This window comes from Sphingobium fluminis, assembly GCF_037723805.1.
Classification (GTDB): domain Bacteria; phylum Pseudomonadota; class Alphaproteobacteria; order Sphingomonadales; family Sphingomonadaceae; genus Sphingobium.
Genome location: NZ_JBBJUK010000001.1, coordinates 851,813 through 904,196, shown reverse-complemented (window position 1 = coordinate 904,196; position 52,384 = coordinate 851,813). Strand labels below are relative to the sequence as shown.

Below are 52,384 nucleotides of genomic sequence, written 5' to 3'. Positions count from 1 at the left end.
GTTTCGATTTCGTCCGCGCCTTCGGAAGACAGCGGCATGGTAGCAGAAATAAGTGCGTCGGTCAGCACCAGCTTGGCGCCCTCGATCAGGGCAAAGGGGATGACGACATCACCCACTTTGGTATCCTTGAACTGTACTTCGTCGCCCTCGACACCGCCAAGCACGCCCTTGAACGTCTTGCGCCCGCCAATGGCTTCGGTCACCGTGATCCGGGCTTCGAACCCGCCCCACTCCACAAAGTCGTGCAAGCGGGTCAACGGCCGGTCGATGCCGGGCGAACTGACTTCCAGCCGATAGGCTTCCTCGATCGGGTCGACCTCATCGAACAGGTCCGACAACCGGCGCGAGATCGTCATGCAATCTTCGATCACCAGTTGCCGCGTTTCGCGCCGCTCGGCCATGATCTGCAAGGTGCGTTCGTCACCCGATCCGAACAGCTTCACGCGCACCAGGTCAAAGCCCAGGGCCTTTACCTCGGGTTCGATCAATGCTGTCAGTTCGGCGATGTCCGCCATGCACGTCTCCGGCAAATATCATATATGCTCGTCACCGCCGCAGACCGTTTGGCCTGCGACCCTGACATGTTTGACGATGTAAGGAAGCAAGCGCGATATAGGTGGGAAGCTGGAAAGCTGCAACATTAATCGTGCAGCCATTCCTTAGCGAACTCGCGTCAAGAGAATGTCGATCGCAGGAACTTCTGCTCAAGCCGATGCAGCGATATTGAAGGCGGGCGGGCAATTCCCCCGCTCGCCCGCAGCATCACGCTACCCAGAGATCGCTGGCAAGCAACGTGGTGCCTGGCGAAAAGGTCGCGATCGACACGATGCCGGTCGCTCCAAGCCCGTCGGGATCGTAACGCAGGTCACCGGCGGTTTCGTTCCACAAAAAGGTCGGACGATAGGAAAAGACCGTGCCGTCGGTCACGAAATCGGCCTCGCTCGCCTGGACTGCACCTGGTGTCGGAATGCCGAACCAGTAGGTGGAGAAGCCCATCTTATCGACGCCCGATTCGAAATCGGTGATGGTGTCCCCGCCTTCACTTTCCCATCGCGTGTAAGCAAACAGGTCCGCATCGATTCCGCCGGTCAGTGTATCGCGCCCGTCTCCCCCGAACAGAGTATCGTCGCCAGCCCCGCCGAGTAAAATGTCGCGTCCGGCACCGCCACTCACGATGTCGTTACCTCCTCCGCCGCTCAAACTGTCATTGCCAGCGAAGCCCAACAGTTGGTTATTGTTGATGTCTCCGATAATTTCGTCGCTGAAATCGCTGCCCCAGACATTTTCGATCAAGAACAAGCGATCCCCCAAGGCCTCGCCACCGGAACCCAAGCCAAAAAAGGAAGAATTTGTGCTGTCGAAATAGTCGCCAAGGCCAAGGGCAACGCCCGAAGTCGCATCACGATAGGATACCGCGTCGACTCCGGCGTCACCGGAAATATAATCAGCGCCCGTGCCCCCTGACAGCATGTCATTACCCTCACCGCCGAACAGACTGTCATTGCCAGCCCCTCCAAGCAAGATATCATCGCCACTACCACCAGAAAGGTTATCGTTGCCGTCAAAACCGAAAAGCTGGTCGCTGCCGAGCCCGCCGAATAACCCGTCGCCAGCAAAATGATTGCCCGACAATATATCATCGAAATCGGAGCCGATCAGACCCTCGATAGAAAATAGCACGTCGCCCGCCGCATCACCGGTGCCCCCACCAAATTCGATCGACTGCTCGACACCGCTGGTCGCAGTCTCATACGACACCAAATCCAATCCGTTGCCGCCGTCGAAAAAATCCGCGCCGGCGCCCCCGTCAAGCGTATCGCTACCGTCACCGCCCAGCAAAACATCCGCACCTGTGCCGCCCGACAGTGTGTCGCTTGACCCACCCCCCGCAAGATAATCGTCGCCATCCCCGCCGAAAAATCTGCCGCTACCGTTTCCACCTATGAAGAAATCGTTGCCGCTCTCGCCAAAAAATGTGCTGAGGCCACTATTTCCGTAAAAAATGTCGTTCCCGGATCCCCCATAAAAAGTAAGGGGATTATAACCGGGGCCGCCGAATATAATGTCGTCGCCGCCGAACAGACTATTTTGAAGTAATGAAAAATCTTTGTTTTGGAACGCAGCCCGAAAATCTGAAGCATCAACGCTGAATTGGCTAAATCCCAAAAAATCATAATAACCGGAAAGATATCCGAAAGACAATGAATTTACTACTCCGGCAACAGGCAAAAATTCATAAGCAGGGCGATCATAGGGAGGCCCATCAGCATAGATAAATCCTGATCCGGATATAGTAACATTAATAATTGGATAAGATCCGGAAATACTAACGGAATCTGAATTTGGGCTATTGCCATATACACGTTCATTATCATCAAATGAGCTACCAAGGAGCTGCTCAAATGGCAGAAGGCCAGTATAGCCTACAGCAACTATCGTCATGAACATGTTCCTTTGAGCAACGCCAAATTTCTTACTAGGCGCTCGTTCAGACGCTGAACGATAGCGTAGCGAAGTATCCACCCCAACTTTGCATTAGGGCTGTCCACTAGCAAGCGATTCGGCCCAAAAAAAGCGTTTGACCAGCAGGTTAAACCAGCCGACTCTGCTTCACCGCCGCCTCGATAAAGCTCGCGAACAGGGGATGTGGGTCGAACGGCTTGCTCTTGAGTTCCGGGTGGAACTGCACGCCAACGAACCAGGGATGGTCCGGCCGCTCGACGATTTCGGGCAGCATGCCGTCCGGCGACATGCCCGAAAAGATCAGCCCGCCCTTTTCCAGCGGCTCGCGATAGCCGGCGTTGACTTCATAACGATGGCGATGCCGCTCGCTGATGTCGCCCGCACCATAGATGCCAGCGACCACGCTGTTGCCATCCAGCTTGGCCGGATAAGCGCCCAGCCGCATCGTGCCGCCAAGGTCGGTCTCGGCGGTGCGCTTCTGCAACCCCTCGGCGCTCATCCATTCGGTGATGAGGCCCACGACCGGCTCAGACGTCTCGCCAAATTCGGTGGTGGAGGCATGGGGGATGCCCGCCGTGTTCCGCGCACCCTCGATACAGGCCATCTGCATGCCCAGGCAAATGCCGAAAAAGGGCACGCCCCGTTCGCGCGCGAAGCGGACGCTGGCGATCTTGCCTTCCGAGCCGCGCACGCCGAAGCCGCCGGGTACGAGAATGCCGTGCATCGGCTCCAGCCGCGACGCGATGTCCTCGCCTTCTTCCTCGAACAATTCGGCGTCGAGCCACTTCACGTTGACCTTCACCCGATTGGCGAAGCCGCCATGGGTCAGCGCCTCGTGCAGCGACTTATACGCATCGGGCAGGCCGACATATTTGCCGACCACGCCGATGGTGACTTCGCCTTCCGGGTTCTGCTGGCGGTCCATGATGTCGGCCCAGCGGTCGAGCGTCGGGCTTGGCGCGCCCTCGATGCCAAAGGCGCGCAGCACTTCGATATCGAGCCCTTCGGCGTGATATTGCGCCGGCACGGCATAGATGCTGCTGGCGTCAAGCGCCGGGATCACCGCTTCGGGGCGGACATTGCAGAACAGCGCGATTTTGCGCCGTTCGCTTTCGGGCAGCGGCTTTTCGCAACGGCACAGCAATATGTCGGGCTGGATGCCCAGCGAGGTCAGTTCGCGCACGCTGTGCTGGGTCGGCTTGGTCTTCAGCTCGCCCGCCGCCGCGATATACGGCACCAGCGTCACATGGACGAAGATCGACTGGCCGCGATCGAGATCGTTATGGAGCTGGCGGATCGCCTCCATGAAGGGCAGCGATTCGATATCGCCGACCGTGCCGCCGATTTCGCACAGCACGAAATCGAGATCGTCCGTTTCCGCAAGCGCGAACGCCTTGATCTCGTCGGTAACGTGCGGGATGACCTGCACCGTCGCGCCCAGATAGTCGCCGCGCCGTTCCTTAGTGATGATCGTCTGATAGACGCGGCCCTGTGTCACATTGTCCGACTGGCGCGCCGAAACGCCGGTAAAGCGCTCATAATGGCCAAGGTCGAGATCGGTCTCCGCGCCATCGTCGGTCACATAGACTTCGCCATGCTGATAAGGCGACATCGTGCCCGGATCGACGTTGAGATAGGGATCGAACTTCCGGATTCGCACGCGATATCCACGCGCTTGCAGCAGCGCTGCAAGGGAAGCGGCCATTAGGCCTTTGCCAAGCGAGGAGACCACGCCGCCGGTGATGAAAATATACCGCGCCATGGGAGGGGAGGCTTAGCCTTATACAAACGAGTTGGGCAAGCGCGCGAATCCGCACGCCCGTTAAAAAATATCGCGCAATGCGATTGACGGGTTAGTTGGCGAGCGGGACCGCGCCGTTCGATGCGGCCCCGTTGCCGACAGCCTTGGCTGCGCCGGCCAGCGGGTCGGCGCTACCGGGTGCGGGCTGCGGCCCGGCCGGTGCGGTCGATGCGGGCTTCACCAGCGACGTGTCGATGGTGCCGGGCGCATGACGAGTCGAAGCGATCACCGCCAGCACGACCGAGAGGATGACGAAGATCGTCGCCAGCACCGTGGTAGAGCGCGTCAGGAAATCCGCCGCGCCGCGCGCCGACATCAGCCCCGCCGGGCTACCACCGACGCCCAGACCGCCACCTTCCGACCGCTGCATCAGAATGACGGTGACGAGGCAGGCGGCAATGATGGCCTGCACGACGAGGAGGAATGTGAACATGGGGGCGGCTGGGTCCGGGACAATGATGGGATGGCGGGCACATAGCGGGGATGGGCCGGCGGTTCAACCTGCCCTTCCCGCTTGCCAGGAATTCAGCCCGCCGCCGCTATCACCGGCTCGAACTTCGCGGCGGTCAGGCTCGCGCCGCCGACAAGGCCGCCGTCGACATCGGCGATAGCCATAAGCTCCGTGGCGTTGTCGCCGTTCATCGACCCACCATAGAGAATCCGCATCTTGTCCGCCTCCGCGCCGATCCTGCCGGCCAGCGCCGCCCGCAAAGCCGAATGCATCATGGCAACCGCTTCCATCGTCGGGATGCGGCCGGTGCCGATCGCCCAGATCGGCTCATAGGCGATCGCCAGCCAGTCCGCCGCCGCACCGTCCGGCAGTGAGGCGAGCAATTGCGCCGACACCACGGCCTCGGCATTACCGGCGTCGCGCACGTCCAGGCTTTCGCCCACGCACAGGATCACCTTAAGGCCAGCGGCCCTCGCCGCCAGCGCCTTGGCGGCAATATGGGCGTCGGTCTCGCCCTGATCCTGCCGCCGTTCGCTATGGCCGACGATGACCCAAGTCGCGCCGGCTTCGACGAGCATCTGTGCCGACAGGCAACCGGTATGCGCGCCGTTCGCGTTCATGTGGCAATCCTGGCCACCGATAAAGGCCCCGCCCTGCTTGTCCGACGCCGCCATGACCAGCGTCGCGGGCAGGCATAATCCTACCTCGACCGCCGGATGCGCGTCCGCGATCCGGTCGATTGCCTCGATTTCGGCCAGATGCGCGCGCATCCCGTTCATCTTCCAGTTGCCGACCACCAGCTTGCGCCTGCTCATCGATTGCCCATCCCTGTTGCCTGTTACGCTCGCCGATGGACGGCCCGACGGCATTTGTCCAGATCGCGCGCCATGGCGCACTTGCCGCCGCGGCGATCCCCGCCTAAAGCGTGCCGCCACATCTCCGCAGGTTCGGACGTTTCATGCTTTCAGTTTTTCGCCGCTTCATCAAATCGAAATATGGGGCGGCGTTCGCCCTGCTCTTCCTCGGCGTAATCGCGTTCGCCTTCATCGCGGGAGACATTAGTAGCGGCAAGTTCGGCGGGTCGATCGGCAGCGGCGATACGGTGGCGAAGGCTGGCAGGGCACGGCTTTCGTCGGCGGAATTTCAGGACCGCGTCCAGCGCGTGTTCGAAAATGCGCGCAAGGCCAATCCGGGCATGCAGATCGGCGATTTCCTGGCACAGGGCGGCGCGGCGCAGGTTCTCGACCAGCTGGTCGCCGCGATGACGCTGAAGGAATATGCCAAGGATCAGGGCGTGCATATCAGCAAGCGGCTGGTGGATGCGCAGATCGCGCAGATCCCCGCTTTTCAGGATGCCGCCGGCAATTTCAGCCAGGACATGTTCCGCCAACTGCTGGTGCGCGAACGCATCACCGAGCAGGCGTTGCGTGACGATATCGCGCGCGAAATTCTCGCCAAGCAGATACTCGGCCCGGTCGGTGTCGGCGTAAAGCTGACTGACAGCATGGTGCTGCCCTATGCGTCACTGTTGCTGGAGGCGCGGCAGGGAACGATCGCGGCTATTCCCGCCATCGCTTTCCTCGACAGCAAGGACCCGACCGACGCGCAACTGGCCGGTTATTATCAGCGCAATACAGCGCGGTTCACGATCCCAGAGCAGCGCAAGATCCGCTACGCAGTGATCGACGCCGAACGCTTCGCGCAAGCATCAGAGCCTACCGAAGCGGAGATCGCCGCCTATTTCAGCCAGAATAAGGCGCGCTATGCGGCGAAGGAAAGCCGCAGCATCGAGCAGCTGGTGCTGCCGACGCAGGCTGGGGCCAAGGCCATCGCCGATCAGGTGAGGGGCGGTAAGACCCTCGCGGCGGCCGCGCAGGGCGTCGGCCTTGCCGCAGCGACCCTTGCCGACCAGAGCCGCGAGGCACTGACCACGGCATCTTCGGCTGCCGTGGCGACTGCCGCCTTCGCGGCGAAACAAGGCGAGCTGGTCGGGCCGGTTCGGGGATCGCTCGGCTGGGTGCTGTTCCGTGTGACCGCCATCCAGGCGACACCTGCGCGTTCGCTGGACGCCGCGCGTAGCGAGATCGTAGAGGCGCTCCGGGCCCAGAAGCAGAAGCAGTTGCTGACCGACTTTACCGGCAAGATCGAGGATGAGATCGCCAATGGCGGTACTTTTGCCGAGGTCGTCAAGGATAATGGTCTGAAGCTGGAAACGAGCCCGTCGCTGCTCGCGAGCGGGAAGCAGGTCGACGATCCGGCCTTCGTGCCGACGCCTGACATCCGCGCGCTGCTTGGGCCCATCTTCTCGATGAGCGCGGACGATGACGCCCAACTGGTCCCGATCGTGCCGGACAAGCGCTATGCGCTCGCTGCACCGGGCGACATCGTCGCCGCCGCGCCGCCACCGCTCGCCAAGATCAAGGCGCTGGTGCTCGCCCAGTACAAACTCAATGCGGGCAATGAAAAGGCCAAGGCGCTGGCCGAACAGATCCGAACCAAGGTTGCCAAGGGCGCGAAAATGGCCGACGCGATCGCCGCCGCCGGGGTTCGCTTGCCCGCGCCACAGGTTGTGGGCGGTCGCCGCGCCGACATCATGCGGGGCGACCAGCGTCCGCCGGCCGAAGTCGCCATCCTCTTCGCGATGGCCGCAAATTCGGTTAAGACCATGCCGATCGGCCAGGATCGTGGCTATTTCGTCGTCCAGCTCAACGCCATCAAACGCGGCGATGCCGGCGGTCAGCCCGCGCTGCTCGGTCAGGTCCGCGACCAGCTGGGCGAAGTGGTAGGTCAGGAATATGGCCAGCAGTTCGAGCGCGCCGTCGAAAAGCAGCTCGGCGTCACCCGCAGGGCCAGTGCGCTGACGGACGTACAGCGCGCACTCGGCTCAAGCGGCAATGGCGCGCAATAGGAGCCGCATATGGGGGAAGATGGCGTAAAGGGCGCGCGGGCGATGCTGGCGGCGGGCCGCTCGGCGCTCATCTGGCGGCGGCAGATCGCCGACACCGACACCCCCATTTCCGCCGCGCTCAAGCTGTTCGAGCCGGATCGGGGCGACTTCCTGCTGGAGTCGGTGGAGGGCGGCGCGGTGCGCGGACGCTACAGCCTGATCGGCCTCGCCCCCGATCTCGTCTTTCGCGCGCAGGGCGGGAGCGCCGAGATCAACCGGCAATGGGCGACCGACCGCGGGGCCTTCGTCCCTGAAAGGTCCGACACACTCGAAGCCTTGCGCGCGCTCGTTGCCGAATGTCGGGCCGATCTCGACCCTGCGCTACCACCTGCGCTGGCCTGCCTGGTGGGGTATTTCGGCTATGAGACCGTGGGACTGGTCGAAAAACTGCCGCGTCCCTCGCCCAACCCGATCCAGTTGCCGGACATGCTGTTCGTACGGCCGACCGTCATCCTCGTGTTCGATCGGCTGGCCGATGCGCTCTATCTCGTCGCCCCGGTGTGGAAGGGCAGCTTTGCCGACGCCGATCGCGCGATCGAGGACGCACTCGCGCGAATCGACGCTGCCGCCGCCCGGCTCGCCGGGCCCACCCCTCAGCAGGACGTGCCGGGCGACATTGCCGATATCACGGTCACGCCGGCGCTGGAGCGGAGCCATTATGCCGCCATGGTCGATCGGGCGAAGGAATATATCGTTGCGGGCGATATCTTTCAGGTCGTGCTCGCGCAACGTTTCACCAGCCCCTTCACGCTGCCGCCGATCGCACTTTACCGCGCGTTGCGGCGGATCAATCCGTCACCCTTTCTTTATTATCTCGACCTGCCGGGCTTCGCGTTGATCGGCTCCAGCCCGGAAATTCTCGTTCGTGCGCGTGACGGTGAAGTCACGATCCGGCCGATCGCCGGCACCCGTCCCCGCGGCCGGAACGCCGTCGAGGATGTCGCCAACCGCGAAAGCCTGCTTGCCGACCCCAAGGAGCGCGCCGAACATCTGATGCTGCTCGACCTCGGCCGCAACGATGTCGGGCGAGTCGCCACCGCCGGCAGCGTGACCGTGACGGACAGCTATACCGTCGAATTCTACAGCCATGTCATGCATATCGTATCGAACGTGGTCGGTCGCTTGTCGCCGGAGAAAGACGCACTCGACGCGCTGTTCGCAGGCTTCCCGGCCGGCACGGTTTCGGGCGCGCCCAAGGTGCGGGCGTGCGAGATCATTGCCGAACTGGAACCGGAAACGCGCGGTGCCTATGCAGGCGGCGTCGGCTATTTCGGACCGGACGGCAATATGGACAGCTGCATCGTGCTGCGTACCGCCGTCCTGAAGGACGGCGTGATGCATGTGCAGGCGGGCGCGGGCATCGTCGCCGATTCCATCGCCGAATATGAACAGCGCGAATGCGAAGCGAAGAGCGGCGCGCTGCTCGCCGCCGCGCGCGAAGCGGTGGCGCTGGCGCGCGATGCGGGGTTCGGCCAGTAACGTCCCGCCGCCGCGCTTGAGCTTATTCCGCTTCCTCGACCGGCGCCCCGGGACCGTTTTTCAACACCGATTCGATAGCATTCTTCGCCCCAGCCTTGCTGGCATAGCCTTCGGTCCAGAAGATTGTTTCGCCATTATATTTGAACTTCGCGACGAAATCGCCAGCCTTGTTCTTCTCGATTACGAACTTGTGCGCCATGGTCATCCTCCCGGCCGTGTCGTTAACGAAACCGCGCTGGAGAATAGAGCGTGGCGTCGAGGCTGGCAATCGCACCAGAAGGATTGGTGCCGGTGATCAGGGTGGCCGCCAGCATCGCAGCGGCGGGCGCGGTCTGGATACCAAAGCCCCCCTGCCCGGCAAACCAGAAAAAGCCCGGAACGGCCGGATCGAAGCCATAGACCGGGGTGCGGTCGGGCGCAAAACTGCGCAAGCCCGCCCATTTTTGCTCAACCGCGGCAATCGGCCAGTTCACTACGGCCCTGAACTGATCGATTGCCTCGGCGACCGCCAGTTCTTCAGGGGCGGCATCGCAGGCTTCCGTCCGCGCCTCGTCATGCGGGGTAAGCCAGATGCGTTCCGCCCCTTTGGGCTTGAAGTAAAATCGGCCGCCAAGATCCATGATCAGCGGGAGATTTGGCCCCGGCATGGCAGGGACGCGCAACTGGACGACGGTACGGCGCAACGGCTGGATGCCGATCGGTTCTACCCCGCAGGCGCGCGCCACAGGATCGGCCCAGGCACCGGCGGCGTTGACGACCAAAGCGCATGCGATCGCGCCATGATTCGTTTCGATATGCCAGCCCCCACTGTCAGACTTCGCCCGCCGGAGCGCGGTGGCCAACCTGATTTCGCCCCCCAGCGAACGCACACGGCGCAAATAGGCCTGATGCAGCGCATTGACATCGATATCCTGACAGCTCGGCTCCATCAGGCCGATCGTCCAATCGGACCGCAAACCGGGGACGATCCCCGCTGGCGAGACCGGCAGCAGTTCGACCTTCCCCGCATAGTCGCGCAGCAGCCGATCATAGGCGGGACGGTCCTGTTCGCGTCCGACGTGCAAGGTTTGACGTGGCGAGAGAAAGCCGGTTTCCGAAAAAGCCGGGTCCGGCGACGACAGCATCGCCTCCGACGCCGTCGTCAGCGGCTGGACGACGGGTCCGCCATAGGTTTCTTCCCAGAAGGCGACAGAACGTCCCGTCGCATGATAGCCGGCGCTATCTTCCATTTCGAGGATCGTTACCTTCGCCTGTTCGGCCAGTTTTGCGCCAAGACTGGCCCCAGCAATGCCGCCGCCGACGATGACGATGTCGGACGTCATGGCGCGACCTGATCGAGAAAATGGTCGATTCGCTTCAGTGCGTCGAGCCGGACCGGATCGAGTTCACGCAGCAGTTCATGGGCTGCTTCCCGGCCATAGATATGAAGCTGCGCGTCGGGCAACCGCCCCACCATCCGCTCGATCGCGGCAGTCGAGACCAGTTGGTCGGCGCGCGTCGCCAGTACCAGCAGCGGGGTTATGATCCGCTCCAGCGTGCCTTCAGCCTCCAGCGCGCTGGTAGAGGCAAGCGCCTGGGCCACCCAGGCCCAGCTCGGCGGCCCCAAAGCGACATCCCGGCTGTGATCGCGCCACCATAGTTCATCGGCATAACGGTCGGGATCGTGGGTCAGCCGCTTCTGGCGAAGTGCCCGCTGGCGCTCGGACCCTTCATTCTGGGTCCAGGCCTGCCGATCCGCAAAGCCAAGGCGACACATGAGCGCCGCCAGCGCCACCGCGAACCCATGGGGAAGCGGCGCTGTGCGCAGCCCCAGCATCGGCGCAACGGTGACGGCGGCGTCGGGCGGGATCATCCCCTCCGCCAGCGCACGCAGCAACAGATGACCGCCCATGCTGTGCGCCACGATCGCCGCCGGGCTGCCGCCCTCACCGCGCCAGTCTGCGGCAAAGGCTTTAAGGTCGGCGATCCACTGACCGAAATCCGCGATATGGCCCGTCAGCGGATCGTCGGTCAGCCGCCCCGACCCGCCCTGTCCTCGCCAGTCAAAGCTGGTGACCGCCCAGCCGCGTTCCGCCCAATGATGCACGACCTCCAGATATTTTTCGATCATGTCGCCGCGCCCGCCCAGCACCAGCATCCGGCCACGCGTGCCCGCCCCCAATGTATAGCGGCGCAAGGGCCAGCCATCGGGTGCCGGCCAATAATCCAGCCGTCCTCCCATAGGCCAGGCCCGCCGGTCGAAGATCGGGCCGGGGGCGACTAGAGGGGAAGCGGGCGAATCCATGGGTTGCATGGTTACGGTTTGGTAAAAAATGGCAACGCTTTCCTGCGGCTTTCGGGGCGAGTTTGAAAGAGTTTGAAAGTGCCCATTATGTTCCTTCCCATTTGAGCATCGCGGCCCTGCCCAGCTTTGCCTGTGACCGGCCCTTGGCGTAATACTCGACCATCTGAAGCGACTGGCCGCTGATCGCTGCCGTTTCAGCCGAACTACATCCGGCCTCCAGCAGCGCATTCACCGCGTTCTTGCGCAGCCCATGAGGGACGACCTTAACGCCGATCGACGCGCAGACAGATTGGATGGCGAGCCTGATCCGATTGTTCTTCGCCTCGGTCGGCGCGCCAGGGATGATGGTCGACAGACTCCGGGAATGCCGCGCCAGTTCCTTCGCCAGATCCTGATGGATCGGAATGTCGAGAGGCTTGCCCGTCTTCCGCTGTGTGATGCAGATCGCATCGCCCTGAATGTCGCGCCACTTCATGCTGGCGACATCACCGATGCGCTGCGCGGTATAGTAGAGCAGATGGACCGACAGGCGCACCAGATCGTCATCGGACGCCAGCGCGAGTTGCAGCGCGGCGTCGGGCCATGGCTGATGCTCGCCTGTGTCCATTTCCTCGATCTCGAAGAACGGATCGTTCGTGACATGTCCGCGCTTGCGACCCCATGCATAGGCGGCGCTGCCCGCGCGCTTCACCATGTTTGCGGCGCCCGGACGATCGGCCATCTTGTCGAGCAGCAGAACGATGTCCTTGCGCTCAACCAATTGCGCCGGCGCGGTGCCCAGCTTGTCGACCAGATCGGCTTGATAGAGTTCGTACAGCCTGCGCGTCGACGCCGCCATTTTAGTGAACTTGTCGCTGGCCTGGTAAAGCGCGATCAACTTGGCCAGTGTCAGTTGCTGCACCACATTCTCGCGGCGCGCGCGGTGCCCAAGGTGGGCGGCATAGGTCGCTGCAAACGATCGGTCAGCCGGATCGGGCAGGCGTTTCCACACGCGCTTGCCGTCGTCACCAGTCTGGCCGGTGTCGAAATAATAATAGAAGCGACCTTTTGCCTTGGTGCGCTTAACGAATTTGACGATCCTAGCCATTGGCGTAGAGCTTCGTGCCTGCGCGCCAGTCGTCAACGGCAGACTCGCCGGTCAACCGCTCGACATGCGCGTCTATCTCGGCGCGGCTCCAATGCAGGCCATTGCCCAGCTTGACCGGATGCGGCAACCGGCCACCCGCTATCTCGCGCTCCAGCTCGGCCGCTGACAATTCCAGATAGGCGCAGACGGATGCCCGCTTGAGCATGCGCGGCCAGTGCGGGACATGAACTCCCATCACCCTTCCTCCTGAATAGCGGCGTCGATGGCAGAAATGAAAGCTGCGGCCAAACTCACGGATATGTCGGAATATGGATTGTGCCCGCCGTATAGAAACACGGCTTTCATCGCTTGGGCCATCTCAGGCGTCGGCTCGCGCATGGCGTTTAGGGCGGCGGTGGCCTGCTCTTTGGTCCTAAGAATTTCCGGGCCATGCGTTTTGTCCGCATATTCACGCGCCGTCTCTTCATTATCGCCCTGCCCGATGCAGAAATGATACATTGACTCCCAGCTTTGATACGGCAGAGGATTGATCGCCCGCGCCATCTTCTCAATCATCGTCATTGCGTCACCTCGCGAGGCTCGATCTCGGCTAAATCCGACCGGCAGATGATGCACCCGCAAGCCTCTTTCATGGCAATGTCAGCCGCCCTATGCTCCTCGCACATCAGCCCACGATCAGCAGGCTTGCCGGCGCATTCCTCGGACATGGCACAGGCGTTTCGTGGGGTCATGGCTGGAGGGCCTTCTGGAAGCATGGGCATCGGTGCTCGGCATTTGGTGGCATTAACCCGCCGTTCGCCCTGCGCGGCGCAATCCCCTGCGTGACCGATACAGGCCACTGCTCTCTCGACACCCATCCGCACCTTGCGACGCGATTAGACAGGACGGCTCCGCTAGCGCTCTTGACGCCATCCAGATTGTATAATTTGCAGTCGCGGCATCTAGCCATTGGCCCCGCCTCCCACTCTCTCAAAGCCGTTGCGGGTCTGCTCCCAATGGCCGGGTTTCTTGTCGGGCGACGGCTCGATGCGCCAATCCCTCGACTGGCGATGCTGGCGAGGCTGCTGTTGCTGAGCGGGCGCGTTCATGCTGACGCCGGTTCCGAAAAGCCCGCAGCATTCCGATGGCCCCCGCCCCCAAAAATCGCTGCTACTACCGATACATCCTGTCGATCGTCTCGGCTGCGCAAGCTCCACATGCGCTTGTTCCCCGCCTCATACCACATGGCGGAAAACGGCGCGTCAGGATGCTTGTCGAGCAAAGCGTGGCCGACCTCGCTGGCGAACATAGGCGGGCAATTGACGACGATCGGATGGTGCTCGCACAGAGCCCGGCGCTTAGCAAAGGACGAGATTTCGTCCACCTTCGCATCGAAAAACCGTTGCATGGCCCGAGCCTCGGTCATGATCTCATGCGCCTCCCGACCATCCTCCATCTGCTGAGATAGAAGTTCGAAGCGATCGAAACTGAATGGCTCTGATCGCAACCAAAGGCCGAACGGCTTGGTGTCTTCCATCGTGAAGCGCCACAGATCGCGGTCCTGAATGAGCCGCAGCAGAAGCGGCACGGGCTGCTCGTGGCAGAACTCCCACGCCAGCACTGCGCCCGATTTGTTCATGTCGAACAACGCGGCGATCGGCTGGCCAACAAAGTCATCATTAACGCCGACGAGTGCCATGGGGTTATCGCCGGCCCAGAAGTCGCCGGCTACATCGTCAATCTGCCAATCGGCAAGCTCAGTCTGAGCCGTCTTGTGGTGATCCAGCACAATAACGGACGCGGCAGATTTTCCCATCGCGCGCAGAGTGTCAGCCTTGTAACTGAAATCCACGATCAGAACATGCTTGCCAGCAATGTCGGGTGCCGACTCGCCATAGTTAGCGGGGACATAGTGCACGGTGTTGCGCCAGCGCATCCAGCACGCCCACGCGGCACCAAACCCATCTGCACAATGGTCGTGATAGATGACAATGTCAGGTTTATAGGTCATCTCAAAATCCTTTCCGCCCGGCCGTTCAAAGCCGCTGGCCGGGCGATTGGCTGCGGGGCCGTTTATGCTGCGATCAGTTGCGGGCGGTCGAAATAGGTGCGGCCATCAAGTTCGTGGCCACCCTTATCCGCTGCCTTGCCGCCGACCTGTTTGAAGTTGAAAACACGCCCAAGTTCGGCCGCTTGGCGCTTCAAAGATCGCGCCCATTCGATATTCAAGGGGCGGGCATTCTGGCCGCTTTCGCCACCGACGATGATCCAGTCTGGCGCGTTCCTGTCCAAGATGATCGGGCCAAGCATCGGCTCAAAGCTGCCGAATGTGAAAAGCGGTCGCGCCTCGCGCTTGACCTCTGCCAGCTTCATCCGGTCGCGATCATATTCGAACTGGTTCGGCATGGTCGCGCCGACCGCCGCGTTGATAGGCAGCACGCCGCCCGTCATCTTCATGACATTGCCGATACGCTTGGTGAGCAAAAGCCAGACGAGATTGGGCGTCTCTTCGATCAGCTTAAATAGGTCGAAGCGCCATTCCGGATCGACCTCATTGTCAAACACGTCAGCCAGAGAAGCGCAGAATACAAACGGGCGTTCACCAGTTTTCGCGGCATCGCGATCCCACTTGCGCGGCTTCGACCAATTGCTCGGTGTCGTACGCCGACGTGGCTGGCCAGCGCCCCAACTGACTTGGCCATAGCGCGTATCCATCAGGTTTTCGGCATAGCAGTTGTCGCATGCCGGACTGACCTTGGTGCATCCCATCCACGGGTTGAACGTATGGTCGGTCCACTCGATCTTGCTGTTCTCCGCCATCCCCGTCACTCCCCGCCAACAGGCGTCTTGCCTGCGTTTTGCTTGCGAGACCGGCGCTGCTCAGCGGCCTTGCGCCATTTGAGGGCGTCGGGTTTGATCAGCCGGTATTCCTCGTCAGGCATGATCCGGTATTCGCGGATAATTGCTCGACCATGTTTGTAGATGTCGCTCAGCCAGTTATCGCCCTCGCGGTAAGTTACGCGGCAGCCCACAAAGCTCACCGACTCCGAAACTTCCGCCACGATCCGCTCATGCTCGGCTACCGTGATCTTGGGGGTGGGTTTCCAGAATGGCATCGGGGGTCCTTTCAGGCTGCTTGAGAGCGGGAGGGCTCAATCTCATCGGAAAGCGGGATGCCGTTCTCCGCCGCCCACGAATAAATGAACTCGATCAGGTCGCTGAATTGGGCCTTCGTCAGGCGGGACGACCGGAAGCCGACCGGCACCATGCCCTTGTCGTCCAGCGCCTGTTCAAATCGCTGGCTATGGTCGAGCGCGTGCAGGAACAGGGCTTTCCAGACATCGGGGGTCAGGGTGCGACCGTTCGGTTTGGCGCGACTGATTTCGGAAAGCAGCGCCCACATGAGGCTGTTCTGGTCGGTTGTGCGCTTGGCAGGCTGGATATTCAGCACCGCGCCCTGGGGAGCCTGCTCGACCAGCCTGTGCGCCTGCATCCGGCGATAGTCGCTGTTGAGGATGACCGTCTGTCCGTTAGCCATGTTCTTGCTCCCATGCTCGACGGCCCGGCCATGCCGCGAAATAGGCGGCGGCATCGGCAAGCGCGTCGATCTTGAAATTCGCCTGAAACGTCTGCCAACCCCAACTATGCTGCGCGCCGTGGTGGTCGTCGCACATCGGGATTGCGTGGCGATCGTGAACCTTGGTGCCCATGCCCTTGTCGCCGGCGAAGTCGACATGACAGGCGCGGACCTTACCGCCGCATCCGCCGCGATCGGCCAGGCGGCAGGGACGGCCGCGCAGCCATTGCAGGAAGCCAGGAACGCGCTTCCATGCGTCGGCACGATGGCTGTTGACCTTGCGGGGCTTGAAGGCGGAGCGGGCCAGCATCAGTCGAAGCCCGGCACATAGTCGTCATCATCGAAGCCGGGGATATGACCCTCCTGCCCCTTGCCGAAACCGCCCGACCGATTGTCCCCGCGCTGGCCACCGCTTCCGCTCTGCGCGCCGTCAAGCATTGTCAGCACCGCGCCGGGGCCGTTCAAGACGACTTCCGTGCTGAAGCGATCATTGCCGCTCTGGTCCTGCCATTTGCGGGTGCGAAGTTGGCCTTCGATATAGACCTTGCTGCCCTTGCGCAGGAAGCGTTCCGCGACCCCAACAAGCCCTTCCGACATGATGGCGACCGAGTGCCACTCGGTGCGCTCCTTGCGCTCGCCAGTGGCGCGATCCTTCCAGTTTTCGGATGTGGCGATGCGCAAATTGCACAGCTTGCCACCATTCTGGAAGCTCTTCACTTCCGGGTCGGCGCCGAGATTGCCGACGATGATGACCTTGTTGACCGAGCCCGCCATTATGCCGCCACCCTATCTTCGATGATTTTGAAACCGGGGATGGAGCGGATGCCCGCCTTCACATCCTCGCTGGCGAGTTGCTCAAGGAACGCGATGACGCGTGTCGATTGCGTCTTGGCATAGTGAGACAGCGCCTTGCCGCCCTCACCTTCGATGCGTTCGGCACGCCAGACAGAGCGCAGGCTGATGGCGCGATAGTCGCCCTTAACCTGTGTCTTGCTCTTTTCGATCTGGCGCAGATCACGGTTTGCCTGCTCAGCCGCCGCCAGCAAATTCTCCGCTGCATCGATCTCGTCCAGATCGTCGGAACCCTTTGCGGCTTGGTGTGCTGCCAGCGCTTCCTCAGCCGCCTTATCGGCTGCGGCTTTGGCAAGGCGCTCTCGTTCCACGCGCTCATCATCCAGCTTTCGCAGCCACGCGGCCGACTGGTTGTTCAGGGCCAGCACAGCCTTGCTGACAAGGCCCGGAGCCTTGTTTTTGAGCGGCGCGATATAGGCGTTGTAGCGATCCTGAATTTCCTTCACCGCCTCGTCCAGCGGGGCCTTTTCGGTCGTTCGGGCGGCGTCCGCCAGATTGGCGGCGTCCTGCAAATCACGCATAATCTTGCCGACCTGAATAGCCTGCGCTTCATCCTCGATCGTGATTCCGGTCACGCCCCGCGCCAAATCCAGCAGATCGTCCATGTGCGCCTTGATGGCGGTCCATGTCGCCGGGGTGACGGCGGCAGGCATTTCCTCGGGAGGCATGTTGCCGCCGATGACAGCGCGCGGATTTTCTGCCTCGTCAGCCTCCAGTGCAGCGACATGATCGGCCAAGGCATTGATTTCATCGGTGCGTTCCGGCGCTTCGCGACGGAGCTTCTTGAGCGCATTGCTAGCGTACGGGAAAGGCATGGTCGATATTTCGACAGCGCCTTTGCTGGATTGATACATCATCGTATTTGCCCTTTCAGTAAGGAACGAAATCGTCACCGACTTCGGAAAATTCGCCGGCAGGCTGTTTCGGCTTCTGCTGCGCGGCTTTGGCGATGCGCGCGTTCAGCGCCTTCATGGCTGCGGCGAAGTGACCGGCGGGTAGATCGGCGGCCCGGCTGACATCGGACGGCGCGAGGAACTTGGCCGGATCGACGCCAGCTTCGCGCATTTTGTCATCCAGCATGATCTCTTGTGCCGGGGTGATGCGATCAACCTTGGCCGCCGCCTGCTTTCCGCCCTGCACTTCGTGGCTCGACGCATCCGCATCGTTGTCGCCCTCGGTCGGGATCATGAAGATTTGCATGGTGGCGTACTTGAGAGCGGCCGACTGCGCTTTGTTCGCGCTCTTGTCGCCGCTATCCATCGCTTCGCCGATCGTGCAGGCTAGCGCTTTTGAACCGTCCTTCGCCGACACAAGATCGAACTCGACAGTCAAGATCGTGTACATCAGCAAGCCGCCCTTGGCGGTCTGGCGCTCCTCCCGGTCCATCTTGACGACGCGCGGGATGATGACGAGCATGTTCTCAGCGATCACCTTGCCGACCGCATTGTAAACGTCATCAATGCCGCGAAAATTGTATCCCTGCTGCTGGTTGCGCCGGTCCTTGGAGATGCCCTCCTTCGCCATGTGCGCCATGACGGCAGCGATTGCCTTATAGACTTCCATGGTGAGTCCTTTCGTAAAACGGATCGGGGTCAGCCCTGCCAGCCTCGTGGGCGGCTATGAGCCATGCGGTGCGACTGGCCTCCAGATGCCCGTCCAGCCTTGCCAAACAGGCAGCGAACGCGGCATCGCGCTCCGCCTTGTCGCGGCGGAACTGGCCCATGGAGTTGTGGCGTAGGAACCGTGCCAGCTTGTCGGTTGTGGTCGGGATCATCGAACAATCCTCAAGCCAGAGCGATACGCCGCCACCGTCGCGGCAGTGGCAACACAGGCATCCACAGCCTCACAGGCGGCATCGATCCGGTGGCCGTGGGCATTGCTGCCAAACATGCCGAGCGTATTGAATGCCGACCCCGGAGCCGCCATGATGCGCTCCATTTCTGCGATGCACATGCGCTTAAATTTCAGCAGCCGGGCTTCATGATGCTCATAGGTAGCGCCAACCAGCCGGGACTTGTTCGACCGCAGGAACGCCAGTCCGGCGTCAATGCGGGCGATGTGGCCGTTGAGCAGGTCCTGCGCCCGATAGCTGTCAGACGCGGTTGTGCTTGCTTCGATGGGCTGGTGCTTGCTCATTTCGCTTCTCCGAGAGCGGAGGCGACGGCGGCGCGGATTGCGTCCAACTGCTTTTGATGCGACGCCCTGTCTGCGGGGCGCATCTCTTCAAATTCTTCCTCGCTGACATCAAGCCAGTGCTCTACACCGCGAAGCGCGTTCAGCATCGCAGGACCCGCTACAGCGATAGCGAAATCACGATCCGATATGCCGAATACCCGGCCAACAGTGCGGGCAGGACCATCGCCGTAGTCGTTTAAACCGGCAGCGATCTCAAATCCCCGCTGTCCATCTGCCAAGCGAACAGACGAAAATTTGTGCCATTCAGCTTCGCGCTTCACTTCCGCCATCTCATATCTCCGTAAATCGCTCTGACCGGGTTAGGCGGTGCCGATTGGTTTCGCTGGAGGCGCAATACAGGCCGATCCGCCACGGTTTTTGAGAGCTTGGTCTCCAGCGGAATTGACCTTGAAGACCTCGGACAACATCAGGCTGATGCGCTCGTTCAGCACACCCCGGAAATGATCCTTGAGCGCCCCGCCGACGTTGACGACGTGCTGCTTCATTTCTTTGGTGAAGTCGTCCGCGCAAATCTGCGCCATCATCCATTCGGCGCGGGATAGACTGCTGTAGCTGCTGTCAGTCGGCTTGCCGTTGCGATCGACGCGAGCGGTCCAGTATGTGGAAACGAGCGTCTCCAGTTCCTTAGAAATCGAAGTCGGTTGACCCACCGCACGACCGAAGCCGTCTGTCTTGTTGTAGGTGCGCTCAAAGCCTTCCTTGACGATCTTCTCGACCGTGTCGGTAACAAGGGCTGTTACGCGCTCATCGAACAGCTTGGCGATGCGCAGATCGATGCCGGCCTTGATGCGGCTATAGAGATCGTCGTCGCCAGTCAGCTTATGGACCGCATCTTCAACAATCGCCTTTTCGATTGCCGCCTGATCTATTTGCATCGTCATCTCCCTCTGCGGCGGTGCGCCGGCTGTGGGGGAGGTATGTGCGATTATCGGAAGTAGCGCAAGTAGGAAAATGCGATAATCGGAAGATTATTCGTCAGGCCATTCCTCATCCGGCCACCAGTCGGCATCCTGCGAACCCGGCGGCGGCCAATCAGCGGCTCGCGAATCGGCAGGATCGGGCAGCGTCGGAACGCTCCCGTCGAGGTGCGCGCGGATGGTCGCGCCCCATTTTTCTTTTCGCTGGAAGATGGCCTGCACGATGCCGTCGCGCATAGCCTTGCCGATCATCGGCGCACGCTCGGCCGTCAGATATCCGAGCTGGACACCGCGAGCGGAATAGACGGCAATTGCGTTGCGATCCGCGGGGTTCTTTGGCTCGGGGCGAAGCTCCACGGGTTCGCCAGGAGTGCACATCTCCACCACGAACCGGCGCGGCGGGCCCTTCTTGTTATCGAACTGGACGCCGACGACGGCTAGGGAGATGTGGCGCAATTAAGAATACTGTGGTTCAACATCGTCACTATCGCTCATCTCGAAAACCTCAAGCGTAACATCGAGACTTCGTGTTATATTTCTCCCGACCATGTAACAATACAAAGCCGTCGGCCGTATCGACAGCGCAACATCCGACAAAACCTCGGCTGATGTAAATGTTTTAGTCGTGAAAAAAGCCGAATCGATCTTATGCCGGCCTACCAAATGTTTCATATGGCGCGTTTCCCGGTCTAAATTGTCCTTAACTCGGTCTGACCATTTAACTTCGCCGATCCAGGCAGGCTTTTGCTTGTGATCAAGATAAACCACGTCGACTTCCCCTTCGTTTTTCCATCGTGCATAACGCAGTTGCCCAAACGAGGAACTATGTTGCCACTGAGAAAAAACAGCAGATTCCGCCAAATGACCTATAGTTACCGAATCGTCAGCAGACACGGGACCAAAAAGAGCGGCCCTTATAGAAGGATTATTCAAATAGATTTTAAAGTGTCGTTCTCTCTGCAATGAGCGGCAAGTATCATCTACAGTGGATATTTTTATGATTAGAAATGCACTCTCAAGATATTCTATATACTTTCGTATAGTGGGTTTCGCCATGCCTGAAGATTGAGATATTTTTTCAAGGCTGGCCTCCGCACCTGTATTGTAAGCAAGATACATGAACAGCTTATTTAGGCCTTGAATATCTTGAATTCCATATAAGCTAGGCAAATCCTTCAAAAGAACCTTTTCGATTATGTCGCTGCGGATAAATCGATCAGGGTCATTTCGTATTTCCAAATTGAGGGCCGCTTCTGGATATCCGCCGAAATTTAGATAATCTATAAAAGACGAATTTAGTGCTTCCATATCGTCTGTAGAGTATTTTTTATCGCCTGATTCGTGGACTAGTTCCCCTTGACCGGTGAACTCCAAAAACTCATAAAACGTTAGCGGCGGAAGCATGAAATCGGAAAAACGTCCTGCGCCCGATTCCTTGCTCTTCAGCCTTAAAGCTGCCGCAGCAGAACCACTCGCAATAAATTTGACGTTCGGATAGCTATCCACCAAATCTTTAAGATGCTGTTCCCAATCTCGTAGATATTGTATCTCGTCAAACACGATTACACCTCGCTCGCCTTGTGCAGCAGGCGGTACAAAATCCATAAATGATTGTAGACCAAGGCTGCTGTACAACGGCGTGTCTATGCTAGCGTAAAGGATGTTTCCAGGACATACCCCTTCCTTCATTGCTTCGATGATAATTTGTTTGATCATAACGGTCTTACCAACCCGCCGGGGACCGAGCAGGATGGCCGCTCTGCGCACCTTGAAATTCAATGCAAGCTGTTTGAAGGGTGCGAAGTAAACCCTTCGCGGCAGTTCATCTTCGGGGATCCCGCTAAAATGGACCACATTCCACCACGGGTTATCGCGAGTGATCCTGGCCTGTATGTCTTTCCCGGCAATATCTCGCACTCAACACCTCAATAAGCAAACGACCGTATCACTAATCGATAATTATGGTATAACCGATTGAAATCTTTCGATAATACATAGGTAAATAGTGATCACGTCTTCCGCACGATCGCCACGACCCGCCCGACGATCGACATCTCGCCATCGGACGCAGAATCGTCGGGTACGTTTGGATTGTCAGATAGGATAGTCACGCTACCGTCGGCACGCGGGCGTAACCGCTTGATATATCCGACCTCACCGATTGCTAACGCCCATATCTTGTCGCCAACGCGAACCTCGCGCTCAGATGTGTCAATGATCACCACATCCGTCTCTAATATGGTTGGCATCATGCTATCGCCCGTGCCGGAGGCCAGAAATATTTTTTCGGGAGGCGCATTTGTAAATCGCCGGAGCCATGACCGTGAGAACTTATGCGTCTCTCCGGTGACCGGGATGTCGAGGTAAGTTCCTCCACCCATCCCATAGGCAAAGTGCCATTCCTGAATTTCTACTTCGTCGGGATCGGGCTCGTAACTTGCCCGAACATCTTCGCCAGCCTCTATCGAATTGAGCCACTCGTGGGCCTTCAAGACTTCTTGCGCTTGGAACTGACGCTCGCCAATTTTGGCTTTGGAAATCTTGTTCTCATCGATGCCGAGAACAGAGGCTAATTCCCGCTGCTTGCGTCCAGAAGCGTCCAGACGGCGAAAAATGTCGGCTGGCACGGGCCGGAGATGTCCATACGGGTCCATGCGGCTATTGAGCGCAGACTTCCGACTATCGCAATCGCGAATATCGGAACTTTTAGCTTGCGATGTACTTCCGATTATCGCATACATTGCGTCATGCACACAGAAGCTGATCTCATCATCGACGGGCTAGGAGGAACCAGCGCGGTCGCCAAGCTCATCCAAGCCCCGACCTCGACGGTCCACAGCTGGAGGAAGATTGGCATTCCAGCTTCTCGAATGGCACACCTCAAACTGGCAGCCAGATCGGCAAAGATGCCTTGGCCTAGTCCCCGCGTCCGCCAGACTGGTGCAGCGGCATGAACTGGCGCACCCTCCGCTTTCCCGCCATCTGGACGGGCGCATTCGTCGGTTACTGGCTGTTCTTTTGGGCCGCTGACATTGTCGCCGTTCTTCATTGGACCACGCCCGCTGATTGGTCCGCGAGGTCGCGATTCCTGATGTTTCTTGGCAGCGCGACCTTTGCGTTCGGTGTCACGGTCGCGGCTTGGGGTGCCCGCCCCACCAGCTCGGAGAAGGCGGCTTGATCCGCGCTCTCATACTGCGCTGGCTTGGCGCTCCGACCCGCGCCGACATCCGAGCCATGATCCTGCGCGAGATCGACGCAGATCGCGCGACGGAACAGGCTGTAAGCCAAGGGCGCGCCAGCTTCATAGACATCATCGGCTTCCGTCAGGCTTTCGAGCGTGATCGTGAAAGCCGCATCGCCAACCTTGAACGGGAGGACACCCGTGATTGATTTACTCGATAATCTTCGCGGTATCGTGCGCCGGCCTGATATCGCGCTCTGCAACAGCACTGCGGAAACGCATATAAATGGCGGCAACCTCAGCTTCCATCTGTGTCGGACTAAGCCCGCCGATCCCCTGCGTCTGCGCCCTCGCCTGCATGACAGCCTGGGTAAGCTGGGCGGCAACAAGCGCTGCGGTGTCATCGCTGATGGCAGCCATGTGATTTCCTTTCGTGCTGACTTTGACAATCGCACGATGGCTGGAACCCGGCTCGCTTGCAAGGCGGGTCGGGGGAAGGCAGCCCGCCCCGACAAAGCTGGAGCGGCGGCATGAGCGAGAACCACCCCGCCTCCGATCTTGGGTGCGCCTTGCTGGCCATATTCATCCTCATCGCTGTCCCCGTGATCTTCATCGGCCTCGCGCTCGGCACGATCGGCGCAATCGTCAAATGGATGGTGGCCTAAATGACCCACAACAAAGCCATCGCCGCCGAGCTGGTGCGCATCAAGGCGCTGTTCCAGCAGCGCGCCATCCTCGCGGCCATGGGCGTCAATCCATATGCGATCGACCGCTGCAAAGCCTGCAACGGCCCGCTGACATGCGGATGCCCTGACATGCTGGCTGGCGGTGTCGCTCATCCTGATGATGCGGGAGGGCGGTAGATGGCTCGTGCCGCTCCCCTTGAGCAGATGATGCTTTTCGACGCTCCCACGCCGAACGAGCAATCCCGCGTCGTCAGTTGGTTCTCCTGCGGAGCCGCGTCTGCCGTCGCCACCAGGTTGGCCATCGAAAAGTACGGCGACAGAGTCGTGGTCGTCTATACGGACCCTAAAGGCGAGCATCCGGATAATAAACGCTTCCTCGCTGATTGTGAGCGCTGGTTTGGTCGCAACATCATCGTCATGACAAATAATCGCTATCATGATCCTTGGGATGTCATGAGAGTGGAGCGGTATATCGTCGGTCCCGATGGCGCGCATTGCACCGGCGTCATGAAGCGAGAACTGCGTTACACCTTCCAGCGACCGGATGATATCCAAGTATTTGGTTACACTTCCGAGGAAGCAAAACGGGTTGATCGGTTCCGAGCAGAAAACTTCGAAGTCTATCTCGAAACCCCACTGATCGACGCCGGCCTGAACAAGGCTGACTGCAAAGCGATGTTGCGCGATGCGGGCATTGCGATCCCTGCCATGTACTTGCTCGGCTTCCAAAATAACAACTGCATCGGCTGTCCTAAAGGCGGGATGGGCTACTGGAACATGATCCGGAAGCATTTTCCCGAAGCCTTCGACCGCATGGCGAAGCTTGAGCGCGATGTCGGTGCGAGTTGCTGCCGCAGCAAAGGTGAGCGGGTCTATCTGGATGAGCTTGACCCTGCGCGCGGCAACATCCTCTCGGAGCCAGATATTGAATGCTCGCTCATGTGCCACGGCGAGGCGGCATAGCACATGCGCAACAGCCTCCCCGATCCACACCCCATCACCAGCAGCCCTCTCTCCGCTGCTCGTGACGGCACGCGTCCTGTGATCCCCTCCGGGGCGCGTGCCGATATGTTTCACGATGTTCATGAAAGGCTAGATGCATGACGCTCGCCGGTAATTCTGTCCCATCTTCGCCGCTCATTTCGGACGAACGCGTCAGGAACATGCTCCGCAAGGAATATGACCGGGCCATCAACATCCTGCGCGAAACCACGCGCGCCCAGCTCGCGGCGGACAGCGGCGTCAACATCCACCAGATCGACGCGATCGTTTCAATGGATACGGGCAAGCAACGCCGGGTCGCGATGGCCGATGCCATGTCCATCTGCTGGGCGCTGGGCGAACATGCCGTCAATTCGATGGCCGCGCTCATGGGCTTTACCGCTCGCCCCCTGGAGGCAGAAGGCGATTTGCAGCCAACCATGATGGCGGCGAACGCGCTGGCCAAGCTCTCCGTCATCGCCACCGCTGCGGCTGACGGTCGCATTGACCATAGCGAAATGCCTGCCTGCCGGGAAGCTGCTGACGCACTGATCGCCACGATCCTGCCTATTTCCAGCCATGGGGGGCAGTGATGCCAATATCTCCAGAAAACCGCGCGCGCTATCCCAAGGATTGGAAGGCAATCAGCCAACGCATCCGCTTTGAGCGAGCTGAAGGCCGCTGCGAATGTGACGGCGAATGCGGCATTGATCATGATGGTCGGTGCGCTGCTGAACACGGCAAGCCTAACCCTATGACTGGCAGCAACGTCGTTCTCACGACTGCGCACTTGGATCACGTCCCTGAAAACTGCGGCGACGATAACCTGAAGGCAATGTGTCAGCGCTGCCATCTGCGCATGGACGCTGGCCACCATGCCATTAACGCGCGAGCGACGCGCAATCGGAAAGCTGGCCAAGATGACCTGTTCGTCGGAGCCGCAGCATGAGCCGGGTCGAAACCATCGGGAACGCGACTGATCGTTTCACGGCAATCTATGCGCTGTGTGAGTACCCTAGCTGGCGGCCACGTTACATCGGCAAGACAGTTCAATATCTGCATGAGCGTCACAAAGCGCACATTCGGGCAGCAAAGCGCGGTGCAACCCGTCCGGTCAACTATTGGATTCGGAAGAGATTGGCATCTGGCAGCCGTCTCGCCATCAGATTGATTGAGTATGTTCCGCCGGGTGGAGACTGGATCGCTCGTGAACGGCACTGGATCGCTGCTTATCGTGCTGAGCACGTCGACCTCCTCAATCTATGTGACGGGGGTGAAGGGTTCGCCGGATATCGGATGACGGAGGCGCACAAAGCGAAGATCGCGGCTGCGTTACGCACTGGCTCCCACTTCGCTTGTGAAACCTGCGGCACGGAATTTTGGCGGAAGCTGAAAGACATTAAACGCGGCCATAATCGCTTTTGCTCGCGCGGCTGCTCCAACAATCGGAGGCGCTCATGAGAAAAGAAGTGATCGGTAACGCCGAACTCTATCTGGGGGATTGCCGGGAGATTCTACCCACGCTCAGCGGCATTGATGCTGTCGTCACTGACCCCCCCTACGGCATATCGCATTCTAGCAATTATGGAGCGTCGTGGGCACGAACGCAGATCGCAAACGACGGTACTACCGCTGCCCGCGACGCTGTGGTCGACTGGGCCAATGACCTGCCCGGGGTCTACTTCGGGACTTGGAAAACGCCTCCGGTCGCTAAGACCCGAGCTTGCGTTATTTGGAGCAAGGGGCCGGCATTCGGCATGGGGGACCTGTCCCTCCCATGGAAGCCGAGCTTTGAACTAGCTTACATATGCGGAAACGGCTGGTCAGGCCGCCGCGGTGAAGGTGTTCTGACCGGGCCTGTCGTTGTGTCTTGGGAAAGCAAAGGCCGCCTGCACCCGCACCAGAAACCGGAATGGCTTATGGCTCACTTCATTGAGCGCCTGCCTGACGCATTCTGCATTTTGGACCCGTTCATGGGCTCGGGTACCACGGGCGTCGCCGCCGCCCAGATGAAGCGAAAATTCGTCGGCATCGAGTGCGACGAAAAGCATTTCGCTAACGCCTGTCGCCGCATCGAGGACGCCCAGCGCCAAGGCTCTCTGTTCGGAGCCGCAGCATGACCGCCCCAGCCCCAGCCCAAGAGGGGAAGCGCGAACTTCGGGCGCATCAGATCGCAATGCAGAACAAGCATCAGCGGTGCTTTGATATCCTGCGCGATGCGGCTGACGGAGGGCGGAAATGCCCGACCAACCGAGACCTTGCCGACATGATTGGCTACGCGACCCCGCAAAAGGCATCGGAGGTTGTCAGCCTGATCGAGGCCATGGGGCTGATCACCGTTAAGCGCGCCCGCCGCAGTCGGATCGTCACCATTTGCCAAACAGGCAAGCGCACTGCCGGCGAAATCGAAGTCGCGCCGGCTGCTGGATGGACTGACGACGAAGACGCGATCCTTATGGACGGCGTTTCGGAGGGCCAGACGCTCGCCAGCATTGGCCTCATCCTAGGCAAGACGGAGAATGCCTGCACGTTACGATTCCATCGGATCGCGGCGCAGATGGGGCCGCAGGCGCGATGACCGAGTTCATCCTCCGCCGCAGCCATGCCGAGTGCAAGCTCGCTTTCGACGCGATCCGCGAACACTGGCGCGCGAAAATGCGCCGGGCTGCTGGACAAGCCTTTCCTGCGCGGCGGGATGGGTTGGGGAGGTTTACCCATGCGCGTTGACCTCCCATGGCCTCCGTCCGCCCTGCGGCCTAACGCAGCCTCACCGGGCGCTTGGCGGCGTAAACAGGGGGCAGCGAAAGCCTACAAGGCCGATTGCATGCTCTTGTGCCGGACTGGCGGCCTACGCGCTATCACGGTCGACGCGGCACACCTCACGCTGCGCTTTTGCCCGCCGGATCGTCGGCGGCGCGATCTCGACAATATGCTCGCCAGTTTCAAGCAAGGCATTGACGCCATCAGCGAGACGATCGGCCTGGACGATTATCATTTCGGACTCACCCTGTCGCGCGGCGAACCCGTGAAAGGCGGCTCGGTCGAAGTGACCATTACCGAGATGGAGCCGTTCTGATGGCCCGTCCGATCAGCGATATCCTCCCCGGCATCCTTGAACGCTGCGCCGAGATGATGGGTATCCAATACATCCTTGGAAAACTCGATACGGATTTGGAGCGCAAAAGCTTCATCCTCGATTGCCACACCCATGAACTAATTGATGACGAGCAATGTGCCCTCCTCATCACCGCACACATGTTGGAGAACGCATGAGCCAGTGGTTCCGCATGTACGCCGAAGTGCTGGATGATCCAAAAGTCCAACGTTTGTCAGGCGACGACTTTAAAGGCTGGGTCAATATCCTGTGCCTTACGGCCAAAGACGATGGCATCCTGCCGCCGGTTGCAGATATCGGATTCGCTCTTCGCCTAGACCCAAAAAAGGCCGAAAAGCTGGTGTCGCGCCTCGTCACTGCCGGCCTCTTGGCCGAAACTGAAACGGGACTGAAACCCCATAAATGGGATAGTCGGCAGTACAAGTCCGACGTTTCAACCGACAGAGTGAAACGTTTCAGGCAACGTTCCAAGAAACAGCCTGAAACGGATGCTGAAACAGCCCCAGAGACAGATACAGAAACAGATGTTCCGTTATCTAAAGATAACGGGCCAACGGCCGATCCTGACAAGGTCTTTTGGGACAGCGCAAAGTCCTATCTCGGACCATCCAAAGCCAGCCTGATCGGCAAGTGGGTTAGCCAGCATAAGAAACCGGCAGTCATCGCCGCGATCACTACGGCTCAATCCGAGCGTGCCGTGGACCCGGTTGCCTTCATCGAAGGCGTTCTGCGCAAAGGCAGCAACCACCACCAGCCGAGGATCCCGATATGATCTGGCAGCCGAAAAAAGCCGGGAAGCAGCTTTGCCCCGAATGCTCCCACACCCGCCGCAACAAAAAAGACCCCTGCCTTTCAGTGAGTTTGACCGATGACGGATATGTCTGGAACTGCTTCAACTGCGGATACAAGGGTGGCACCGGCCCTGCACGAACGGCACAAGGAGTGGCTGGCGGCTCGCGGCATCCAATCCGATACGGCGGAAGCGGCCGGGCTGACTACCAAGCAGGACAGCCGGGGAAACTGGCTTGTCTTCCCGTATCGCCTCGACGGCCGGTTGGTGAATCGCAAGTATCGCCTGACTTCCGAAAAGCAGCACCAGATGGACACGGGCGGAACACTTTGCCTGTGGAACGCAGAATGCCTGCGCTCCCCGCACGTAGCCAAGGGCGGATCGGTTATCATCACGGAAGGTGAATTCGATGCGCTGATTGCCATGGAGTGCGGGTTTCATTCGGTGGTCTCGGTGCCCAACGGTGCGCCGTCAGAACGGATCGATGACCCGGTGAACAGCAACCGCTATCGCTTCCTGTGGGAAAGCAAATCCGATCTGGAGGGCGTGAAGGAATTCATCCTCGCGACGGACAGTGACGGCCCAGGGCAGGTTTTGGCCCATGACCTCGCCTCGATTCTTGGCCCTGAGAGGTGCCGCTTCCTCGAATATCCCGAAGGTTCGAAAGACCTCAACGAGGTTTTCCTGACGCATGGCTGGCAGGCTGTGGTCAAGATGATCGAAGCCGCGAAACCATTCCCGGTGCAGGGCCTTCACGACTTTTTTGACTTCCCCGATCAGCCGCCGGTCAAGGGGATGGAGACGGGCATAGACGCCCTAAGCGGCAAGCTGGAGATCGTGCTGGGCACACTTACGGTTTTCACTGGCTACAGCAACATGGGCAAGTCGACTGTCCTAAACACGATGATCGCTCATTGCGCGGCACATGACGTGCCAGTGTGCATAGCGAGCTTTGAGACCCAGACGCGCCCGATCCTGCTCGATGGCATCACCAAGGCGCTGATAGGCTGCCCACCCTCGGAATTCTATAATCACCCCCAGCGGCGCGATGCTTATGCCCACGTCAACAAAATGGTGAAGGTTATCTCCAATTCCCTGGATGAGGATCTGGAATTCTCGATCGACAGTTTCCTCGATACCGCTCGCATTGCTGTCATCCGCGATGGCTGTAAGGTCGTCATACTCGATCCGTGGAACGAGATCGAACACAAGCGCGGTCGCGATGAAACGGTGACCGAATATATCGGTCGCGCGCTCCGCCGCATCAAAGCCTTTATCCGGCAATATAATGTTTCATTCTGGATAGTCGCCCATCCCACGAAGCCGATCAAAGGTACGAACGCACTCCCCAGTCTCTATGACATTTCGGATAGCGCGCATTGGGCGAACAAGGCTGATTACGGTCTGGTCTATCATCGCCCCGATCGAGAGGTGAACCAGGCCGATCTTGCTGTGGTGAAGGTTCGCATGGGGCTGCCCGGCGAAGTCTCGTCAGCTCAGGTCCAGTTCGATTACCGGACCAGCCGGATCGCGGCGATATGAAATGCTCACCGAATTTATATGCTTCCTCCTCCGCTCTCCCCGCACCCGTGCAGAGGCAGCGGACGAGGCTAAGCGGCTTGGGGTGGGCGATGAATGGGCGGAATATTATTGGAGGACGATCGGGTGAGTGATGGACGCGCAGACCGCAGGACGCAGGTTATTGATGCCGCGATTTCCGCTTTTAACGCTGCCTATACCGAGGCTTGTGGGGATGAGCCAGGCACGGGAATGTCGTTGGCCGATGGTATCCCCTTCATCATGCGCGCGGCGGTTATCGCCGCATGTGAGGCGTTGCTGGCGCTGGACGACCCAGCATGACCGGTACTTCAATCATGTCGGAAGGTAGGGGGTGAGGATGGCGTTCCACCCGGAAAGGATCGCTGATGCCCCCACCCGGTGAGACAGCAGCCTATCGTCCGAAGCCCGCGGACTTCAGGGATAATTACATCGCCATGGGTTTCGGCGATGAACTGCGCGAGCATTATTGCACGAACTATCGGGTGCTGCGCCGCTGGGTCACCGAAGAGGGGCATCAGGAATTGTACGAAGCGAGGCGACTTTATCTCAAGGCCACGAAATGGCCGAATGGGGCGCCGGGCAATCGCAAACGGCGGTATGTGCTGGGGCAGACTTTGGTGAGTAAGCGGAAGGTGGATATATGACCTACATCAGCGATCACGCCGTCCTGCGCTATCTGGAGCGTGTGCGGGGCGTCGACATCGAAGCCGTCCGTGCTGAGATGATGTCGCCCGCCGTTGATGTCGCGGTCCAGTTCGGATGCGATACCGTGAAGATGGGCAATGGTGCGCGGCTGCGGCTTGTTGGCGATGTCGTGCAGACGGTTTTGTCGAAGCCTGTGCGGGGGCGGAGGGGATGACACCGAAGCAACAGCGGTTTGTCGAGGAGTATCTGATCGACCTTAATGCGACCCAAGCTGCCATACGGGCGGGCTACAGTGCGAAGACGGCCAATGAGCAGGCATCGCGCCTGTTAGCGAATGTTAGCGTCTCTCATGCCATCATGGAGGCTCAGCAGCGGAGATCCACGCGCACCGAAATCACGCAAGATCGCGTGTTAGCGGAGCTGGCCAAGATTGGCTTCGCAGACATGCGCAAACTCCTACGTTGGACGGGCAATCTCCCCAAAATGGACATGGAGGGAGCTGAGGAGTCTGGTGATGTTACCATCAGCGTTGCGAACTTCGTCCAGCTATTCGACAGCGACGATCTGGACGATGACACAGCAGCCTGCATCTCGGAAATAAGCCAGACCAAGGACGGCGCACTGAAGGTCAAGCTGCACGACAAGCGCGCGGCGCTAGAGGCGATTGGCCGACATCTTGGCATGTTCAAAGATCGCGTTGAACACACGGGCAAAGACGGCGGCCCCATCCAATACGATCAGGTAAAATCAGATGCAGATGCTTTCGAAAGCGCAATTGCTCGCCTTGCTTCCGCCGGAGGAGCGCCAAGCGTTCCTGGCGACACTCAGCACTGAGGCGAAGGCAGAGCTTAAATGGCGCTGGTCATTTCATGCGCGACCCAACCAGATGGCACCGGCGGGCGATTGGCGGACATGGCTAGCGCTTGCTGGGCGCGGCTTCGGTAAAACGGAAGCCGGGGCACAATGGATTCGTGAGCGGGTGAAGGCGGGCGCGCGACAGATCGCGTTAATCGCCGAAACGCAAAAGGATCTTGAGGAGGTGATGGTTGCTCGCCTGCTCAAGATCAGCCCGCCGGATGAATTGCCATCTGTCCGGTACAAGCCAGTCCGCATCACGTGGCCGAACGGGGCGCAGGCTCTGGGTTATAACGGCACCGAACCAGACCAGTTGCGCGGCCCTGAGTTTGATACCGCATGGGTCGATGAACTTGCGAAATATCGCTATGCTCGCGAAACTTGGGACATGCTGCAATTCACCATGCGCAGCGGCGATGATCCCCGCGTTTTTGTGACGACCACACCGCGGCCGATCCCTGTGCTGCGGGAAATCATAAACGACCCGACGACTGCGATTACGCGCGGTTCCACCATGGATAATGCGGGCAACCTTCCCGCAGCCTTCATGAAAGCGGTCGTGGAAAAATACGCCGGCACCAGGCTCGGCCGCCAAGAGCTCAATGCCGAAATGTTGGATGATGTGCCCGGCGCCCTATGGACGCGAGACATGATCGACGCCGAGCGGATTAAGCAGGCACCGCAATTGCAGCGGATCGTGATCGCGGTCGACCCCTCGGGCACCTCTGGCGCCGGCAGCGACAGTGTAGGCGATGACATCGGCATAGTGGCGGCAGGCATCGGTATAGACGGGCGAGGGTATGTGCTGGACGACCATTCGTGCAACCTGTCCCCCGATGGGTGGGGACGGCGCGTCCGCGAGGTCTTTTCGTTACATCGGGCAGACCGCATCATAGCCGAGCGCAATTTCGGCGGCGCAATGGTCGAGGCGGTCATCAAGGCACAGGATAAGACGTTGCCCGTCAAGGTCGTCACAGCGTCGCGCGGCAAGGTGGCTCGGGCTGAACCTATATCGGCGCTTTACGAGCAAGGCCGGGTTTCGCACGTCGGCGCATTTTCAGCGATGGAAGATCAGATGTGCGCTATGACTCCATCCGGCTACGTAGGCGAAGGCTCACCCGACCGCGCAGACGCGCTGGTGTGGGCCTTGACGGAGTTGATGCTCGGCAAGGGCCAGCATTCCACCGCATCCCTCCTATCCTGAGGGTTATAAACCGCCTGCCCCCTGCGCCCTACCTTCCCCATCATGGCGTGGATCACCGACAGTCTCCGAGGCGCGATCGATCTGGCGTCGCGCCTGAACCCGTTCAATCGTGGCGGCGTCGAAACTGCCCTCGCGGGCGTCTTTACCCATCAGCTTGCCATCGCTGCCTACATGTCGTCTGGCATGATGCGGAAGGTGATCGCGATCCCGGCAGAAGATCGTGTCCGTGAATGGCGGGACTGGCAGGCCGAAGCCAAGGCCATCACCGCGATCGAGGCCGAAGAGAAGAGGCTTGGCCTCATCGGTAAGGTCCAAGAGGCTGAAACCCTGCGCGGCATCGGTGGGGGCGCGCTAATCATCGTCACCGCGGGAAATCACGCCGACGAGTTGCGGCCCGAACAGGTCGCGCCCGGCGGCATCGTGGCGATCAATGTCGTCTCGCGCTGGCAGATCACCGGCAAGGACTGGATCAGGGACCTAGCATCGCCTCGATACGGCGAGCCGTCCATGTGGCAGATGAACGGCGGCGAGGCCCATGCCCAAATGATCCACCCCAGCCGGGTCATATGCTTCCGTGGCCCTCGTCTTCCCGCCGGCCATGCGGTGTCCGAGGAAGAGGCGTTCTGGGGTGATAGCCGGCTGCTGCGGGTCTATACCGAAGTCACCCGCTCCGATGAAACCCAGGCGTGGTTCGCGGCGCTGGTGCGCAAAGCCAAGCTGCTGCGCATCGGCATCCCCGACCTTACCGACCTTGACCCGGAGCAACTGAACGCGCGCGTCGCGTTGATAGCGACCGGCGAAAGCAGTTTGAACGCTACCGTTTACCGCTCGTCACCAAGCGCGGATGTAGGCGGCGAAAAGATCGATGACTATCAAGTCACGTGGGCCGGCATCCCGGCGATGATGGACGCATTTGACCAGCGCGTGTCTGCGGTTTCAGATATTCCGTTCACCCGCCTTATGGGTCGCTCGCCGGCTGGCATGAACGCTACCGGCCAGCACGACATGGATAACCACAACCGCGCGATTGTGTCTGGCCAAAAGCTGGAAGTCGGCCCGTGCCTGGAACAGTTGGACCCGTTCCTACTCCACTCTGCCGGGGTAAACCCAGATGATGTGACCTGGCGCTTTGCCCCGCTCTCCACGCCAAGCGAGAAGGAAGAGGCAGACACATTCTTCGCCACCATGCAGGCGGTCGAGAAGCTCCAAGCCACGGGCGCAATTCCAGATGAGGCATTCGCCAAGGGGCTGCAAAACCTCATGAGCGAGCGTGAATATATGCCCGGTCTCGATCAGGCATTGGCAGAAATCCCGGAGGCGGAGCGGTACGGCATCCGCCCCGAGGATGATGGAGGCGACGATGATCCATCTGCAATCCAGTCGGAGGGAGGTGATCCAGAACGTCTAGCCGGTCGTGGCGGGCAGTCTGGAAGTGGCGTGCCCGCCCGCCGTGCTGCGGATGACAAGAAGGCGGGCGAGGAATGAGAAACCTCATCAAGGTTAACGCCCTTGTCACGCTATTAGATCGCGAAGCCCAGATACTTGCAGATGAAAATTTCCACGCCTCATCGGTGACAGTGGGGCTAGCAGCACACCATATGCGGGCAATGGCTGCAACCATGCGGGCGCATGGGTTTGACCCTGACGATCTTATGAAGGCCGGCAACTGCGAGGAAGAATAATGTCCCGCTTCAACCTCGCCGCCCTCGCTCGTCGCCAGCGGAACATCCGCCGCAACGCCATAGTCCTGCGCGACATCATCCCGCCCGCGACCCTCGCGACGAACCTGTTTCGTGCCTGCTATCTGCCCGTCATCACGGCATGGTCCAATGCGCTACCCCGCATCGATGCCGCCTATGAGCGCAGCCTATCTGAATTGACGCAGGACAGCCCCGCCGATGTGCGGGGTGAGATCAGCAGCGCGGCCGAGGCGATCAACCGGCTAATCTTGTTGCTGACGCCCGATCTGCGTGATTGGGTGCTGCGAGCCGAGCAATGGTATCGCGGCAAGTGGCGGGGTGCTGTGCTGGCTGCAACCGGCGTCGATCTCTCCACGATGCTTGGCGCGGAGGACGTGCGGGCCAGCCTCGAAACAACGCTGGAGTGGAACACGGCGCTTATCCGTGACGTGTCGGATCAGGCCCGGCAGCGGATCAGCAGCGCGGTGTTCGACGGCCTGCGCAATCGCACGCCCGCGCGCGAGGTCGCCAAGACGATCCGGGAGGGTGTGGATATGGGGCGGGCACGGGCAACGCGCATTGCCAGCGACCAGCTATCGAAGCTCACTAGTTCATTGGCGGAAGAGCGCCGGCGGGAAGCGGGGATTGATACGTGGAAATGGCGGTCTAGCCATAAGCTGCACTACCGGCCCGAGCATGCCGCGCGCGACGGGAAGGAATATACCGACGAGACAGCGCCCAAGGATTTGCCGGGGCGGCTGCCGTTTTGTGGGTGCCGATCGCAGGCGGTGGTGCGGTTCGACTAATTAAGTTAAAACCGAACTCGTCTGGGTAAGGCAAATTCGTTAAAAGGAAAACGTATGGGCACCCTTTTCTTTACTGACAGTATGCACCCTTGCGATGGCCGCAATGATGCTGGGTCGCAGCGTCAGGTTGAAATTTTTCGGCCTTCTGGAGAACATCATTTATCGCTTCGGATCGGGAACGTCGGCGAAGAACATGCCGGGCTAGGGCCCACCGTTAGGTTGGACGAAGAGGGTGCGCGTGAAGTTCTGGGCGGACTCATCAGGGGCATGCACTATCTGGGATTTAAGACGGACGACATCGTTTAGCTGACGCCGACATGCCGAAAATCATCCCAAGATTGCTCTTCAGCTAATCCCTGAGGGTTATAAACCCGCCCCCTCGCCCTGCCTATCGTGCGGGGCATGTTGTTCTCCGATGCCCTCACGCTAGACGCTCCCCGCCGCACCAGCGACGGTTATATGGCTGTTCGCGCCAAAGTCGCGCGCACCGGCGTTTACGAATATAGCGGCCGTGAGGTTGACCCCGAAAATAAGCACGGCCTGCGCGATACCGCAGTCGTCCACGTTCTGCGGGATGCGGCGACAGTGTTTGATCCGAAGGCGGCGCGCAGCTTCATCGGAAAGCCAGTCACGGACGACCACCCGAAGGCCGCTGTAACCTCGCAGAACTGGCGCGATCATGCGCGAGGGACTGTCATGGGCGCGAAGTGGGAGGAAGGTGGCTATCTCGCTTTCGATCTTTTGCTGACTGACGCCGAGGCTATTCGCAAGGTGGACGCCGGCAAACGTGAACTGAGCAACGGCTACAGCGCCGAACTCGAATTTGGCGATTTTCAAGCGGCAGACGGCACCAGGTGCCAGGCCCGCCAAACTTCCATCTCCGGCAACCATGTCGCTCTGGTCGATCGTGGCCGCGCTGGTTCGGAATGCGCGATCAAAGACGGGTTCGCCCTCTGTGATTCCCTCCCCTCCAACCTCATCGACGCCTTTACTCAGGAGAAGCCCGTGAAGACCATGTTGATCGACGGGCTGACCGTCGACGTGTCCAACGCCGATACGGCAATGGCCACCATCCAGACGCTAATCGCCGCGCGCGATGGTTTCAGCGCCAAGCTGACCACCGCAGAGGCCCAGGCCGTCACTGACGCCGCCTCAATCGTCGCCAAGGACGCGGAGATTGCCAAGCTCACCGCCGATCTGGCTGCGGCCAAGCCAACCCTCCAGCAGCTTCGTGACGCCGGAAAGGCGTTTGCTGTCATCGAAGGCAAGGCCAAGGCTGTAGGCGTGGCTGTGACCGACGCGATGGACGAAGCGTCCATCATGAAGGCGGTGGTGGACAAGCAGATGCCCGGCAACACCTATACCGGCGACCACATCAAGATCGCGTTCGAGACGCTGACCAAGGATGTGAAGGTCGCGGATCAGGCGGTGCAGCCTTTGGGTGCGCCTCAGGTCATCGGTGACGCCGCTGCGGTCGAAGCGAAGGCTTTCAACGACGCGAACGATTTCAACGCCTGGCGCACCAAGAGCGCGGCATAAGGGAGGGCTAGAACATGGCTTTGCAGACCGCTTACACGCAGTTCCAGCCTGCCGGCTTCCCCGGCATGTCAGCGAATATGGAGAATTTCAATGCGCCGACCCGCACCGCGACCGCGACCATCGCGTTCGGCGCACCGGTGCAGCGCAATGGTGACGCAAGTTGCACGCCGCTTACTTCGGGCGAGTTCCTCGGCATCGCTATTGCACATCATGTCATCACGGCAACCAACGCTGACAGCTACGGCCAATATGACAATGTGCCGGTTGCCGATGAAGGCGTTTATTGGGGCCTCGCGGGTGCCGCAATCGCCGTAGGGGCTGCTCTCAATTGGGACAGCGCAAATGGCAAATGGACCACAGCTTCGGTCGCGGGGGCAATCTACGCGGTTCCCGGCGCAGAGGCGGACAGTGCCGCCAGCGGCAATAACGCGATCTTCAAAGTGCGGCTGCGCCGCGTGCCGTCTTAAGGGGGCTTGAGCAATGAACATGCACACCAGTTTCAACGACGCGCAGCAGGCTCAGTTCGGCTTCGTGGTCAGTCAGGCCTATTCGATCAACGCGCAGGTCTATGCGACCAAGTTCCCGGACCTCGATTTCGGCCGCCTCGTTTATGTCGACACGTCGGCCCCTGAATGGACGCCCGGCATCATCACGTTCCTGTCCAGTTCGGTTGGCAAGGCGGGATGGTATTCCGGCGCTGCCAAGGACGTGCCCAAGGCCGATGTCACGATGGACAAGAGCCAGGTGCAGGTTCACATGGCGGCGGTCGGCTACGGCTATGACAGCGAAGAGGTAGGCCAGGCTCAGTTGCTTGGCATCCCGCTCGGGACTGCAAAGGCGGAATCCGCGCGCCGCGCCTATACCGAGTTCATGTGGAACGTCACCCTCACCGGCGACACGACCAAGAACCTGCTCGGTCTGGGCAACCAGTCGGGCGTCACCACGGGCAACGCGCCTGCTGATGGCACCGGTTCGGTCACCACATGGTTCGACACCGGCGGTAACGCCACCAAAACGCCGACCCAGATCATCCGTGACATCAACTCGGTGCTGACCGGCATCTTCACCGGTTCGCTCACTGTCGAAATGGCCGATACGCTGTTGCTGCCTTACAGCATCATCAGCTATCTGGGTGCGACCCCCATGTCCGCCACGAACAGTGAAACGATCCTATCGTTCATCCTGCGCACCAACATCTACACGCAGATGACCGGGCAGCAGTTGACCATCCGTGGTGTTCTCGGTCTCGATACGGCTGGCGCAAGCAGTACGCGGCGCATGGTCGCATATGCCAACCGTCAGGATGTGGTGAAGCTGCACCTCCCGATGCCTCACCGCTTCCTGCCTGTCTATCAGGACGGCCCGATGAACTTCGAAGTCCCCGGTGTATTCCGCACCGGCGGAGTAGAGGTGCTGCGCACCGGCGCGTTCCGCTATCTTGATGGGATTTAAGCCATGGCCGAGCAGAAGATCGTCAAGCACGTGGTCATCAACATCACCAACGGCCCCAAGGTCCTGAACAGCATCCCTCCAGGCGTTCTGGCGGCCGGCGATTCGACAGATGACCCCGTTTCGCTGACCGAGGCCGAATACGAAGCGGCAAAGGGTACGGGCTGGTTCAAGTTCAGCGCCGCAAAGGCCGAGCCTGCCAAGGTTTGATTTAACCTCTCCGGGGAGACGGGCCGCCTGCTGATGAAGCGGCGGCCCTTTTTGTAAGGACTGAACTTGCCCTACACCCGCCTGCCCCTCGCTGACTTCAAGGCGAAATACGCAGCGTTCACGACGCTTGCTGAACCGTCTTATGCCGCATGGGCTGCGGAGGCGGAAGTGGACATCACCGACCGCTATGGCAGTTATCAGCAGCGCGCGACGGAGTTGCAGACGGCTCATTATCTCGCACTTCAGACTATCGGCATGGGGGCAGTGGCAGGCGTAATTGCTACCGGGGCGACCAGCTTCAAATCGGCGACGTTCAGCGCTACAATATCCGATAGCGTCATTGCATCGCGCGCTAAGGGTGATCTTAGATCAACGCCCTACGGTCAGCAGCTTGCGGCGATCCAGCGCCGTCTGTTTGGCGGCCCCTATCTGGTCGGATGCGCCTGATGGACATGGCTGCTGCCTTTGCCGATATCGGCCTCGCCTTCTCCGCGGCCTTTGGCGGCCCATTTTGGCCGGCGCAGATCATCACGCAGGGCGAACTGGAATATGACGACGGCGGGAGTATTATTCCGGGCACCGGCGAGCCCGTTCGCCGCGACTGCATGGCCCAGGTGGACGCCGTGTCTGAGGCCATGCGCTTACAGGAAGGCTTCGCGGAAAAGGACCGGCGCATCATCGTGCTCGCCGCGACACTGGAGGGCGGGGTCACCACGGCCGACAAGATCGAGATACTGGAGGGGCCGTTTGCCGCAATCTGGTCGATCGAGTTCGTCGGCATGGATACGGTGGCGGCCGGACGGGAACTACGCGGGAGGGCGGCGTAGTGGCCCGTTCTCGCATGATTGGCGCGAAGGCGCATGTCGGCCGACTGCGCAAGCTCGCGGGTCCTGACATGGCCCGCTATGTGGGCAAAGCGCTGTTTGCTGCGGGCGAATTGATCCAAGTCGAAGCGCAGATCAGCATCACGGCAGGCGCGGTGTCGGGCAAAAAGCATGTCGCGTCCAAGCCTGGCGATGCGCCGAACGCTGACACGCACCTGCTGGCGAATAATATCGAGACGGTCCAAAAAGAGCTACTGCTGGTCGAGGTGAGCAGTAACGCCCCATATGCTGCCCCGCTGGAGTTCGGCACGTCCAAAATGGCCGCTCGCCCGTACATGGGGCCGGCCCGCGACGCCAAGCGCAAGGAAGCTGAGCAGCTCGTAAAGCAGGCTGTGGCCACCGCGGTTCGCCACTCCAGAACGAGGGACTGAGCATGTCCGGCGACCTTTTGCGCGAGACCGAGCGCGCGACGATCATCACCCTGAAAGCCAATGCGCCCCTGTTGGCGATCGTGGCTAAGGCATCTATCGAGCCCAATGCGGAAAACCCGGAATGGCCCTTCACCCGGCTCGACGGGACGCAAGCTATTCCCCAAGGGCGCGGATGCACGACTCGATCGGATGTGACCTTCATGGTCCATTCGTTCGCCAAGCCGCGCTACGTCGATGATGATCCGAAGAAGCGAGCGATAGAAACTGCCCGCGATCATTGCGCACGCATCAACAGCGCTGTGGTCGATGCGCTTCACAATCATCGGTACACGGTTGCAGGCGTCGTTTACAAACTGTCCGTCAGGTCTTCGCGCCTCATGCAAGATGGCGCAGAGCGGGACGCCTACCATGGCGTTGCGAATATATTAGCGAGAGCACAGCGGGGCTGATATGCCCAGCGAATGGACACTCCGCTTTCCGAGCGCATGTTGCGCGCGTTCCTTGCTCAGATGATCCGAACTGAAGCCATCGATCCTGACGATATCGCGGATGCCGCGGATCGGTTGGATAAGGCGGGGGACGAGGAGGCGGCCCATGCCATGCGCTGCATCATTATCGAGGCAAATGCGCCTGAGATATCTGACTGGCAGGCTGAGCAGCGCCGCAACCGGTTCCACGTGATCGATGGGCCTGAGGGTTATAAACCAGCGGAGTGACCACCCCTAATCTCTGGCAAACGATGCTGGAGATATTGCTGTGAGCTTTCCAACCGAAGCCGATTTCGCGCTGATCAAAATCAAGACCGCAGACGGCCCGCCCGCTGTATTCGCTCAGCTGTGTGGTATCGAATCGGTTACGATCAATCGCAGCGCCAACATGTCGGAGCGCTATCGCCGCGACTGCGCCAAGCCAGGGAGGCCTGGCCAGCGCAAACTTCGCGCTACCGGCAATAGCTGGCAAATTTCCGGCAGTGGCGTGCAGAACATCGACATGGAGGCCACGTATTCCGGCGCTTTGGGCGTTCTCAAGGATTATGAGGTCGAATTGTATCGCGACGACGATACTGACGCCGGGGAACTGCTCGGGACCTATGCGGGCACGGCCATGATGACGACCCAGAACCAGACTTCTGACCAAAATGCGGAAGGCTCCACGCTGGAAATCACGCTGGAAGGCCAGGACAATCTGATCTGGACCGCAGCATAAAGGGTAGATGACATGGCCGATTTAAGCATCACCGCCGCGAATGTTATTGCAGGCACCGGCGCGAGCGGAACCAATGGCCTCGCTGGCGCGGCCATTACGGCTGGCCAGGCCGTCTATCTGGACAAGGTGACGCAGAAATACCTGCTCTCGGACAGCAATTCCGGTGTTGCAGCCGCTCGCGCCGTGGATGGCCTCGCGCTTCACGCTGCCGCGCTCAACCAGCCGCTCGCCGTCCATACCAAGGGACCTATCGCGATCGGGGCCACACTGGCCCCCGGCGTCGCCTATTATCTCTCGGACACGCCGGGCGGCATCTGCCCCGTCGCGGACGTTGGGACAGGCGAGAATAGCATTCTGATTGGCATCGCGACATCGGCGAGCGTCCTCAAGGTCAACGTCCAGAATTCGGGCGTCACGCTTTAATGGAGACTGCCGTCGATCTGGATTTCGCGGGCGGCCGATATCGCTTCTGGCTCCCGCTGCCGCAGGTCGTGGCTATCGAGCGCGGCCCTGCTGCGCACCGGCATGAAGGTTACCCCCGTTCCATCTTCGCGATGTACGACGCCATCAGTGCCGGCCTCGGTATAACGGATGATGGCGCTGTCTATGTCGGCGGGGCAACGGCGCTCGTCGGGGACATCCGAAACATCATCATGCAAGGTCTGATCGGCGGCGCTTCCGGTTTGGTGGATGGCGACGAGATCGAGGTTGGTCCACAGACCGCCGGCGAGCTGGTAACGGCCAACGTCTATCCCGCACGCCCGCTGATCGAAGGTATGCACATTGCATGGGCGATCCTCAACGCAGCGATCAACGGCGTCGTGCTAAAAAAAAAGCAGTCAGCGGAAAGCGAAGTCGAAACCCCGAACCCATCCGAAAAGGACAGGTGATCGCCAACTGCGGCGGCATGCACCTTAATTGGGAGCGGCTGTCGCTATCTGGGTATTTCGAGGCGCTAGAGGCGCATAACGATGCCAATAGCGGCGGGGGCCAGGAGAAAGGCGTCAAGGATATCGACCGGCTGCGGCGGTTTGTGGACGCGCATCGGGGTTAGGCCTTCGCTAAGAGCCTTTCGGCGACAGCGGGATCAGCCTGGATGATGGTCAGCAGCGCCCGTGCCGGCGCGTCTGGCTGACGGCGGCCCTGCTCCCAATCACGTACCGTGCCGACTGGCAGATGATAGGTCTCGGCGAAAGCCTGCTGTGACTTTTTGGTGGCGGCCCGGACGGCCTTAACGTCGACCGGCTCATGTGTGACGAAGCCCTTGCGGTCTCCGCCCTCATATGCCTCGACCTGAGCCATAGCGCGCTTGAGACTGGCGAAATCCTGAGTGTCCATTTTCACTTTCCTTTCCGTAGATCGTTCTTTTGGGCTTCGGTGAGATTGGCTTGCTTGCCCTTGGAAATCACGGTCATCAAAAATACGGGGTTCACCTCGCTCGTGTAATAGGTGATGATCCTATACCCTGCCGACTTGCCCCGACCTTCCTTAGCAATCCTAACCTTGCGACAGCCTCCGGTGCCGGGGATGATCTCGCCAGCTTCGGGATTCTCCGCCAGAACCGAAACGGCAGCGTCGCGCTCGGCGTCGCTCATTCCCGCCTTCTTGGCAGCAGTGAGATATTCCGGGGTTTCAACTACCGTGTGCATGCATGAGATGTACGGCATTGCCGTATTCAAGTCAAGGTTTAATTACGGCATTGCCGTAGTTTTATAGTCGTGCGCCCTATCCACAGCGTGGTTGTCGGGTCGCCCTATTCGGGATGTGGCCCGCTCAGAACCTGGGCTGAAACATCCTTCCGCTCATAATCGACTGAATGCGCGGCGAAACTTTCCTGATCGACAATTTGAAGATCGGCCCTACCCGACATTATCCCCGCCTTGATCTGGCACCGAACATATTTTGTCTGACCAGCGGCAACGTTGACCTCGATGCTCGCAGTTTTGTTGGTCAAGATGTAGCTGCCTGCCGGGACATGCCATTCGGCATATTTTCCGCGACCCAACTCAATGATCTGCTCGCCTTTGTATCGGATGGGGCAAGCTATCGCAGCGCCCCCGAGCGACGATCCCCGATAAAGGATGATCTTGCCCTTCTCGGATGCAAGCGTCGGAGGCGCAGCGGCACCTGCGATGAGCAATGTCAATAAACCGAGCATCTATCCTCCAAGATTTGGCAGCCTGACGGTTATAAACCCCATATGCGGGCCACCGTAGCATGGCGGCATGCCGGAAATCGACCCCGTAATCCTCCAGCTTCGCGCGGATGTAGCCAAGTACAACGCCGATATGCAGCAGACAGCGCGTCGCGTAGACGCCAGCCTGAAGCTGCAAGAGGGATCGATCGTCCGCCTGGAAGGCCGTATGACGACCGGGTTCGAGCGGGTCGGCGGCGCAGCAACCCGCGCGCAAATGTTGGTCGGCTCATCCATGAACGCGATCAAGGGGGCTATGGCCGGCGTTTCCGCAATAGCTATTGCCCAAAGCTTCCTGAAGATCGCGGATGAGGCAAAGAAGCTCGATGCGACGTTGAAACTGGCGACATCTGGGTTCGGGTCGTTCGGCCAAGCTCAAGAAGACGTTCGTCGTATTGCCGATGAGACGCGATCAGGGCTTTCCGAAACAGCGTCTCTCTATGCCAATTTTGTACGCGGCGCCAAGGAGCTAGGTGGCTCTCAAGCCGAAGCTGCGCGCGCTACCGAGACATTTTCAAAGACGCTGAAGATCAGTGGCGCGGACGCAAATTCGGCTGCGTCTGCGACCCTGCAATTCGGTCAGGCGCTCGCATCTGGCGCGCTGCGTGGCGACGAACTTAACAGCATCCTTGAGGCATCGCCCCGTCTTGCCCGGCTGCTGGCGGATGCGATGGGGCAACCGATCGGGCAGATTAAAAAGCTTGGCGAAGAGGGTAAGCTCACCTCTGATAAATTGCTTCGGGCCTTAACGGACACGAAATTCACTGCCAGCATTGACGCTGAATTCAAAGAATTACCCGTCACCTTCGATGACGCGATGACGAAGGTCTACAATGCGGCGCTCGTGACCTTCTCTGCGTTCGATCGCGGCGGCCAGTTCTCCACCGCACTGGCCAACTTCGTGACCGATGGGGCTGACGGCTTTGGCGACATGGAGCGCGCCGCAGAGCGTTTCGGCATATCGACCCGAGAGCAGTTCAACGGTCTTTACGAGGCGGTTTCGCCTTTTCTAGCCCTGCTTCAGGAAATCCGCAGCACACTCGCTTATATCGAGACCCACACCCCTAAGGCGGCCAAGATCACGCCAGAAGGCGCTGCAACGGGCGTGGATGCTGTAACCGGCCTTTGGCGCAAACCCCAAGCCTTTGGCCGTGGCCTGTATTCCGCTGCAACGGGCGGCTCGTTCCGAAAGGGCTATGACGATTTCATGAGTCAGACCAGCGCCGCGCAATATGTGCGTGACGCTAGAGGCCGCATCGATCAGAAAAACACAGACGCGGAGATGGCCCGCATCATGCGCGGAAATCCGCTTCGTGATGCTGCCACAGGTCTATCTAAGTTCAAAGTGCCATCAACGGGCGACAAAGCCAAGAAAAAGGCTGGCGCGAAGTCACCTCTCAGTCCTGAGGCGTTCGCTCGCGAAGAGGCGTCGCTCAACGATCAAATTCTCCGGTTAAAAACGGACGAGACCCAGACTGCCGAGCAGCGTGCGAAGATAGAAACCGACCGCATCGAGGCGGCGCGGCTCGCCGCGAACGCCGAAGTCGAGTTGGATAAGCGATACACCCAGCCTCAGAAGGAAAAAATAGTCGCGCTGAACGATCAGGTCGCAGCGCTTCGTGCGGCGAAGGTCATTCAGGAGCGCGATGCCGAAGTGGCCCAGCGCACCTATGACCTTGAAACAGCCGCCAATCGCAGTGCTCAAGATCTGTTGGAGAGCCAGTCGGATATCACCACGAACCGGCGCGAGCAGTATGAGATCGAGAAGCGCATCCTCAAGCTAAAGCAGTCGCAGGAGCGTGCAGAACTCGAACGCCTTCGCGACAGCCAGAAGCCTGAGGAGCGCGATATCGGCCGCGCTGGCTTGGCTAAGCTTGATGCAAAACAAGCGAACGAGGATACCAAGCTTGCCCAACAATATGAGGGCCCTTTGGGCCGCTACCGCCGCAAGCTCAACGACACCGACATACACGATCAGGTCGAGCAATATGCGGTGGACGAACTGGAGCATGTGCAGGACGGCATCCGCGACGCCCTTACGAAGAAGCTGGGTATCAAAGACCCGTTCCTGGCTGGCATCCTCGATATGTTCATCCAGCAGGTGATCATGAAGCCGCTGGCCAATGCCTTTGCTGGGGCGTCTGGCGGTGGTGGGGGCGGCATCGGTGGGATATTCGGTTCGCTCCTTTCCGGCCTAGGGGGAATCTTTGGCGGCGGGGGGGGTGGAGGCGGAGCCATTACTGGGGGAGGAAGTTCGTTCAGCTTCCCTGGGCTCATCTCTGGCTTCGGCGGCGGAAGGTTCGACATGAGCGGAACTCGCGTCCCCGGTTTCGCGGGCGGTACGCCATATGCCCCCGGAGGGATGGCGCTCGTCGGCGAAAGGGGGCCGGAACTGGTTAACTTGCCGCGCGGATCGCGTGTTACGCCGAACCACCAACTGGCCGGCGCAGCAGCGCGCGGAATGGTCGGCGCCGGTGCGGCCTCTTCCCCGCGCAATGTTATTGTTCAGCAAACAGTTCATGTCGACGCCAGCAACAGCGTCAATCCCGCTGGCTTCGAAAGCCGGATATTGTCGGTCTCCGCCGCCCAAGCTCAACAAGCCGCGGCGGCAGCCTACCAGCAGTCGATGAAGGATGCTCCCGGCGCTGTTCGGCGCGCGCAACGATTCAGGACCACCTAATGGCCACCTATCGGGCGTCAGTCCTCTTTCGTCTGCTCAGCGACCCACCGGTCTATCTGTGGAGCGGTTACGGGCCGTTGGAGACAGCGGCCGACGCGCTCGACGCCGGCGGCGCTTCATGGCGGGGCGCTGCTGAACTCGTATCCGTGCCGACGCTCAAGCAGCTTATTAATGGAGAGGCCGACCGGATCGAGGTGAAAGTATCCGGCGTGTCGCCTCATACGCTGCGCCTTGCCCACGAGGATCGCGCGAGCGTAAAGGGCGCAGCGGCGAACATCGGCATAATCGAGTTCGATGATGCGTGGCAGCAGCAGGGGCCGATCAAATGGCATTGGTCGGGCCTTGGTGGCGTCATAATCACGGAATCGGTGGCGTCGGAAAATGGCCGGGACTGGTCGGTCACACTCTCAATGGCGAGTGCTGACACTTACCTGTCGAATCCTCGCCTCTCCTTCTTCACGGCTGCTGATCAGGCGAAGAGGTCGCCGACCGATCAGTTCTTCTCCCATGTCGCGGGTATCAGCGCGGGCACCACTCGCAGATTCGGCCCGCTATGAGTCTGGCAGAATATCTGCTGGAGGGTGCCCGCACTCCATGGAGGGATGGCGTCCATGATTGCTCAGCATGGCCCGCGCGGTGGGCCGGCGTCCCCCTGCCGGCTGACTACTCGACGCACGACCGGCCACTTTCCGAGGTCTGGGGCGACTGGATCGGCGACCGCCTTGAGAAGGCGCTTGAGCCGGCAGTAGGAGATATTGGCGTGGTTCGCGTCGTCACGCCGCATGGTGAGGATGAGATCGGCGGTATTTATACCGGCGACAAGTGGGCACTCCTGACCGCTAAGGGCCTGGCGACAGTTCGATTGCCGGTTTCCAATGTCATAGCGGTGTGGCGCTGTGGGTAAGTTCGTCGGGGCCATCATCGGCGTTGTGACAACGGCTGTTGGCGTCTTGACGGCTAACCCCGCGCTCATCGCGTCTGGCATCGGCATGATCGTCACAAATGCTGTGGCACTTCTCTTCGCGCCTTCGATGCCAACCCCCGATGCCGCGGTCACTCAAAAGAAAGAGTCGACCCCCGTCAGGACTAAGGGCTATAACCGGCGACGGGTGTACGGCAAAGTCGTGCTGTTCGAAACTGACAGCGGCGGCGCAGCTATCGATGTCATCGCCTTCTTGGATGGCCGCAGCCATGCTGTGGTCCAACCCTACCTAAATGATGACAAAGTGACGATCACAGACGGGGTGGTCGATGGCTTGGAAGATGGGCGCTACAAGGACCGCAAGGTATCAGCCGGATTTAATCTTGGTCTACCAACCGAGACAGCCTTCTCTGTTGTTACCGCTCGTTTGTCTGGAATATGGACTGCGGAGCATCGCGGCGACGAGGTGACATCCGGGTATTTGCTTAAGTTGCCCGTCAAAGACAAGGACTTCCTGGAAGTATACCCCCAAGGCGATAACGTAGTTCTATCTGCTGTCTTCGACATGCAATATCTCTTCGATCCGCGCGACGAGACAATGGACGCCTACGATCCGGACACGTGGGTCAAAGCCGAACCACTGCTTGGTAATCCAGCACTCTGCCTCCTTCATTATCTGTTGACGGATCGCGGCGTAGATTATGACACGCAAATCGCGCCGGTGCTGCAATACTGGGTCGACGCGGCCGATCACTGCGATGAGCCAGTCTCATTGAAAGCCGGTGGCACAGAGCCTCGCTACCGTTGCTCGGTCCTCTACGACATGACCGCGGAACCAGCGCAGGTTATCGCCGAAATTCTCAAGACCTTCGATGGCTGGTACTCGCAGGACGAACTTGGTCGCTACATCGTCTTTTCTGGACGCTTTTATGAGCCGACCGTAACCATCGGCCCCTCTGAAATCGTCAATGCGCGGCATCAAGGGTTTGTCGAGGATGAGGATTTCTACAACGAATTGACCGTCACCTACATCTCGTCCGAGCATGATTATGCGACCGTGGACACGACGCCATGGCGTAACGAGGATGACATTTCGGAGCGCGGCAAGGAAAACAGCACTCCGATTGCACCCCAGGTTCCTAGCCATGCGCAGGCCCGTAGATTGGCCAAGCGGTTTATGGCGCGACAGAACGCACCGGATCGTGGTTCGATCACCACCAATTACGGCGGCATGTCGGTGATGGGGCAGCGCTATATCATGCTCGACCACGTAGAGGCTGGCGCGACATTTTATTCTGGACCGGCAGAAATCATAACATCTCCGGCGAAAGACATGACCACGTTGGGGGTGTCCTTCGATTGGGTGGCGGCAAATCCAAATATCGATGCATGGAACCCGCCGACCGAAGAAGGCGATCCTGCCCCCGTTGGGGACCGCGTTGCGCCCGCGCCCCTTAGCGCGCCGACGATCTCCAGCGCGCTTTATTATGAAACCGGCGTCAGCGGTTCGCGTGTTAGATTGGTTGCCGATGGCCCCGATCGTGACGACCTGACGTGGTATGTCCGGTGGAAAGCTATTGTCGATCCTATCTGGGTTGAGCGCCAATATAGTGATCTTGACCCCGGCCCTTCAGTTACGATCGAAACCGAATTCCTGCCTGATGATGTCCCGATCGAACTGGAGGTCGCCTATCAGGTCGGCGATGGCCGTGTCTCGCCATGGTCGGCCAGCACGAACATGACAATCGGGAGCATCAGATGGGACAGCAGCACCTTTACATTTGATAGCTCCGTGACGACCTTCGACCGCAACTAGCGCACCCTGAGGGTTATAAACGGTCGCACCCCGCGGGCTTAGGCTTCGCGGCATGCTCGTTTTTCCGCTCCATCATTTCAACCCCGGCGTCCTGTCTGCCGATGTGACGATGCGGGTCATATCTGGTGGAACGGCAATCAACGATGTCGAGACGACCATCCAAACCGATGGTGGCGGACGTTGGGAAGGAACGCTTGGCGAGATCGACCTCGATGAGCCGTTCTATAAGCGGCTATGGGAGGCATGGTCATCGCATCTGGCAGGTGGCGCGCGCCCGTTCTTGATGCCGGTGCCCTCACTCGACACGGCCCCCGCACCATCAGCGGGTCGTGGCGTGTTGTGGCCTTCGGACATCGTTACCGACGACGAGTATTTCCCGACATACGCGCGCTTCGCCAAACCTTGGATCGAGGCCGAAACGGTCGGCGTATCCGGATCACCTCCGTCAGTCCTGACGATCGCAATCACGCGTGGGTCGCGGCTGACCCCAGGTATGCGTTTCGGCATGGGCGGCAACCGCGCCTATAAAATCGAGCGAATTACTGACCGCGACGGCCAGCAGGCGACTTGCATCATTTCCCCGCCATGCCGGGTCGAATGGCCCGACGCGACCCCGCTGAATTTCGATTGGCCGCTTGTCCAGTGCAAGGCTGTCATCGGGCAGAACCTGCGACCCGATTACGGCTTCGGCTACGCGACCACCTCGCTCGCCTTCGTGGAGGACTTCACCGATGTCGGGTGAGTACCTCATGGACATCAATGTGCCGCGTTCCGGCGCGGCGCAATTCACACTCCTTTTCCGAGATATAAATGACGATCCCGTAGACTGCACGGGATGCACGGTCGCGATCGAGTTCCGATACGCGGCGGGCGACCCGTCCACCATTGCGACCGCCACATCCCAGGCAGACGACAACGTAACCGGTTTGGTGTGGACCGACATTGCCACGGGCCAAGCTCTCGTCACGATTTACGGCAGCATCTTTAGCGCGCTCGACGGCGACTACGAGGTGGTGCCCCTCTCCTACAAAATCCGCCTGACCAAAGCCGGCGATCCGCCTGTGCTGGTGTTCGGCACCCTCAACCTTTTGGCGGAGTAGCCCATGAGCATTTCCTCTGTGCGCCGGGTCCTCGTCACAACCGCGCTGGCGAACCCGCTCTCCGGCAAGGCGGACGTTACCGCCCTAAACGCCCTCGCCGCCACGGTCGCCACCAAAGCCGATGCAGACGACGTGGCAGACGCCTTCGCCGGCACCGCTGCCGCGCTCGACCTCAAGGCCAATATCGCCGCAGCCGTGCAGACGCAGGGCCTTCCGGGCGATAGCCTGATGCGCTTCACCTCCTATTCGCAGGGCGAGGCGGACGTATCCCCGCCCCCTGTCGGAACCGTCGTGAACAATGCCGATCGCCGGGTGCTGCGCGTGACCGGGAACGACAGGACGGCCTTGCGCGAGCGCGTGGCGATGGAGGCGGACCGCATCTATCGCCTGCGCTACCGCGTGAAACGCCAGGTTAATTCCACGAACCCGACCGCCGACGTGATCCGGTTCAGCGCTTCCTGGCTAACCAACGCCAAGGCCGAAATCAGCTTCGGGGTGTTCGAGGACAAAGTGCTGCAAGTGTCCGCCGGGGCCTATGATGTGCAGTTCACCGTCTCGCGCGAATCCGGCCTCGGCATCGACTTCACCGCCCCGTCAAACGCCCGCTATTTCGTGCCGTTCGTCTATACCTTCGGCGCGGGGCACCAGACCGATATCGAGATCATCGATTGGGAGGACATCACCGCCGAGATCGCGCTTATCAACGCGCAGGCCCAGCCCAACATGTTCACCGGCGGCCACACGATGGACGACGCGGACGCCATTCCCTATCCAAGCTCCGGCGCCGCCTATGCCGCCATCACCGATGCGGCCTTGCTGGCGCGCGGGCATACAAAGGGGTGGAAAGGCGCGGTCAACGGGCTTGCCGTCATCGGGCGGGATTTCGTCAAGACGAATTTCAAGGGCACGACCGCCTTCATCCGCTGGGACATGCAGAGCAGCGCCGATGACGTGTACGGCGTCCCCCAGGTCTATGCCCGGCATGATGGCGGTCAGACGACGGTCATCCAGGGCAAGCTCGAAGAGATATTGTCCGCACGGGCCGCGACCTATTCGGCGCGCTTCGAAGTGCCTTGGGACAGTTTCGAGGGGTACCTCGCCGGTCAGGATATGGGCGAGAACCAAGCCGACACCGGAGCGAGCGCAAATATTGTCGGCATGCAGGCCCATTTCTCCGAGCGCCCGGCATTCAACATCAACGCCAATGACTTTCCCGATGCGGTCGCGAACATGGCTTATCCGCCGGTCATGTTCGGGATCAAGGGCAGACCTCTCCCCTTCTATCCGCGCCAGTTGCTCAAGACGAAAACCGACGAGCTGGCGCTGACGGCGACCGTGAGCGTCAATGATGCCGGCGGGGCTGTCTTGCCCTTCGCACGGCAGGGTGGATCGCAGATCGATATCGACCCGGCGTTGATCACCGATGGTGCAACGGGCCAGATCGTGATCCGCCGCCATGCCAATATCGGCCAGCGCCTGCGCGTGCCGGTCACTTTCCGCATCGGCGCACCAACGGGGTCTGGCGTCCGCCGGCTGCATTTCATCGGCGACAGCATCACGAACCGCGAGCAGCCGATGCGGGCCACGCAAATCCTTGCCGCGATCGGCTACACCGCCAGTTGCATCGGCACGATGAACAATAATGGCGGCGGCACGCCTTCCGCGCCTTCCTATGGCGGCGAAGGGCGGGAGGGCGCTGAGTTCGCCGACTATATCAACGAGCATACCGACTTCCTCACCCCGCTCGCGGTGGGCAGTGAGGCGACCTATCGCGCGGCTGACGACAACGGCAAGCTCGGCAAGAACCCCTATATCCGCGCGGCTGTGGGCGGGGACAATGCGGCCTTCGTCAAGAACGGCTATATCTTCGACTTCCGCTTTTACCTCGACCGCTTCGGCTTTGCGGACCCGACCCACGTCATCATCAATCTTGGTCGCAACGATATCTCGCAACAGGACCCTGCCGAGACGCTGGCTCAGTATGAGCGCGGTTACCGGATCATGCGCGATCAGATCCGCGCCGCCTGCCCCACCGCGAAAATCGGCTTTGGCTTCTACGGCGAGGGCCTGAACGCCAATGCGGTGACGGACTGGAACACGGATCGCTGGAACCTGCTGCTGCGGCTGATGGAGCTTGTGGCGGTGGATGTGGCCGCTGGCGATACGCGCCTGTTCGTCATCCCGTCCTATGCTCATATGAGCCAGGAAGTGGGTTGGGCCACATCGGCGCTCGCCATCGATGCGTCGAGCCGGATGCAGACGCTATCGCTGACAGATCAGATTCACCCCGAGGGTATCGGCCGTCAGCAGAGCGCGGAAGTCACCGCCGCCTTCGTCCACGCCACGGGCGTTGCGTAATGGCGCTCGATCTTGAAACCATCAACATCGGCACCACGTCCGATGACGGGACGGGTGACGATCTCCGCACCGGCGCGGTAAAGACCAACGCGGCGATCGAGGCAGTAAATGCGCAGGACC

Annotated in this window: 76 protein-coding genes and 1 pseudogene (2 of these 77 cut by a window edge); 46 read left to right on the top strand and 31 right to left on the bottom strand. The window is 60.1% G+C overall.

The window, feature by feature from the left end:
- The 5 genes from rimP to tpiA all read right to left on the bottom strand — a co-directional run.
- A protein-coding gene (rimP, locus tag WG907_RS04675) for a ribosome maturation protein RimP (protein ID WP_340231459.1) crosses the window boundary here: on the bottom strand, window positions 1–515 show its 5' portion. Its footprint begins 10 nt before the window's first position; the window shows 515 of its 525 coding nt (coding positions 1–515); it begins with the start codon at window positions 513–515; its stop codon lies beyond the left edge, outside the window.
- A 247-nt stretch (window positions 516–762) separates the two neighbouring features.
- Entirely contained in the window at window positions 763–2,442 is a 1,680-nt protein-coding gene (locus WG907_RS04670; protein WP_340231458.1) for a calcium-binding protein, read from the bottom strand.
- A 148-nt stretch (window positions 2,443–2,590) separates the two neighbouring features.
- A complete protein-coding gene (gene pyrG, locus WG907_RS04665) occupies window positions 2,591–4,225 on the bottom strand; it encodes a CTP synthase (protein WP_340231457.1) in 1,635 nt (544 codons plus the stop codon).
- 91 nt (window positions 4,226–4,316) lie between these two features.
- Window positions 4,317–4,697: a preprotein translocase subunit SecG gene (secG, locus tag WG907_RS04660; protein ID WP_340231456.1), complete on the bottom strand. Its 381-nt coding sequence runs from the start codon at window positions 4,695–4,697 to the stop codon at window positions 4,317–4,319.
- A 92-nt stretch (window positions 4,698–4,789) separates the two neighbouring features.
- Window positions 4,790–5,530, bottom strand: coding sequence for a triose-phosphate isomerase (gene tpiA / locus WG907_RS04655; RefSeq protein ID WP_340231455.1), 741 nt, complete (start codon window positions 5,528–5,530; stop codon window positions 4,790–4,792).
- Window positions 5,531–5,673: 143 nt separating this feature from the next.
- Here tpiA and WG907_RS04650 point away from each other — a divergent pair, with 143 nt between their 5' ends.
- Together WG907_RS04650 and trpE are read left to right on the top strand one after the other, a co-directional pair.
- Entirely contained in the window at window positions 5,674–7,623 is a 1,950-nt protein-coding gene (locus tag WG907_RS04650; RefSeq protein ID WP_340231454.1) for a peptidylprolyl isomerase, read from the top strand.
- Window positions 7,624–7,632: 9 nt separating this feature from the next.
- On the top strand, window positions 7,633–9,141 hold the full coding sequence (gene trpE / locus WG907_RS04645) for an anthranilate synthase component I (protein ID WP_340231453.1): 1,509 nt from the start codon (window positions 7,633–7,635) through the stop codon (window positions 9,139–9,141).
- Window positions 9,142–9,163: 22 nt separating this feature from the next.
- Here trpE and WG907_RS04640 read toward each other — a convergent pair whose 3' ends face one another.
- The 22 genes and pseudogenes from WG907_RS04640 to WG907_RS04535 form a co-directional block, all read right to left on the bottom strand.
- Window positions 9,164–9,340, bottom strand: coding sequence for a YegP family protein (locus WG907_RS04640; RefSeq protein ID WP_340231451.1), 177 nt, complete (start codon window positions 9,338–9,340; stop codon window positions 9,164–9,166).
- Between the two features lie 22 nt (window positions 9,341–9,362).
- On the bottom strand, window positions 9,363–10,463 hold the full coding sequence (locus tag WG907_RS04635) for an NAD(P)/FAD-dependent oxidoreductase (protein WP_340231450.1): 1,101 nt from the start codon (window positions 10,461–10,463) through the stop codon (window positions 9,363–9,365).
- The gene (locus WG907_RS04630) at window positions 10,460–11,434 is read right to left on the bottom strand and encodes an alpha/beta fold hydrolase (RefSeq protein WP_340231449.1); all 975 of its coding nucleotides are present in this window, start codon (window positions 11,432–11,434) and stop codon (window positions 10,460–10,462) included. Before WG907_RS04630 ends, WG907_RS04635 begins: the two co-directional genes overlap by 4 nt.
- Before the next feature lie 76 nt (window positions 11,435–11,510).
- On the bottom strand, window positions 11,511–12,512 hold the full coding sequence (locus WG907_RS04625) for a tyrosine-type recombinase/integrase (RefSeq protein ID WP_340231447.1): 1,002 nt from the start codon (window positions 12,510–12,512) through the stop codon (window positions 11,511–11,513).
- The gene (locus WG907_RS04620; RefSeq protein WP_340231446.1) at window positions 12,505–12,747 is read right to left on the bottom strand and encodes a helix-turn-helix transcriptional regulator; all 243 of its coding nucleotides are present in this window, start codon (window positions 12,745–12,747) and stop codon (window positions 12,505–12,507) included. Before WG907_RS04620 ends, WG907_RS04625 begins: the two co-directional genes overlap by 8 nt.
- Window positions 12,747–13,073 (bottom strand): hypothetical protein, encoded by a 327-nt coding sequence (locus WG907_RS04615; protein ID WP_340231445.1) that lies wholly within the window; start codon window positions 13,071–13,073, stop codon window positions 12,747–12,749. The genes WG907_RS04620 and WG907_RS04615 overlap by 1 nt, the downstream gene beginning before the upstream one ends.
- 380 nt (window positions 13,074–13,453) lie before the next feature.
- Window positions 13,454–13,600, bottom strand: coding sequence for a hypothetical protein (locus tag WG907_RS04610; protein WP_340231444.1), 147 nt, complete (start codon window positions 13,598–13,600; stop codon window positions 13,454–13,456).
- Complete coding sequence (locus tag WG907_RS04605; protein ID WP_340231443.1) at window positions 13,597–14,502, bottom strand: hypothetical protein; 906 nt, start codon at window positions 14,500–14,502, stop codon at window positions 13,597–13,599. The genes WG907_RS04610 and WG907_RS04605 overlap by 4 nt, the downstream gene beginning before the upstream one ends.
- Window positions 14,503–14,564: 62 nt before the next feature.
- A complete protein-coding gene (locus WG907_RS04600; RefSeq protein ID WP_340231442.1) occupies window positions 14,565–15,311 on the bottom strand; it encodes a DUF5131 family protein in 747 nt (248 codons plus the stop codon).
- 5 nt (window positions 15,312–15,316) lie between these two features.
- On the bottom strand, window positions 15,317–15,607 hold the full coding sequence (locus tag WG907_RS04595; RefSeq protein WP_340231441.1) for a hypothetical protein: 291 nt from the start codon (window positions 15,605–15,607) through the stop codon (window positions 15,317–15,319).
- Window positions 15,608–15,618: 11 nt separating this feature from the next.
- Window positions 15,619–16,029, bottom strand: coding sequence for a recombination protein NinB (locus tag WG907_RS04590; RefSeq protein ID WP_340231440.1), 411 nt, complete (start codon window positions 16,027–16,029; stop codon window positions 15,619–15,621).
- A complete protein-coding gene (locus WG907_RS04585; protein ID WP_340231439.1) occupies window positions 16,022–16,378 on the bottom strand; it encodes a DUF968 domain-containing protein in 357 nt (118 codons plus the stop codon). Before WG907_RS04585 ends, WG907_RS04590 begins: the two co-directional genes overlap by 8 nt.
- A 47-nt stretch (window positions 16,379–16,425) precedes the next feature.
- Window positions 16,426–16,842, bottom strand: a pseudogene (gene ssb, locus WG907_RS04580) (single-stranded DNA-binding protein); the annotation flags it as partial.
- Window positions 16,842–17,777 carry a hypothetical protein gene (locus WG907_RS04575; protein WP_340231438.1) on the bottom strand — a complete coding sequence of 312 codons (936 nt, stop codon included), beginning with the start codon at window positions 17,775–17,777 and terminating at the stop codon, window positions 16,842–16,844. The pseudogene ssb and the gene WG907_RS04575, both read right to left, overlap by 1 nt.
- A 13-nt stretch (window positions 17,778–17,790) precedes the next feature.
- A complete protein-coding gene (locus WG907_RS04570) occupies window positions 17,791–18,453 on the bottom strand; it encodes an ERF family protein (RefSeq protein WP_340231437.1) in 663 nt (220 codons plus the stop codon).
- Between the two features lie 16 nt (window positions 18,454–18,469).
- Window positions 18,470–18,694 (bottom strand): hypothetical protein, encoded by a 225-nt coding sequence (locus tag WG907_RS04565; RefSeq protein WP_340231436.1) that lies wholly within the window; start codon window positions 18,692–18,694, stop codon window positions 18,470–18,472.
- On the bottom strand, window positions 18,691–19,056 hold the full coding sequence (locus WG907_RS04560) for a hypothetical protein (RefSeq protein ID WP_340231434.1): 366 nt from the start codon (window positions 19,054–19,056) through the stop codon (window positions 18,691–18,693). The genes WG907_RS04565 and WG907_RS04560 overlap by 4 nt, the downstream gene beginning before the upstream one ends.
- Window positions 19,053–19,385: a hypothetical protein gene (locus WG907_RS04555; protein WP_340231433.1), complete on the bottom strand. Its 333-nt coding sequence runs from the start codon at window positions 19,383–19,385 to the stop codon at window positions 19,053–19,055. The genes WG907_RS04560 and WG907_RS04555 overlap by 4 nt, the downstream gene beginning before the upstream one ends.
- Window positions 19,386–19,415: 30 nt before the next feature.
- Complete coding sequence (locus tag WG907_RS04550; protein ID WP_340231432.1) at window positions 19,416–19,991, bottom strand: hypothetical protein; 576 nt, start codon at window positions 19,989–19,991, stop codon at window positions 19,416–19,418.
- A 93-nt stretch (window positions 19,992–20,084) separates the two neighbouring features.
- Window positions 20,085–20,489 carry an HIRAN domain-containing protein gene (locus WG907_RS04545; protein WP_340231431.1) on the bottom strand — a complete coding sequence of 135 codons (405 nt, stop codon included), beginning with the start codon at window positions 20,487–20,489 and terminating at the stop codon, window positions 20,085–20,087.
- Complete coding sequence (locus WG907_RS04540) at window positions 20,490–21,950, bottom strand: ATP-binding protein (RefSeq protein ID WP_340231430.1); 1,461 nt, start codon at window positions 21,948–21,950, stop codon at window positions 20,490–20,492. It abuts the gene before it with no gap.
- A gap of 92 nt (window positions 21,951–22,042) precedes the next feature.
- Window positions 22,043–22,660 carry a S24 family peptidase gene (locus WG907_RS04535; RefSeq protein ID WP_340231429.1) on the bottom strand — a complete coding sequence of 206 codons (618 nt, stop codon included), beginning with the start codon at window positions 22,658–22,660 and terminating at the stop codon, window positions 22,043–22,045.
- A 9-nt stretch (window positions 22,661–22,669) separates the two neighbouring features.
- Here WG907_RS04535 and WG907_RS18185 point away from each other — a divergent pair, with 9 nt between their 5' ends.
- Window positions 22,670–22,987, top strand: coding sequence for a carph-isopro domain-containing protein (locus tag WG907_RS18185; protein ID WP_445326761.1), 318 nt, complete (start codon window positions 22,670–22,672; stop codon window positions 22,985–22,987).
- A 220-nt stretch (window positions 22,988–23,207) separates the two neighbouring features.
- The gene (locus WG907_RS04530; protein WP_340231428.1) at window positions 23,208–23,423 is read left to right on the top strand and encodes a hypothetical protein; all 216 of its coding nucleotides are present in this window, start codon (window positions 23,208–23,210) and stop codon (window positions 23,421–23,423) included.
- Between the two features lies 1 nt (window position 23,424).
- On the opposite strand, the gene WG907_RS04525 is transcribed toward WG907_RS04530, so the two are convergent.
- Window positions 23,425–23,634: a hypothetical protein gene (locus tag WG907_RS04525; protein ID WP_340231427.1), complete on the bottom strand. Its 210-nt coding sequence runs from the start codon at window positions 23,632–23,634 to the stop codon at window positions 23,425–23,427.
- 110 nt (window positions 23,635–23,744) lie between these two features.
- Between WG907_RS04525 and WG907_RS04520 the strand changes: the two genes are divergently transcribed.
- The 34 genes from WG907_RS04520 to WG907_RS04355 all read left to right on the top strand — a co-directional run bounded on the left by WG907_RS04520 (window position 23,745) and on the right by WG907_RS04355 (window position 42,248).
- Window positions 23,745–23,879, top strand: a complete 135-nt coding sequence (locus WG907_RS04520) for a hypothetical protein (RefSeq protein WP_340231426.1) — start codon at window positions 23,745–23,747, stop codon at window positions 23,877–23,879.
- Entirely contained in the window at window positions 23,880–24,077 is a 198-nt protein-coding gene (locus tag WG907_RS04515; RefSeq protein ID WP_340231425.1) for a hypothetical protein, read from the top strand.
- Window positions 24,078–24,863 carry a hypothetical protein gene (locus WG907_RS04510; RefSeq protein ID WP_340231424.1) on the top strand — a complete coding sequence of 262 codons (786 nt, stop codon included), beginning with the start codon at window positions 24,078–24,080 and terminating at the stop codon, window positions 24,861–24,863.
- Between the two features lie 137 nt (window positions 24,864–25,000).
- Window positions 25,001–25,474 carry a hypothetical protein gene (locus WG907_RS04505; protein ID WP_340231422.1) on the top strand — a complete coding sequence of 158 codons (474 nt, stop codon included), beginning with the start codon at window positions 25,001–25,003 and terminating at the stop codon, window positions 25,472–25,474.
- A complete protein-coding gene (locus tag WG907_RS04500; RefSeq protein ID WP_340231420.1) occupies window positions 25,474–25,830 on the top strand; it encodes a hypothetical protein in 357 nt (118 codons plus the stop codon). The genes WG907_RS04505 and WG907_RS04500 overlap by 1 nt, the downstream gene beginning before the upstream one ends.
- Window positions 25,827–26,342, top strand: coding sequence for a GIY-YIG nuclease family protein (locus WG907_RS04495; RefSeq protein WP_340231418.1), 516 nt, complete (start codon window positions 25,827–25,829; stop codon window positions 26,340–26,342). The genes WG907_RS04500 and WG907_RS04495 overlap by 4 nt, the downstream gene beginning before the upstream one ends.
- Window positions 26,339–27,001: a DNA-methyltransferase gene (locus WG907_RS04490; protein WP_340231417.1), complete on the top strand. Its 663-nt coding sequence runs from the start codon at window positions 26,339–26,341 to the stop codon at window positions 26,999–27,001. The genes WG907_RS04495 and WG907_RS04490 overlap by 4 nt, the downstream gene beginning before the upstream one ends.
- Window positions 26,998–27,459 carry an SANT/Myb-like DNA-binding domain-containing protein gene (locus tag WG907_RS04485; protein WP_340231416.1) on the top strand — a complete coding sequence of 154 codons (462 nt, stop codon included), beginning with the start codon at window positions 26,998–27,000 and terminating at the stop codon, window positions 27,457–27,459. The genes WG907_RS04490 and WG907_RS04485 overlap by 4 nt, the downstream gene beginning before the upstream one ends.
- Window positions 27,456–27,608 (top strand): hypothetical protein, encoded by a 153-nt coding sequence (locus tag WG907_RS04480; RefSeq protein WP_340231415.1) that lies wholly within the window; start codon window positions 27,456–27,458, stop codon window positions 27,606–27,608. The genes WG907_RS04485 and WG907_RS04480 overlap by 4 nt, the downstream gene beginning before the upstream one ends.
- A 97-nt stretch (window positions 27,609–27,705) precedes the next feature.
- On the top strand, window positions 27,706–27,957 hold the full coding sequence (locus WG907_RS04475; RefSeq protein WP_340231414.1) for a RusA family crossover junction endodeoxyribonuclease: 252 nt from the start codon (window positions 27,706–27,708) through the stop codon (window positions 27,955–27,957).
- Complete coding sequence (locus tag WG907_RS04470; RefSeq protein ID WP_340231412.1) at window positions 27,957–28,154, top strand: hypothetical protein; 198 nt, start codon at window positions 27,957–27,959, stop codon at window positions 28,152–28,154. The genes WG907_RS04475 and WG907_RS04470 overlap by 1 nt, the downstream gene beginning before the upstream one ends.
- Window positions 28,151–28,768, top strand: a complete 618-nt coding sequence (locus WG907_RS04465; protein ID WP_340231410.1) for a hypothetical protein — start codon at window positions 28,151–28,153, stop codon at window positions 28,766–28,768. The genes WG907_RS04470 and WG907_RS04465 overlap by 4 nt, the downstream gene beginning before the upstream one ends.
- Window positions 28,769–28,864: 96 nt before the next feature.
- Entirely contained in the window at window positions 28,865–30,328 is a 1,464-nt protein-coding gene (locus WG907_RS04460) for a toprim domain-containing protein (protein WP_340231409.1), read from the top strand.
- A gap of 108 nt (window positions 30,329–30,436) precedes the next feature.
- Complete coding sequence (locus WG907_RS04455; protein WP_340231408.1) at window positions 30,437–30,646, top strand: hypothetical protein; 210 nt, start codon at window positions 30,437–30,439, stop codon at window positions 30,644–30,646.
- A gap of 65 nt (window positions 30,647–30,711) precedes the next feature.
- Window positions 30,712–30,990, top strand: coding sequence for a hypothetical protein (locus WG907_RS04450; protein WP_340231407.1), 279 nt, complete (start codon window positions 30,712–30,714; stop codon window positions 30,988–30,990).
- Complete coding sequence (locus WG907_RS04445) at window positions 30,987–31,205, top strand: hypothetical protein (protein WP_340231406.1); 219 nt, start codon at window positions 30,987–30,989, stop codon at window positions 31,203–31,205. The genes WG907_RS04450 and WG907_RS04445 overlap by 4 nt, the downstream gene beginning before the upstream one ends.
- Window positions 31,202–31,825, top strand: a complete 624-nt coding sequence (locus WG907_RS04440; RefSeq protein WP_340231405.1) for a terminase small subunit — start codon at window positions 31,202–31,204, stop codon at window positions 31,823–31,825. The genes WG907_RS04445 and WG907_RS04440 overlap by 4 nt, the downstream gene beginning before the upstream one ends.
- Complete coding sequence (locus WG907_RS04435) at window positions 31,743–33,050, top strand: DNA-packaging protein (RefSeq protein ID WP_340231404.1); 1,308 nt, start codon at window positions 31,743–31,745, stop codon at window positions 33,048–33,050. The genes WG907_RS04440 and WG907_RS04435 overlap by 83 nt, the downstream gene beginning before the upstream one ends.
- 42 nt (window positions 33,051–33,092) lie before the next feature.
- Entirely contained in the window at window positions 33,093–34,535 is a 1,443-nt protein-coding gene (locus WG907_RS04430; RefSeq protein WP_340231403.1) for a phage portal protein, read from the top strand.
- The gene (locus tag WG907_RS04425) at window positions 34,532–34,732 is read left to right on the top strand and encodes a hypothetical protein (protein WP_340231402.1); all 201 of its coding nucleotides are present in this window, start codon (window positions 34,532–34,534) and stop codon (window positions 34,730–34,732) included. Before WG907_RS04430 ends, WG907_RS04425 begins: the two co-directional genes overlap by 4 nt.
- A complete protein-coding gene (locus WG907_RS04420; RefSeq protein WP_340231400.1) occupies window positions 34,732–35,535 on the top strand; it encodes a phage minor head protein in 804 nt (267 codons plus the stop codon). The genes WG907_RS04425 and WG907_RS04420 overlap by 1 nt, the downstream gene beginning before the upstream one ends.
- Window positions 35,536–35,937: 402 nt before the next feature.
- A complete protein-coding gene (locus WG907_RS04415) occupies window positions 35,938–37,074 on the top strand; it encodes a DUF2213 domain-containing protein (RefSeq protein WP_340231399.1) in 1,137 nt (378 codons plus the stop codon).
- Window positions 37,075–37,088: 14 nt separating this feature from the next.
- A complete protein-coding gene (locus WG907_RS04410) occupies window positions 37,089–37,541 on the top strand; it encodes a structural cement protein Gp24 (RefSeq protein WP_340231397.1) in 453 nt (150 codons plus the stop codon).
- A gap of 13 nt (window positions 37,542–37,554) precedes the next feature.
- Window positions 37,555–38,526, top strand: coding sequence for a DUF2184 domain-containing protein (locus WG907_RS04405; protein ID WP_340231395.1), 972 nt, complete (start codon window positions 37,555–37,557; stop codon window positions 38,524–38,526).
- Between the two features lie 3 nt (window positions 38,527–38,529).
- On the top strand, window positions 38,530–38,733 hold the full coding sequence (locus WG907_RS04400) for a hypothetical protein (RefSeq protein WP_340231394.1): 204 nt from the start codon (window positions 38,530–38,532) through the stop codon (window positions 38,731–38,733).
- Between the two features lie 66 nt (window positions 38,734–38,799).
- Window positions 38,800–39,180, top strand: coding sequence for a DUF4054 domain-containing protein (locus tag WG907_RS04395; RefSeq protein ID WP_340231393.1), 381 nt, complete (start codon window positions 38,800–38,802; stop codon window positions 39,178–39,180).
- Window positions 39,180–39,560 carry a hypothetical protein gene (locus WG907_RS04390; protein ID WP_340231392.1) on the top strand — a complete coding sequence of 127 codons (381 nt, stop codon included), beginning with the start codon at window positions 39,180–39,182 and terminating at the stop codon, window positions 39,558–39,560. The genes WG907_RS04395 and WG907_RS04390 overlap by 1 nt, the downstream gene beginning before the upstream one ends.
- Window positions 39,560–39,988 carry an HK97-gp10 family putative phage morphogenesis protein gene (locus tag WG907_RS04385; protein ID WP_340231391.1) on the top strand — a complete coding sequence of 143 codons (429 nt, stop codon included), beginning with the start codon at window positions 39,560–39,562 and terminating at the stop codon, window positions 39,986–39,988. Before WG907_RS04390 ends, WG907_RS04385 begins: the two co-directional genes overlap by 1 nt.
- A gap of 2 nt (window positions 39,989–39,990) precedes the next feature.
- Entirely contained in the window at window positions 39,991–40,437 is a 447-nt protein-coding gene (locus WG907_RS04380) for a hypothetical protein (RefSeq protein WP_340231390.1), read from the top strand.
- Between the two features lie 12 nt (window positions 40,438–40,449).
- Window positions 40,450–40,704, top strand: coding sequence for a hypothetical protein (locus WG907_RS04375; RefSeq protein ID WP_340231389.1), 255 nt, complete (start codon window positions 40,450–40,452; stop codon window positions 40,702–40,704).
- A 40-nt stretch (window positions 40,705–40,744) separates the two neighbouring features.
- Complete coding sequence (locus WG907_RS04370) at window positions 40,745–41,194, top strand: phage tail tube protein (protein ID WP_340231388.1); 450 nt, start codon at window positions 40,745–40,747, stop codon at window positions 41,192–41,194.
- A gap of 12 nt (window positions 41,195–41,206) precedes the next feature.
- On the top strand, window positions 41,207–41,617 hold the full coding sequence (locus tag WG907_RS04365; protein ID WP_340231387.1) for a hypothetical protein: 411 nt from the start codon (window positions 41,207–41,209) through the stop codon (window positions 41,615–41,617).
- Between the two features lie 68 nt (window positions 41,618–41,685).
- The gene (locus WG907_RS04360; RefSeq protein WP_340231386.1) at window positions 41,686–42,084 is read left to right on the top strand and encodes a hypothetical protein; all 399 of its coding nucleotides are present in this window, start codon (window positions 41,686–41,688) and stop codon (window positions 42,082–42,084) included.
- The gene (locus WG907_RS04355) at window positions 42,081–42,248 is read left to right on the top strand and encodes a hypothetical protein (RefSeq protein ID WP_340231385.1); all 168 of its coding nucleotides are present in this window, start codon (window positions 42,081–42,083) and stop codon (window positions 42,246–42,248) included. Before WG907_RS04360 ends, WG907_RS04355 begins: the two co-directional genes overlap by 4 nt.
- Here WG907_RS04355 and relB read toward each other — a convergent pair.
- From relB to WG907_RS18180, 3 genes are all read right to left on the bottom strand, one after another.
- Complete coding sequence (gene relB / locus WG907_RS04350; protein ID WP_340231384.1) at window positions 42,245–42,532, bottom strand: type II toxin-antitoxin system RelB family anti-toxin transcriptional regulator; 288 nt, start codon at window positions 42,530–42,532, stop codon at window positions 42,245–42,247. The genes WG907_RS04355 and relB overlap by 4 nt on opposite strands.
- Window positions 42,533–42,534: 2 nt before the next feature.
- Window positions 42,535–42,843 (bottom strand): type II toxin-antitoxin system RelE/ParE family toxin, encoded by a 309-nt coding sequence (locus WG907_RS04345; protein ID WP_340231834.1) that lies wholly within the window; start codon window positions 42,841–42,843, stop codon window positions 42,535–42,537.
- A gap of 104 nt (window positions 42,844–42,947) precedes the next feature.
- Window positions 42,948–43,352 carry a DUF2846 domain-containing protein gene (locus WG907_RS18180; RefSeq protein ID WP_445326760.1) on the bottom strand — a complete coding sequence of 135 codons (405 nt, stop codon included), beginning with the start codon at window positions 43,350–43,352 and terminating at the stop codon, window positions 42,948–42,950.
- Window positions 43,353–43,419: 67 nt separating this feature from the next.
- Here WG907_RS18180 and WG907_RS04335 point away from each other — a divergent pair, with 67 nt between their 5' ends.
- The 8 genes in view from WG907_RS04335 to WG907_RS04300 are tightly spaced (at most 52 nt apart) and all read left to right on the top strand, a layout consistent with a single transcriptional unit that may run on beyond the window.
- On the top strand, window positions 43,420–46,068 hold the full coding sequence (locus WG907_RS04335; RefSeq protein ID WP_340231382.1) for a tape measure protein: 2,649 nt from the start codon (window positions 43,420–43,422) through the stop codon (window positions 46,066–46,068).
- Window positions 46,068–46,625, top strand: coding sequence for a hypothetical protein (locus tag WG907_RS04330; RefSeq protein ID WP_340231381.1), 558 nt, complete (start codon window positions 46,068–46,070; stop codon window positions 46,623–46,625). Before WG907_RS04335 ends, WG907_RS04330 begins: the two co-directional genes overlap by 1 nt.
- Complete coding sequence (locus WG907_RS04325) at window positions 46,622–46,972, top strand: hypothetical protein (protein WP_340231380.1); 351 nt, start codon at window positions 46,622–46,624, stop codon at window positions 46,970–46,972. The genes WG907_RS04330 and WG907_RS04325 overlap by 4 nt, the downstream gene beginning before the upstream one ends.
- Window positions 46,965–48,806: a phage tail protein gene (locus tag WG907_RS04320; RefSeq protein WP_340231379.1), complete on the top strand. Its 1,842-nt coding sequence runs from the start codon at window positions 46,965–46,967 to the stop codon at window positions 48,804–48,806. Before WG907_RS04325 ends, WG907_RS04320 begins: the two co-directional genes overlap by 8 nt.
- A gap of 52 nt (window positions 48,807–48,858) precedes the next feature.
- A complete protein-coding gene (locus WG907_RS04315; RefSeq protein ID WP_340231378.1) occupies window positions 48,859–49,548 on the top strand; it encodes a hypothetical protein in 690 nt (229 codons plus the stop codon).
- Window positions 49,538–49,906 (top strand): hypothetical protein, encoded by a 369-nt coding sequence (locus WG907_RS04310; protein WP_340231377.1) that lies wholly within the window; start codon window positions 49,538–49,540, stop codon window positions 49,904–49,906. Before WG907_RS04315 ends, WG907_RS04310 begins: the two co-directional genes overlap by 11 nt.
- 3 nt (window positions 49,907–49,909) lie before the next feature.
- Complete coding sequence (locus tag WG907_RS04305) at window positions 49,910–52,264, top strand: SGNH/GDSL hydrolase family protein (protein WP_340231376.1); 2,355 nt, start codon at window positions 49,910–49,912, stop codon at window positions 52,262–52,264.
- Window positions 52,264–52,384, top strand: the start of a protein-coding gene (locus tag WG907_RS04300) for a pectate lyase family protein (protein ID WP_340231375.1). The gene runs 1,919 nt beyond the window's last position; 121 of the gene's 2,040 nt are visible here — the first part of the coding sequence; its start codon is at window positions 52,264–52,266; the stop codon falls past the right edge of the window. Before WG907_RS04305 ends, WG907_RS04300 begins: the two co-directional genes overlap by 1 nt.

Excerpts from the sequence above, each read along its gene's own strand:
- WG907_RS04670 (WP_340231458.1), bottom strand. The coding sequence starts at position 2,442 with ATGACGATAGTTGCTGTAGGCTATACTGGCCTTCTGCCATTTGAGCAG.
- pyrG (WP_340231457.1), bottom strand. The coding sequence starts at position 4,225 with ATGGCGCGGTATATTTTCATCACCGGCGGCGTGGTCTCCTCGCTTGGC.
- secG (WP_340231456.1), bottom strand. The coding sequence starts at position 4,697 with ATGTTCACATTCCTCCTCGTCGTGCAGGCCATCATTGCCGCCTGCCTC.
- tpiA (WP_340231455.1), bottom strand. The coding sequence starts at position 5,530 with ATGAGCAGGCGCAAGCTGGTGGTCGGCAACTGGAAGATGAACGGGATG.
- WG907_RS04650 (WP_340231454.1), top strand. The coding sequence starts at position 5,674 with ATGCTTTCAGTTTTTCGCCGCTTCATCAAATCGAAATATGGGGCGGCG.
- trpE (WP_340231453.1), top strand. The coding sequence starts at position 7,633 with ATGGGGGAAGATGGCGTAAAGGGCGCGCGGGCGATGCTGGCGGCGGGC.
- WG907_RS04640 (WP_340231451.1), bottom strand. The coding sequence starts at position 9,340 with ATGGCGCACAAGTTCGTAATCGAGAAGAACAAGGCTGGCGATTTCGTC.
- WG907_RS04635 (WP_340231450.1), bottom strand. The coding sequence starts at position 10,463 with ATGACGTCCGACATCGTCATCGTCGGCGGCGGCATTGCTGGGGCCAGT.
- WG907_RS04630 (WP_340231449.1), bottom strand. The coding sequence starts at position 11,434 with ATGCAACCCATGGATTCGCCCGCTTCCCCTCTAGTCGCCCCCGGCCCG.
- WG907_RS04625 (WP_340231447.1), bottom strand. The coding sequence starts at position 12,512 with ATGGCTAGGATCGTCAAATTCGTTAAGCGCACCAAGGCAAAAGGTCGC.
- WG907_RS04620 (WP_340231446.1), bottom strand. The coding sequence starts at position 12,747 with ATGGGAGTTCATGTCCCGCACTGGCCGCGCATGCTCAAGCGGGCATCC.
- WG907_RS04615 (WP_340231445.1), bottom strand. The coding sequence starts at position 13,073 with ATGACGATGATTGAGAAGATGGCGCGGGCGATCAATCCTCTGCCGTAT.
- WG907_RS04610 (WP_340231444.1), bottom strand. The coding sequence starts at position 13,600 with ATGAACGCGCCCGCTCAGCAACAGCAGCCTCGCCAGCATCGCCAGTCG.
- WG907_RS04605 (WP_340231443.1), bottom strand. The coding sequence starts at position 14,502 with ATGACCTATAAACCTGACATTGTCATCTATCACGACCATTGTGCAGAT.
- WG907_RS04600 (WP_340231442.1), bottom strand. The coding sequence starts at position 15,311 with ATGGCGGAGAACAGCAAGATCGAGTGGACCGACCATACGTTCAACCCG.
- WG907_RS04595 (WP_340231441.1), bottom strand. The coding sequence starts at position 15,607 with ATGCCATTCTGGAAACCCACCCCCAAGATCACGGTAGCCGAGCATGAG.
- WG907_RS04590 (WP_340231440.1), bottom strand. The coding sequence starts at position 16,029 with ATGGCTAACGGACAGACGGTCATCCTCAACAGCGACTATCGCCGGATG.
- WG907_RS04585 (WP_340231439.1), bottom strand. The coding sequence starts at position 16,378 with ATGCTGGCCCGCTCCGCCTTCAAGCCCCGCAAGGTCAACAGCCATCGT.
- WG907_RS04575 (WP_340231438.1), bottom strand. The coding sequence starts at position 17,777 with ATGATGTATCAATCCAGCAAAGGCGCTGTCGAAATATCGACCATGCCT.
- WG907_RS04570 (WP_340231437.1), bottom strand. The coding sequence starts at position 18,453 with ATGGCGCACATGGCGAAGGAGGGCATCTCCAAGGACCGGCGCAACCAG.
- WG907_RS04565 (WP_340231436.1), bottom strand. The coding sequence starts at position 18,694 with ATGATCCCGACCACAACCGACAAGCTGGCACGGTTCCTACGCCACAAC.
- WG907_RS04560 (WP_340231434.1), bottom strand. The coding sequence starts at position 19,056 with ATGAGCAAGCACCAGCCCATCGAAGCAAGCACAACCGCGTCTGACAGC.
- WG907_RS04555 (WP_340231433.1), bottom strand. The coding sequence starts at position 19,385 with ATGGCGGAAGTGAAGCGCGAAGCTGAATGGCACAAATTTTCGTCTGTT.
- WG907_RS04550 (WP_340231432.1), bottom strand. The coding sequence starts at position 19,991 with ATGCAAATAGATCAGGCGGCAATCGAAAAGGCGATTGTTGAAGATGCG.
- WG907_RS18185 (WP_445326761.1), top strand. The coding sequence starts at position 22,670 with ATGTCCATACGGGTCCATGCGGCTATTGAGCGCAGACTTCCGACTATC.
- WG907_RS04525 (WP_340231427.1), bottom strand. The coding sequence starts at position 23,634 with ATGGCTGCCATCAGCGATGACACCGCAGCGCTTGTTGCCGCCCAGCTT.
- WG907_RS04520 (WP_340231426.1), top strand. The coding sequence starts at position 23,745 with ATGAGCGAGAACCACCCCGCCTCCGATCTTGGGTGCGCCTTGCTGGCC.
- WG907_RS04515 (WP_340231425.1), top strand. The coding sequence starts at position 23,880 with ATGACCCACAACAAAGCCATCGCCGCCGAGCTGGTGCGCATCAAGGCG.
- WG907_RS04510 (WP_340231424.1), top strand. The coding sequence starts at position 24,078 with ATGGCTCGTGCCGCTCCCCTTGAGCAGATGATGCTTTTCGACGCTCCC.
- WG907_RS04505 (WP_340231422.1), top strand. The coding sequence starts at position 25,001 with ATGACGCTCGCCGGTAATTCTGTCCCATCTTCGCCGCTCATTTCGGAC.
- WG907_RS04500 (WP_340231420.1), top strand. The coding sequence starts at position 25,474 with ATGCCAATATCTCCAGAAAACCGCGCGCGCTATCCCAAGGATTGGAAG.
- WG907_RS04495 (WP_340231418.1), top strand. The coding sequence starts at position 25,827 with ATGAGCCGGGTCGAAACCATCGGGAACGCGACTGATCGTTTCACGGCA.
- WG907_RS04490 (WP_340231417.1), top strand. The coding sequence starts at position 26,339 with ATGAGAAAAGAAGTGATCGGTAACGCCGAACTCTATCTGGGGGATTGC.
- WG907_RS04485 (WP_340231416.1), top strand. The coding sequence starts at position 26,998 with ATGACCGCCCCAGCCCCAGCCCAAGAGGGGAAGCGCGAACTTCGGGCG.
- WG907_RS04480 (WP_340231415.1), top strand. The coding sequence starts at position 27,456 with ATGACCGAGTTCATCCTCCGCCGCAGCCATGCCGAGTGCAAGCTCGCT.
- WG907_RS04475 (WP_340231414.1), top strand. The coding sequence starts at position 27,706 with ATGCTCTTGTGCCGGACTGGCGGCCTACGCGCTATCACGGTCGACGCG.
- WG907_RS04470 (WP_340231412.1), top strand. The coding sequence starts at position 27,957 with ATGGCCCGTCCGATCAGCGATATCCTCCCCGGCATCCTTGAACGCTGC.
- WG907_RS04465 (WP_340231410.1), top strand. The coding sequence starts at position 28,151 with ATGAGCCAGTGGTTCCGCATGTACGCCGAAGTGCTGGATGATCCAAAA.
- WG907_RS04460 (WP_340231409.1), top strand. The coding sequence starts at position 28,865 with ATGACGGATATGTCTGGAACTGCTTCAACTGCGGATACAAGGGTGGCA.
- WG907_RS04450 (WP_340231407.1), top strand. The coding sequence starts at position 30,712 with ATGCCCCCACCCGGTGAGACAGCAGCCTATCGTCCGAAGCCCGCGGAC.
- WG907_RS04445 (WP_340231406.1), top strand. The coding sequence starts at position 30,987 with ATGACCTACATCAGCGATCACGCCGTCCTGCGCTATCTGGAGCGTGTG.
- WG907_RS04440 (WP_340231405.1), top strand. The coding sequence starts at position 31,202 with ATGACACCGAAGCAACAGCGGTTTGTCGAGGAGTATCTGATCGACCTT.
- WG907_RS04435 (WP_340231404.1), top strand. The coding sequence starts at position 31,743 with ATGCAGATGCTTTCGAAAGCGCAATTGCTCGCCTTGCTTCCGCCGGAG.
- WG907_RS04430 (WP_340231403.1), top strand. The coding sequence starts at position 33,093 with ATGGCGTGGATCACCGACAGTCTCCGAGGCGCGATCGATCTGGCGTCG.
- WG907_RS04425 (WP_340231402.1), top strand. The coding sequence starts at position 34,532 with ATGAGAAACCTCATCAAGGTTAACGCCCTTGTCACGCTATTAGATCGC.
- WG907_RS04420 (WP_340231400.1), top strand. The coding sequence starts at position 34,732 with ATGTCCCGCTTCAACCTCGCCGCCCTCGCTCGTCGCCAGCGGAACATC.
- WG907_RS04415 (WP_340231399.1), top strand. The coding sequence starts at position 35,938 with ATGTTGTTCTCCGATGCCCTCACGCTAGACGCTCCCCGCCGCACCAGC.
- WG907_RS04410 (WP_340231397.1), top strand. The coding sequence starts at position 37,089 with ATGGCTTTGCAGACCGCTTACACGCAGTTCCAGCCTGCCGGCTTCCCC.
- WG907_RS04405 (WP_340231395.1), top strand. The coding sequence starts at position 37,555 with ATGAACATGCACACCAGTTTCAACGACGCGCAGCAGGCTCAGTTCGGC.
- WG907_RS04400 (WP_340231394.1), top strand. The coding sequence starts at position 38,530 with ATGGCCGAGCAGAAGATCGTCAAGCACGTGGTCATCAACATCACCAAC.
- WG907_RS04390 (WP_340231392.1), top strand. The coding sequence starts at position 39,180 with ATGGACATGGCTGCTGCCTTTGCCGATATCGGCCTCGCCTTCTCCGCG.
- WG907_RS04380 (WP_340231390.1), top strand. The coding sequence starts at position 39,991 with ATGTCCGGCGACCTTTTGCGCGAGACCGAGCGCGCGACGATCATCACC.
- WG907_RS04375 (WP_340231389.1), top strand. The coding sequence starts at position 40,450 with ATGGACACTCCGCTTTCCGAGCGCATGTTGCGCGCGTTCCTTGCTCAG.
- WG907_RS04365 (WP_340231387.1), top strand. The coding sequence starts at position 41,207 with ATGGCCGATTTAAGCATCACCGCCGCGAATGTTATTGCAGGCACCGGC.
- relB (WP_340231384.1), bottom strand. The coding sequence starts at position 42,532 with ATGGACACTCAGGATTTCGCCAGTCTCAAGCGCGCTATGGCTCAGGTC.
- WG907_RS04345 (WP_340231834.1), bottom strand. The coding sequence starts at position 42,843 with ATGCACACGGTAGTTGAAACCCCGGAATATCTCACTGCTGCCAAGAAG.
- WG907_RS18180 (WP_445326760.1), bottom strand. The coding sequence starts at position 43,352 with ATGCTCGGTTTATTGACATTGCTCATCGCAGGTGCCGCTGCGCCTCCG.
- WG907_RS04335 (WP_340231382.1), top strand. The coding sequence starts at position 43,420 with ATGCCGGAAATCGACCCCGTAATCCTCCAGCTTCGCGCGGATGTAGCC.
- WG907_RS04330 (WP_340231381.1), top strand. The coding sequence starts at position 46,068 with ATGGCCACCTATCGGGCGTCAGTCCTCTTTCGTCTGCTCAGCGACCCA.
- WG907_RS04325 (WP_340231380.1), top strand. The coding sequence starts at position 46,622 with ATGAGTCTGGCAGAATATCTGCTGGAGGGTGCCCGCACTCCATGGAGG.
- WG907_RS04315 (WP_340231378.1), top strand. The coding sequence starts at position 48,859 with ATGCTCGTTTTTCCGCTCCATCATTTCAACCCCGGCGTCCTGTCTGCC.
- WG907_RS04310 (WP_340231377.1), top strand. The coding sequence starts at position 49,538 with ATGTCGGGTGAGTACCTCATGGACATCAATGTGCCGCGTTCCGGCGCG.
- WG907_RS04305 (WP_340231376.1), top strand. The coding sequence starts at position 49,910 with ATGAGCATTTCCTCTGTGCGCCGGGTCCTCGTCACAACCGCGCTGGCG.